At 67.2% G+C, this 56,506-nt stretch carries 53 protein-coding genes and 2 riboswitches (1 of these 55 cut by a window edge); of the genes, 26 read left to right on the top strand and 27 right to left on the bottom strand.

All coding sequences use genetic code 11. The annotated features are described in order from the left end of the window. The 4 genes in view from M8A51_RS02840 to M8A51_RS02825 are tightly spaced (at most 16 nt apart) and all read right to left on the bottom strand, a layout consistent with a single transcriptional unit that may run on beyond the window. A protein-coding gene (locus M8A51_RS02840) for a VWA domain-containing protein (RefSeq protein ID WP_251776618.1) crosses the window boundary here: on the bottom strand, positions 1–500 show its 5' portion. Its footprint begins 553 nt before the window's first position; the window shows 500 of its 1,053 coding nt (coding positions 1–500); it begins with the start codon at positions 498–500; its stop codon lies off the left edge, out of view. Beyond that, the gene (locus M8A51_RS02835; RefSeq protein WP_251776617.1) at positions 481–1,524 is read right to left on the bottom strand and encodes a DUF58 domain-containing protein; all 1,044 of its coding nucleotides are present in this window, start codon (positions 1,522–1,524) and stop codon (positions 481–483) included. Before M8A51_RS02835 ends, M8A51_RS02840 begins: the two co-directional genes overlap by 20 nt. After that, positions 1,496–2,512 (bottom strand): AAA family ATPase, encoded by a 1,017-nt coding sequence (locus M8A51_RS02830; protein WP_251776616.1) that lies wholly within the window; start codon positions 2,510–2,512, stop codon positions 1,496–1,498. Before M8A51_RS02830 ends, M8A51_RS02835 begins: the two co-directional genes overlap by 29 nt. Before the next feature lie 16 nt (positions 2,513–2,528). Then, positions 2,529–3,479, bottom strand: coding sequence for a S1C family serine protease (locus M8A51_RS02825; RefSeq protein ID WP_251776615.1), 951 nt, complete (start codon positions 3,477–3,479; stop codon positions 2,529–2,531). 461 nt (positions 3,480–3,940) lie between these two features. Between M8A51_RS02825 and M8A51_RS02820 the strand changes: the two genes are divergently transcribed. Continuing rightward, the gene (locus M8A51_RS02820; RefSeq protein WP_251776614.1) at positions 3,941–4,315 is read left to right on the top strand and encodes a hypothetical protein; all 375 of its coding nucleotides are present in this window, start codon (positions 3,941–3,943) and stop codon (positions 4,313–4,315) included. 74 nt (positions 4,316–4,389) lie between these two features. On the opposite strand, the gene M8A51_RS02815 is transcribed toward M8A51_RS02820, so the two are convergent. The 4 genes from M8A51_RS02815 to M8A51_RS02800 are packed head-to-tail and all read right to left on the bottom strand — an operon-like array spanning position 4,390 to position 9,325. Continuing rightward, entirely contained in the window at positions 4,390–6,357 is a 1,968-nt protein-coding gene (locus M8A51_RS02815) for a hybrid sensor histidine kinase/response regulator (RefSeq protein ID WP_251776613.1), read from the bottom strand. Further along, positions 6,354–6,809 carry a response regulator gene (locus tag M8A51_RS02810; protein WP_251776612.1) on the bottom strand — a complete coding sequence of 152 codons (456 nt, stop codon included), beginning with the start codon at positions 6,807–6,809 and terminating at the stop codon, positions 6,354–6,356. The genes M8A51_RS02815 and M8A51_RS02810 overlap by 4 nt, the downstream gene beginning before the upstream one ends. Then, positions 6,796–8,253 (bottom strand): sensor histidine kinase, encoded by a 1,458-nt coding sequence (locus M8A51_RS02805; RefSeq protein ID WP_251776611.1) that lies wholly within the window; start codon positions 8,251–8,253, stop codon positions 6,796–6,798. Before M8A51_RS02805 ends, M8A51_RS02810 begins: the two co-directional genes overlap by 14 nt. 10 nt (positions 8,254–8,263) lie before the next feature. After that, a complete protein-coding gene (locus tag M8A51_RS02800; RefSeq protein ID WP_251776610.1) occupies positions 8,264–9,325 on the bottom strand; it encodes an ABC transporter substrate-binding protein in 1,062 nt (353 codons plus the stop codon). A 306-nt stretch (positions 9,326–9,631) separates the two neighbouring features. Between M8A51_RS02800 and M8A51_RS02795 the strand changes: the two genes are divergently transcribed. Genes M8A51_RS02795 through M8A51_RS02785 form a run of 3 tightly spaced genes read left to right on the top strand, consistent with a single transcriptional unit; the run spans position 9,632 to position 11,922 of the window. Then, positions 9,632–10,534 carry a sulfotransferase gene (locus M8A51_RS02795; protein ID WP_251776609.1) on the top strand — a complete coding sequence of 301 codons (903 nt, stop codon included), beginning with the start codon at positions 9,632–9,634 and terminating at the stop codon, positions 10,532–10,534. A 2-nt stretch (positions 10,535–10,536) separates the two neighbouring features. Beyond that, positions 10,537–11,208 (top strand): formylglycine-generating enzyme family protein, encoded by a 672-nt coding sequence (locus tag M8A51_RS02790; protein ID WP_251776608.1) that lies wholly within the window; start codon positions 10,537–10,539, stop codon positions 11,206–11,208. Positions 11,209–11,244: 36 nt separating this feature from the next. Further along, on the top strand, positions 11,245–11,922 hold the full coding sequence (locus M8A51_RS02785; RefSeq protein ID WP_251776607.1) for an HAD family hydrolase: 678 nt from the start codon (positions 11,245–11,247) through the stop codon (positions 11,920–11,922). Positions 11,923–11,926: 4 nt separating this feature from the next. Here the strand turns inward: M8A51_RS02785 and M8A51_RS02780 are convergent, their stop codons facing one another. From M8A51_RS02780 to M8A51_RS02740, 9 genes are all read right to left on the bottom strand, one after another. Next, complete coding sequence (locus tag M8A51_RS02780) at positions 11,927–13,195, bottom strand: aminotransferase class V-fold PLP-dependent enzyme (RefSeq protein WP_251776606.1); 1,269 nt, start codon at positions 13,193–13,195, stop codon at positions 11,927–11,929. Positions 13,196–13,208: 13 nt separating this feature from the next. Next, positions 13,209–14,489 (bottom strand): trypsin-like peptidase domain-containing protein, encoded by a 1,281-nt coding sequence (locus tag M8A51_RS02775; protein WP_251776605.1) that lies wholly within the window; start codon positions 14,487–14,489, stop codon positions 13,209–13,211. A gap of 74 nt (positions 14,490–14,563) precedes the next feature. Beyond that, the gene (gene garD / locus M8A51_RS02770) at positions 14,564–16,120 is read right to left on the bottom strand and encodes a galactarate dehydratase (protein ID WP_251776604.1); all 1,557 of its coding nucleotides are present in this window, start codon (positions 16,118–16,120) and stop codon (positions 14,564–14,566) included. After that, positions 16,117–17,082, bottom strand: coding sequence for a tripartite tricarboxylate transporter substrate binding protein (locus M8A51_RS02765; RefSeq protein WP_407062204.1), 966 nt, complete (start codon positions 17,080–17,082; stop codon positions 16,117–16,119). Before M8A51_RS02765 ends, garD begins: the two co-directional genes overlap by 4 nt. 25 nt (positions 17,083–17,107) lie before the next feature. After that, the gene (locus M8A51_RS02760; protein WP_251776602.1) at positions 17,108–18,391 is read right to left on the bottom strand and encodes a TRAP transporter large permease; all 1,284 of its coding nucleotides are present in this window, start codon (positions 18,389–18,391) and stop codon (positions 17,108–17,110) included. Continuing rightward, on the bottom strand, positions 18,391–18,927 hold the full coding sequence (locus M8A51_RS02755; RefSeq protein WP_251776601.1) for a TRAP transporter small permease: 537 nt from the start codon (positions 18,925–18,927) through the stop codon (positions 18,391–18,393). Before M8A51_RS02755 ends, M8A51_RS02760 begins: the two co-directional genes overlap by 1 nt. Before the next feature lie 16 nt (positions 18,928–18,943). Next, entirely contained in the window at positions 18,944–19,933 is a 990-nt protein-coding gene (locus M8A51_RS02750) for a TRAP transporter substrate-binding protein (protein WP_251776600.1), read from the bottom strand. 37 nt (positions 19,934–19,970) lie between these two features. Next, positions 19,971–20,846, bottom strand: coding sequence for an SMP-30/gluconolactonase/LRE family protein (locus tag M8A51_RS02745; protein WP_251776599.1), 876 nt, complete (start codon positions 20,844–20,846; stop codon positions 19,971–19,973). 11 nt (positions 20,847–20,857) lie between these two features. Beyond that, positions 20,858–21,682, bottom strand: coding sequence for an NAD-dependent epimerase/dehydratase family protein (locus tag M8A51_RS02740; RefSeq protein WP_251776598.1), 825 nt, complete (start codon positions 21,680–21,682; stop codon positions 20,858–20,860). A gap of 154 nt (positions 21,683–21,836) precedes the next feature. Between M8A51_RS02740 and M8A51_RS02735 the strand changes: the two genes are divergently transcribed. The 9 genes from M8A51_RS02735 to M8A51_RS02695 all read left to right on the top strand — a co-directional run bounded on the left by M8A51_RS02735 (position 21,837) and on the right by M8A51_RS02695 (position 32,925). After that, positions 21,837–22,562, top strand: a complete 726-nt coding sequence (locus M8A51_RS02735; RefSeq protein ID WP_251776597.1) for a FadR/GntR family transcriptional regulator — start codon at positions 21,837–21,839, stop codon at positions 22,560–22,562. A gap of 181 nt (positions 22,563–22,743) precedes the next feature. Beyond that, positions 22,744–23,730 (top strand): Bug family tripartite tricarboxylate transporter substrate binding protein, encoded by a 987-nt coding sequence (locus M8A51_RS02730; RefSeq protein WP_251776596.1) that lies wholly within the window; start codon positions 22,744–22,746, stop codon positions 23,728–23,730. Between the two features lie 45 nt (positions 23,731–23,775). Beyond that, the gene (kdgD, locus tag M8A51_RS02725) at positions 23,776–24,687 is read left to right on the top strand and encodes a 5-dehydro-4-deoxyglucarate dehydratase (protein WP_251776595.1); all 912 of its coding nucleotides are present in this window, start codon (positions 23,776–23,778) and stop codon (positions 24,685–24,687) included. Positions 24,688–24,703: 16 nt separating this feature from the next. Beyond that, on the top strand, positions 24,704–26,149 hold the full coding sequence (locus M8A51_RS02720) for an aldehyde dehydrogenase family protein (RefSeq protein ID WP_259371831.1): 1,446 nt from the start codon (positions 24,704–24,706) through the stop codon (positions 26,147–26,149). A 113-nt stretch (positions 26,150–26,262) separates the two neighbouring features. Further along, on the top strand, positions 26,263–27,753 hold the full coding sequence (locus tag M8A51_RS02715; protein ID WP_251776594.1) for an AMP nucleosidase: 1,491 nt from the start codon (positions 26,263–26,265) through the stop codon (positions 27,751–27,753). 122 nt (positions 27,754–27,875) lie between these two features. Beyond that, positions 27,876–29,783, top strand: coding sequence for a sensor domain-containing diguanylate cyclase (locus tag M8A51_RS02710; RefSeq protein ID WP_251776593.1), 1,908 nt, complete (start codon positions 27,876–27,878; stop codon positions 29,781–29,783). A gap of 327 nt (positions 29,784–30,110) precedes the next feature. Then, positions 30,111–30,995 carry a 4-hydroxy-tetrahydrodipicolinate synthase gene (gene dapA, locus M8A51_RS02705; RefSeq protein ID WP_251776592.1) on the top strand — a complete coding sequence of 295 codons (885 nt, stop codon included), beginning with the start codon at positions 30,111–30,113 and terminating at the stop codon, positions 30,993–30,995. 28 nt (positions 30,996–31,023) lie between these two features. After that, positions 31,024–31,110: riboswitch (glycine riboswitch) on the top strand. Beyond that, positions 31,111–31,219, top strand: a riboswitch (glycine riboswitch). It begins immediately after the preceding riboswitch. 96 nt (positions 31,220–31,315) lie between these two features. Next, on the top strand, positions 31,316–32,605 hold the full coding sequence (locus M8A51_RS02700; RefSeq protein ID WP_251776591.1) for a D-amino acid dehydrogenase: 1,290 nt from the start codon (positions 31,316–31,318) through the stop codon (positions 32,603–32,605). Positions 32,606–32,715: 110 nt separating this feature from the next. Further along, positions 32,716–32,925 carry a dodecin gene (locus tag M8A51_RS02695; protein ID WP_251776590.1) on the top strand — a complete coding sequence of 70 codons (210 nt, stop codon included), beginning with the start codon at positions 32,716–32,718 and terminating at the stop codon, positions 32,923–32,925. Positions 32,926–32,930: 5 nt separating this feature from the next. Here M8A51_RS02695 and M8A51_RS02690 read toward each other — a convergent pair whose 3' ends face one another. Then, positions 32,931–33,161 (bottom strand): KTSC domain-containing protein, encoded by a 231-nt coding sequence (locus M8A51_RS02690; protein WP_251776589.1) that lies wholly within the window; start codon positions 33,159–33,161, stop codon positions 32,931–32,933. A 118-nt stretch (positions 33,162–33,279) separates the two neighbouring features. Between M8A51_RS02690 and fusA the strand changes: the two genes are divergently transcribed. After that, positions 33,280–35,331 (top strand): elongation factor G, encoded by a 2,052-nt coding sequence (fusA, locus tag M8A51_RS02685; RefSeq protein ID WP_251776588.1) that lies wholly within the window; start codon positions 33,280–33,282, stop codon positions 35,329–35,331. Positions 35,332–35,335: 4 nt separating this feature from the next. On the opposite strand, the gene M8A51_RS02680 is transcribed toward fusA, so the two are convergent. The 4 genes from M8A51_RS02680 to M8A51_RS02665 form a co-directional block, all read right to left on the bottom strand. After that, positions 35,336–35,938, bottom strand: coding sequence for an FxDxF family PEP-CTERM protein (locus M8A51_RS02680; protein WP_251776587.1), 603 nt, complete (start codon positions 35,936–35,938; stop codon positions 35,336–35,338). A gap of 113 nt (positions 35,939–36,051) precedes the next feature. Continuing rightward, positions 36,052–37,149 (bottom strand): mechanosensitive ion channel family protein, encoded by a 1,098-nt coding sequence (locus M8A51_RS02675; RefSeq protein ID WP_251776586.1) that lies wholly within the window; start codon positions 37,147–37,149, stop codon positions 36,052–36,054. 36 nt (positions 37,150–37,185) lie between these two features. Next, complete coding sequence (locus tag M8A51_RS02670) at positions 37,186–38,373, bottom strand: MFS transporter (RefSeq protein ID WP_251776585.1); 1,188 nt, start codon at positions 38,371–38,373, stop codon at positions 37,186–37,188. A gap of 57 nt (positions 38,374–38,430) precedes the next feature. Next, complete coding sequence (locus M8A51_RS02665; protein WP_251776584.1) at positions 38,431–39,645, bottom strand: Yip1 family protein; 1,215 nt, start codon at positions 39,643–39,645, stop codon at positions 38,431–38,433. Between the two features lie 229 nt (positions 39,646–39,874). Here M8A51_RS02665 and M8A51_RS02660 point away from each other — a divergent pair, with 229 nt between their 5' ends. The 5 genes from M8A51_RS02660 to M8A51_RS02640 all read left to right on the top strand — a co-directional run bounded on the left by M8A51_RS02660 (position 39,875) and on the right by M8A51_RS02640 (position 43,978). Then, positions 39,875–40,621: an ABC transporter ATP-binding protein gene (locus M8A51_RS02660; RefSeq protein ID WP_251776583.1), complete on the top strand. Its 747-nt coding sequence runs from the start codon at positions 39,875–39,877 to the stop codon at positions 40,619–40,621. Further along, positions 40,618–41,391: an ABC transporter permease gene (locus tag M8A51_RS02655; RefSeq protein ID WP_251776582.1), complete on the top strand. Its 774-nt coding sequence runs from the start codon at positions 40,618–40,620 to the stop codon at positions 41,389–41,391. The genes M8A51_RS02660 and M8A51_RS02655 overlap by 4 nt, the downstream gene beginning before the upstream one ends. A gap of 26 nt (positions 41,392–41,417) precedes the next feature. After that, complete coding sequence (locus M8A51_RS02650) at positions 41,418–42,443, top strand: ABC transporter substrate-binding protein (RefSeq protein WP_251776581.1); 1,026 nt, start codon at positions 41,418–41,420, stop codon at positions 42,441–42,443. Between the two features lie 92 nt (positions 42,444–42,535). Beyond that, positions 42,536–43,357 (top strand): HDOD domain-containing protein, encoded by an 822-nt coding sequence (locus M8A51_RS02645; RefSeq protein ID WP_251776580.1) that lies wholly within the window; start codon positions 42,536–42,538, stop codon positions 43,355–43,357. A gap of 9 nt (positions 43,358–43,366) precedes the next feature. Continuing rightward, entirely contained in the window at positions 43,367–43,978 is a 612-nt protein-coding gene (locus M8A51_RS02640; RefSeq protein WP_251777021.1) for a methyltransferase domain-containing protein, read from the top strand. Between the two features lie 21 nt (positions 43,979–43,999). On the opposite strand, the gene M8A51_RS02635 is transcribed toward M8A51_RS02640, so the two are convergent. Next, entirely contained in the window at positions 44,000–45,580 is a 1,581-nt protein-coding gene (locus M8A51_RS02635) for an alpha/beta hydrolase family protein (protein ID WP_251776579.1), read from the bottom strand. 190 nt (positions 45,581–45,770) lie between these two features. Next, positions 45,771–46,253: an Lrp/AsnC family transcriptional regulator gene (locus M8A51_RS02630; RefSeq protein ID WP_251776578.1), complete on the bottom strand. Its 483-nt coding sequence runs from the start codon at positions 46,251–46,253 to the stop codon at positions 45,771–45,773. A 126-nt stretch (positions 46,254–46,379) separates the two neighbouring features. On the opposite strand from M8A51_RS02630, the gene hppD reads away from it, so the two are divergent. The 3 genes from hppD (at position 46,380) to M8A51_RS02615 (ending at position 49,341) form a co-directional block, all read left to right on the top strand. Continuing rightward, positions 46,380–47,498 (top strand): 4-hydroxyphenylpyruvate dioxygenase, encoded by a 1,119-nt coding sequence (gene hppD, locus M8A51_RS02625; protein ID WP_251776577.1) that lies wholly within the window; start codon positions 46,380–46,382, stop codon positions 47,496–47,498. Positions 47,499–47,515: 17 nt separating this feature from the next. After that, the gene (phhA, locus tag M8A51_RS02620; RefSeq protein ID WP_251776576.1) at positions 47,516–48,412 is read left to right on the top strand and encodes a phenylalanine 4-monooxygenase; all 897 of its coding nucleotides are present in this window, start codon (positions 47,516–47,518) and stop codon (positions 48,410–48,412) included. Between the two features lie 155 nt (positions 48,413–48,567). Continuing rightward, positions 48,568–49,341, top strand: a complete 774-nt coding sequence (locus M8A51_RS02615) for a hypothetical protein (RefSeq protein WP_251776575.1) — start codon at positions 48,568–48,570, stop codon at positions 49,339–49,341. Here the strand turns inward: M8A51_RS02615 and M8A51_RS02610 are convergent. From M8A51_RS02610 to M8A51_RS02600, 3 genes are read right to left on the bottom strand one after another with little or no spacing between them, the layout of a single operon-like run. Next, positions 49,239–50,186, bottom strand: a complete 948-nt coding sequence (locus tag M8A51_RS02610) for an esterase/lipase family protein (protein ID WP_251776574.1) — start codon at positions 50,184–50,186, stop codon at positions 49,239–49,241. The two genes, M8A51_RS02615 and M8A51_RS02610, sit on opposite strands and share 103 nt — an antisense overlap. A gap of 4 nt (positions 50,187–50,190) precedes the next feature. Further along, a complete protein-coding gene (locus tag M8A51_RS02605; protein ID WP_251776573.1) occupies positions 50,191–51,804 on the bottom strand; it encodes a GMC family oxidoreductase in 1,614 nt (537 codons plus the stop codon). Positions 51,805–51,808: 4 nt separating this feature from the next. Continuing rightward, the gene (locus M8A51_RS02600; protein WP_251776572.1) at positions 51,809–52,315 is read right to left on the bottom strand and encodes a hypothetical protein; all 507 of its coding nucleotides are present in this window, start codon (positions 52,313–52,315) and stop codon (positions 51,809–51,811) included. Positions 52,316–52,400: 85 nt separating this feature from the next. On the opposite strand from M8A51_RS02600, the gene M8A51_RS02595 reads away from it, so the two are divergent. The 4 genes from M8A51_RS02595 to M8A51_RS02580 all read left to right on the top strand — a co-directional run bounded on the left by M8A51_RS02595 (position 52,401) and on the right by M8A51_RS02580 (position 56,365). Continuing rightward, positions 52,401–53,135: an FFLEELY motif protein gene (locus tag M8A51_RS02595; RefSeq protein ID WP_251776571.1), complete on the top strand. Its 735-nt coding sequence runs from the start codon at positions 52,401–52,403 to the stop codon at positions 53,133–53,135. 63 nt (positions 53,136–53,198) lie between these two features. After that, positions 53,199–54,890, top strand: a complete 1,692-nt coding sequence (locus M8A51_RS02590; protein ID WP_407062194.1) for a long-chain-fatty-acid--CoA ligase — start codon at positions 53,199–53,201, stop codon at positions 54,888–54,890. Between the two features lie 144 nt (positions 54,891–55,034). Continuing rightward, entirely contained in the window at positions 55,035–55,439 is a 405-nt protein-coding gene (locus M8A51_RS02585; protein WP_251776569.1) for a hypothetical protein, read from the top strand. Then, complete coding sequence (locus M8A51_RS02580; RefSeq protein ID WP_251776568.1) at positions 55,436–56,365, top strand: MBL fold metallo-hydrolase; 930 nt, start codon at positions 55,436–55,438, stop codon at positions 56,363–56,365. The genes M8A51_RS02585 and M8A51_RS02580 overlap by 4 nt, the downstream gene beginning before the upstream one ends. Positions 56,366–56,506: the final 141 nt, after the last annotated feature.

Below are 56,506 nucleotides of genomic sequence, written 5' to 3'. Positions count from 1 at the left end.
CTGCCGACAGCGGTCGCACGCTGGAAGTTGAAGCGGTCGATGGCTGCGAGCACGTCCTCCTTGCTGAAGGTGGGCGGCTGCACCAGGGCCGCGGTGCCGGCGAAGGTGACGACCCCGATGCGCGTCGACGGCGGTTGCTCCGCGATGAACTGGCGCGCGGCAGCCTGCGCCGCAGCCATGCGGTTGGGTTCGACGTCCTCGGCGCGCATGCTGCCCGAGACGTCCATCGCCAGGATCACCTGCCGTTGCTGTGATGGCAGCATCACCGTGGTGGTGGGCCGCGCCACCGCCAGCAGCAGCGTGCCCAGGGCCAGCAGCATCAGCACCGGCGGCACATGGCGACGCCAGCCTGGCCCCTTGCCCATGGCTTCACGCACCATCGCCAGCCCCGAATAGCGCACCACCGATTTCTTGCGGCGGCCCAGCAGCCAGACATACGACACCACCAGCACCGGGACCGCCAGCAGCAGCCACAAGAGATCAGGCCATAGGAACGACATTGCGGCCTCCATCGGCGGGTACATCAGAGGGCGAAGCCCGCACCGAGGGCGCACCGCCCCCCGCTGCCAGCCGTGCGCGCAGCTTGCGCAGCCCGACAAAACGCCGGATCGCGTCGATCAGGTCGTCGTCGGTCGAAAGTTCCAGTGCATCGACCCCGGCGTCCCCGAAGGCGATGCGCAACTGGGCCTCGCGCTGCCTCGCGGCGGCGGCGAAGCGCTGGCGAAAACCGGCATCGTGCGTGTCGACGAGCAACTGCTCGCCGGTCTCGGCGTCCTGCATCGGCACGATGCCGAGGTCGGGCAGCTCGCGCTCCAGCGGGTCGACCAGCCGCACCGCCAGCACGTCGTGCCGCTGCGCCAACCGGCCGAGCGGCTCGGTCCAGCCCGGCTCGCAGATGAAGTCGGACACCAGGAACACCATCGAACGGCGGCGCATCAATGCACCCGCACGCCCCAGCAGCTCGGACAGGTCGGTCGCGCTGGCCAGCGGCGGATTGCGCGCCGGCCGCCGCGCGTGCACGACGAGCCGGTGCAGCAGCTGCAGCACGTGGCGGCGCCCGCCCTGCGCCGGGATCACGGTTTCAATGCCGTCGCCGTAGACGATGGCGCCGATGCGGTTGCCGTGCCGGGTCAGCAAGCGCGCGAACACACCGACGAAGGCGAGCAGCACGTCCTGCTTGCTGCGCTCATGTGCACCGAAACGCATCGACGCGCTCAGATCGAGCAGAAACCAGGCCGTGACCTCGCGCTCCTGCTGGAACTGCCGCACATGCGGCACCTGCACCCGTGCAGTGACGTTCCAGTCGATGTGCCGGACGTCGTCATTGAACTGGTATTCGCGCAGGTCGGCGAGGTCCAGACCGAGGCCGCGGAACAGCGTGCGGTAGTCGCCTTCGAGCAGGCCGTCGAGCCTGCGCAGCGCCGTCCATTCGAGCCGGCGCAGCACGGCCTCGGCCTCGCCCAGGCCGGGCAGCGGCGGTGCGGCGGGCACCGACTCAGGACTCGGCGGCGGCTTCGACGGCATGGGTCTGCAAGGGCTTGGGCGGCGGCGGCACCTTGGCCATCACGCGCTGGATCAGCAGGTCGGCCGAGAGCGACTCGGCCAGCGCTTCGTACGAGAGCACCAGGCGATGGCGCAGCACGTCGGGCACGAGGTCGCTCACGTCTTCGGGCAGCACGTAGCTGCGCCCACGCAGCAGCGCCAGTGCCCGCGCGCCTTCGACCAGGTGAATGCTGGCGCGGGGGCTGGCGCCGTAGGTGAGGTGGCGGCGCATCTCCTTCAGGCCGAAGCGCTCCGGGGTACGGGTCGCGGCCACCAGCCGCACCGCGTACTGCATCAGCGACGGGTCGACGTAGACCTTGCGGCATTCGAGTTGCAGCGCGGCCAGATCATCGGTCGTCACGACCGGTGCCACCTCGACCGGCACGCCGGTCACGCGCTCGACGATCACGAATTCCTCTTCCTCGTTCGGGTAGCCGACCAGCACCTTCATCATGAAGCGATCAACCTGCGCTTCGGGCAGCGGGTAGGTGCCCTCGGTCTCGATCGGGTTCTGCGTGGCCATCACCAGGAAGGGCCGAGGCACCTGGTGCGTCTCGCCGGCGATCGTGACCTGGTATTCCTGCATCACCTCGAGCAACGCGCTCTGTACCTTGGCCGGCGCGCGGTTGATCTCATCGGCCAGCAGCAGGTTGGTGAACACCGGGCCCAGCGAGGTCGCGAAGTCGCCGGTCCGCTGGTTGTAGATGCGGGTGCCGACCAGGTCGGCCGGCACCAGATCGGGCGTGAACTGGACGCGCTTGAAACTGCCGGTGATGGTGCGCGCAAGCGTCTTGACAGTCAGCGTCTTCGCAAGACCCGGCACGCCTTCGACCAGCAGGTGGCCTTGGGCGAGCATCGCCACCAGCACACGCTCGAGGAAGTGATCCTGCCCGACGACGATGCGCTTGACCTCGTAGAGGACACGCTGCATCTGGTCCGCGACGACCGAGTGAGAAGTGGAAGTGTTCATGCGCGTCCTGGCTCGTTCAGAAGGGGGGCAGGCCGACCGCCGCGGCGGCGTTTTCGATCGGCACGGCAAAACCGATGCCCACGAACACGCGCTGCGAGGTCGGGTTGAGGATGGCAGTGACGATGCCGACGACTTCGCCGTTGGCGGTCACCAGCGGGCCGCCCGAGCTGCCGGGATTGGCCGCCGCATCGAACTGGATCAGGTTGGTCATCAGGCGCTGGCCCTCGGGTGAGCGGAATTCGCGCCGCAGGCCCGAGACGATGCCCGCCGTGGCGGTCGGGCCGATGCCGAACGGGAAGCCGACCGCGACGACCGATTCACCGACGGCGAGGTCCTTGGTCGAGCGCAGCGTGGCCGGCATCAAGTCGTCCGGCACGCTGCGGGCGCGGATCACGGCCAGGTCGTTCTCGGGTTGGCTGGCGACGTAGTCGGCTTCCGCCTCGTAGCCGTCGTCGAACACCACCTGCAGCCGCGGCGCACCGAGCACGACGTGCAGGTTGGTCAGGATCAGCCCCTCATCGACGATCACGACGCCAGTGCCGACGCCGAGTTCCTTCTGTTTGCCATCGGCATCCGGTGCACTGAGCCCGCGCACGCGCACCACCGACGGACGCACCGCTTCGTAGGCCTTGGTGGCCATCGACGGCAGCGGCTTGGTATTGAGCGTGTGCAGCACCGCTGCGTCGATGTCGCCTTGCGTCAGGTTCTGCGCGGGTGGCTGCAACAACGTGTAGCCGAGCATCAGCGCCAAGCCGAAGAAGCCGCCGCCTGCGACCAGGGCCCACTTCTCGTGGCGCCGCGCCCAACCGTCGGCACGCCGGCGCAGGCGCGCTGACCAGCCCGGCTGCTGCGCCGCAACCGCCGGGGGCGCACCTGCGCGCGGGTCCGCGCGCGACTCGTGAGGAGGGACAGGATCTGCGGCCGGCTGCGAAGCCGGTCTGGAACTGCTGTAGAGCGCCTTCTTCATGCGCACCGCTCCGTTTAACCACACCACCGCGGTGCAGGGTCCAGGCAAGCGCGTCGATCGGTCCGGGCCGGCGGCGGGGAACGAGGTCAGGCTGTCCTCAGGCACTCCACGCGTACACGCAAACTAGCACGATGCGCGCCTGCTTGCATCAAACTTCCGGCAAGCCGACAGCGCGGGCGCGGAAATTTGCCGCATACCGCACAACGGCTTTCCGCGTGCCGGCATGCCACACGGTTTGCCGTGGCAAGCCCAGACCGGTCGCACCCGCAGCGCCGGCTTGTGTCGGCACAAGCCGGCGCCGCGTGCACGTCTTGCCGCACCGGGTGGGCGCTTTTTCTTGAAATCGGTGTAGGCGCTGTCCTACACCGCCGCCGTCCGAGTGGGCGACATCACCGCTCGCCTCGAAGTTCGACCATCTCGCGCATGCAGCGGCAGCGAAGCCGCGGTCAAGGAGTCCTACGATGGCGAGTTCCGCATCCGTCGAGCCGTCCCATGCAGTGCATCCACGCCAGGTGCCCTTCTTACGCGCCGCACGTCGCGCGGTTGTCGACCGCTGGCAAGGTCTGCCGCCTGCGTGGCGTGCACCCCGCACGCTGTACAGCCTGGGGTTCGTACTCGCACTGTGCCTGCTGCTGGCCTTTCACCAGGTGCTGACGCAGGCGGTGCAGCGGGCCGAAGCGCGCCAGGTGGCGTCAGCCAACAGGGCCGGCGCGATGACACGTTGCACGGCACTGCCAGACGTCGAGTTGCGACAGCCTTGCCAGGCCCGGGCCTTGGCGGGCATCGTGCCAGCCGAGCCGCCGCTGGTGTCCGAGCGCATGGCGCAAGCAGATTGACGGCTCAGCCCGATGGCAGCCGCCGGACGTGCTGCGTCTTGTGATGCGAGCCGTGCCGATCATCGGGCCGATGCTCATCGACCCTTCCGCGCCGGGCCCCGCGCCAGCAACCGCCCGACAAGAGGGCACAGTTCCTCGAAGGTGTTCTGCTTCTCCAGCAGTCCCTCCACCCCCAGCCCGCGGGCCTCGGTGCGCAGTTCGTCGCTGATGTATCCAGAGCTGATCACGACCGGCAGTTCCGGTCGAAGTTCGGCCAGCGCCCGGGCCACCTGAAGCCCCGACAACTCGGGCATGTTGTAGTCGGTCACGACGAGGTCGAACGCCTCGGGATGCGCACGCACCGCCTCGATGGCCTCGAGCGCGCTGAGGCAGATGCGACTTTCGTAGCCGGCGCGCTGCAGCAGCCGTTCGACCATCAGCACCATGGTTTCGTCGTCGTCGACATAGAGCACGCGCTCGCCGCGGCCACGCGGCTGCCGCACAGCGGTGTCCTCACGCGCCGGCGCCTGCGTGTCCGCACCGACGGCGGGAAGGTACAGGTGGAAGGTGGTCCCGCGTCCTGGCTCGGTATCGACGGAAATTGCACCACCGTGCGCGGTCACGATGCCATGCACGACCGACAGACCCAGCCCCGTGCCCTGCCCGACCGGTTTGGTGGTGAAGAAGGGCTCGAAGATGCGATCGCGAGTGGCTGCGTCCATGCCGACACCGTTGTCGCTCACCGAGACATGAACGTGCCGCCCCGCACGCAGCCCGGCAAGACGCCGGCAGTCGGTCTCGTCAAGGTCGACCGCGTCCAGGCCAACGCCGATCCTGCCCTCACCGTCCTTGAGGGCGTGCCAGGCGTTGGTGCACAGGTTCATCAGCACCTGTTGGATCTGGGTCGCGTCGGCATGCACATGCAGCGGTACGTCGGCCACGGCGACGCCGAACTCGACCCGCGTCGGCAGCGTGGCTCGCAGCAGCTTCTGGGTTTCCTCGACGATGGGCTGCAGCGGCTGTGTCACGAGCTTCTGCGGTTCGTGCCGGCTGAAGGTGAGGATCTGCTGCACCAGGTCGCGAGCGCGCAGGCTGGCCTTGCGGATCTCGCCGAGGCAGGCTTCGGACGTCGATCCGGGCGCCGCCTCTTCACGCGCAAGCGCTGCATTGCCAAGGATGGCACCGAGGATGTTGTTGAAGTCGTGTGCAATGCCGCCGGCCAGCGTGCCGATCGATTCCATCTTCTGCACGTGGCGCAACTGCGCCTCGAACTTGCGCAGATCTGCCTCGGCCTCTTTCCTCTCGGTGATGTCGGTGACGGCGATGCGCACCACCGTCCCGGCGTCCTCGTCGGCCACTCGCAGGCAGTCGATCTGAGCGTGGCAATGCGGCCCTTCCGCCCGCGCCAGCGCGATCTCGATCTTGCACTTCTCGCCGCGGTTCAGCGCCCGGGCCAGATGCTGCTGCCAGCGTTCCCGGTCGGCCGGCATCACGAAGCGAGAGAAGCCCGTATCGATCAACCGCTCGCGCGGCTCGCCCAGCATGTCCGCAGCAGTGAGGTTGAGCTGAGTGATTCGTCCTTCGCCTGCCAGCGTCAGATAGCCCACCGGCGCGAAGTCGTAGAGGTCCATGTAGCGGTCGCGCGAAACCTCCAGGTCGATCTGGCCCTGGCGATGCTCTGCCCGGATGGCCGCTTGCGCGAGTTCCCGCTCGAGCGCCGGCGCCAGCCGGGCGAGATTGCCCTTCATCACGTAGTCGCTGGCGCCCGCCTTCATCGCGGCGACGGCGATCTCCTCTCCGATGGTGCCGGAGCAGAAGATGAAGGGAATGTCCTTGCCGCAATTGCGAAAGATGTTGAGCGCATCGACGCCGTTGAAACCCGGCAGCCGGAAGTCGGACAGCACCACGTCCCACGCCTGCTGTCCGAGCAGGCGGCGGAAAGACTCCATGTCCTGCACGCGATGGTAGATGGGATCGAAGCCGCCGGAGCGAAGCATCCTCAGCGCGAGCTTCGCGTCGTCCTCGGAGTCCTCCACCATCAGCACGCGAACGGGTCTGTTCACGACGCAGTCCTTTCCGGCGGACTCTGGTTCATCATCAGCCAGTAGATGCCGAGCATCTTGGCCGCGTCGAGGAATTCGGAGAAGTCGACCGGCTTGCGCACATAGCTGTTGGCACCGAGCGAGTAGCCCGAAATGAGATCCTGCTCTTCCTTCGACGAGGTCAGGATGACCACCGGCAGCAATCGCGTGCGCTCGTCGGCCCGTATCGCGCGCAGCACGCCCAGGCCGTCAAGCTTGGGCAGCTTGAGGTCGAGCAGGATCAGGGTCGGCAGCGGTTCGTCCGTACGGTGACTGTAGGCGCCGCGCGCGAACAGGAAATCGAGCGCCTCGATACCGTCGCGCGCGACGCACAGCGTGTTCAACACGTGGCTGCGCTTGAACGCGCGCAGCGTCAGCGCCTCGTCGTCCGGATTGTCCTCGACCAGCAGGATCACCTTGTTAGCGTCGCTCATCGTTCGTGCTCTCCAGCGTGAAGAAGAAGGTCGCACCCTGACCCGGTTGCGCCTCCACCCAGATCCTGCCGCCGTGGCGATGCACGATGCGCTGTACGATCGCCAGCCCGATGCCGGTGCCCGCGAACTCGCTTTCATGGTGCAGGCGCTGGAAGGCGCCGAACAGGCGATCGGCATAGTGCATGTCGAAGCCGACACCGTTGTCGGCGACGAAATAGTGCGTCTGGCCGTCGCGTTCGGTCGCGCCGACGCGGATCTCCGGCTGCGCCGTCTTGCCCGTGAACTTCCAAGCGTTGTCCAGCAGGTTCTGCAGCGCGATCTGGATCAACGCCTTGTCGGCCATTGCCGTCAGGCCCTCGTCGACGCGCCACTGCACTGCGCTCTGCGGTTGCTGCTGGCGCAGGTTCTCGAGGATCTCGTTCGCGAGTGCACTCAGGTCGACCGGCCGGATCGCGAGCTCGGTCCGCGTTACCCGCGACAGGCTCAGCAGCTCGTCGATCAGGCGGCCCATGCGTTGGCTGGCCGCCCGGATGCGCTGCAGGCTGTCGCGCCCTTCTTCGTCGAGCTTGTCGCCGTAGTCCTCCAGCAGCGCCATCGAGAAGCCGTCCATGCTGCGCAGCGGCGCGCGCAGATCGTGCGACACCGAATAGCTGAACGCTTCCAGTTCCTTGTTCAGCGTCGTCAGTTCCTGGTTGCCGCGCTCCAACTGAGCAAAGGACTGGCGCAGCGCCTGAGTCATCGCGTCGAAGTTCTTCGACATCTCGCCGATCTCGTCGTCCCGGCCGGTATCCACGCGGTACTCCAGGTTGCCGGCGGCGATCGCGCGCGTGGCCTCCTGGAGCTTCTGGATCGGCCGCAGCACATTGCGGCTGATGAGCCACGACACCGCCAGTCCGGCCAGGGCGATCAGCGCCAGCCCGGAGAGCGTGACCGTCGCCACGCGCTGCTGTGCGACGCGCATCCTGGCCGTCGAGAAGTCGCTCAGGCGGAAGGCATCTTCCAGACTCTCCTGTTCGTCGATCAGCAGCCGGCTCGCCAACTGGGCCTCGAACCGCTGCACCGGCGTCTCGCCCAGCGCATGGTCGCCCGAGGCGGCCTGGCGCGGCAACTCCGAGAAGGCTCCGTACATGCCCGCCGCGCGGTCGCGCAAGGCATTGAGTATCTCGGCCTGCTCGGGGCCGCGGAAGCCCGCGACCTCGAGCAGCCCGGCGAGACGCATGGAGACGCTCTTCGCCTGCACTTCCGCACGCTCTTCGCGGCGCAGGATGTACTCGAAGGTCACCAGCCGCAACTCGGTGAGCCGTCGAGCCACCTCGACGGTCTGCCGGTGCTGGACGTTCGCTTGCTCGACCTCGCGGTATGCCCACCACGTGATGGCGGCGATCAGCCCGATCGTCGCGAGCAGGGTGGTCGTTGCGAGACGTGCCTTGGTACCGATCTTCATGGTCGGGCCCTCAGTGAACGACCGTCACGCGTTCGGGGCGAGCCGAGAGCAGCGCATCGAGATGCAGGTGCGGCAGGAAGTTCGTCTGCGCCCCCGGCGCGACATACCCTCTCGCACGTGCCCAGCGGGCCTCGTCTTCAAGTGTGATGAGCTGCGACTGGCGCAGGTCCACCTGCAGACGCAGGTTCTGCCATGCCGGCTGCAGCGTGGCGAGGTCGAGTTGCAGGCGCTGCGCGGCGAGCGCCATCGCCTCTCGCGGCTGCAGCCGGCTGAAACGTTCAGCCTCGAGCAGCGCACGCAGCAAACGGCTCACCGTCCCGGAGCGGGCTTTCAGGAACTCGCGCGACCCGACCAGCACATGCATGACCGTATAGGCCGCCGGTTCGACGAAGGACACCGCACCGACGCCGAGCGACGCACGCGCCTCGCTGACGAGCGGCTCCCACGTAGAAACGGCATCGACCTGCCCTTCGGCCAGCGCCTGAGTCATGCGCCCTGGCGGCAGGCTGACCAGCTCGACCGCGTCGGGCCCCATGCGATGCCTGATCAGGAAGGCCCAGAGGAAATATTCGCTGCTGGTACCCGGGGTGACACCGACCTTCTTGCCCGCCAGATGCGCCGGCGCGGAGATGGCGCGGTCGCCGCGCGCCACGATCGCCATTTCCTTCGACGTGCTGGCCACGGCCGCGGCGAGCGCGAAGTCCTGGCCCTGCAGCACCGAGATCACGAAAGGCACTTCCGCTGCCGCGGCGAGATCCACCTTGCTCTGCGTCAACAGGTCGATCGCGGCCTTGCCGTGGCTCACCGGCACCAGCGTGACGTCCAGTCCCTCGTCAGCGAAGTAGCCTTTTGCCTCGGCCAGATGGAGCAGCGCGGCGTGCGGCGTCGACGAGGCCGCCAGCGAGAGTTTCTCTGCCGGAGTTGCCGCCGGGCGCAAGGCCCTTTCGACGGGGCCGTATCCGCACGCGCCCACGACACACAACCATGAAAGCGCCGCCAGCAGCACGGCCGCCCGGCCGGCCCTGGCGCGCCGGCCCAGCGGGGCAACGGGCGACGTTCCAGCTTCGAGCACGGCATCCACCTCCGCGTAGTGCAGTTTCGGGTCACGGACGCGGCACGAACGGGGGATGGGCGGGATGCCCGTAGCCGCGCGCCTTGCAGCGCCGCATGCCTTATCAAAAATCTAGGGTACGAGAGCGGTGCAGTTGGAAACAACCTGTGAGACCTGACAGTAGCCGCCTCGCGCCGCGCGTCGCCGAATGGAGCCTTCGCTCAGCAGTCGTCCTCCCTTGAGCCCCGAATCGTTGTCTCGCACCCTTGCGGCGGTGCACCAAGGTGGAGTGCACCTCGGCATCACTCGCTTCCGGGGGGCCGCACGATGAGCGAGCGGGCGGTTCGGGCCCCCTTTCTGGTGCTCGCTCACCATCGCTCGGGTTCCAATTTCCTGAACGATCTGCTGCAGTCGCATCCGCAGATCGAATGCTTGAACGAACCACTGTCGATGCACACGGCCTTTTTCCGTGCGCATGACCTGTCGGTCTGGCGCCAGGAAGACTTCGACGACCAGCAACTCCACCCATGCCTCGCAAGAGAAAGCAGCCTGCGCGCCTATCTGCTCAGCTTGCGCGACTACCTGCTGCAGTCGGGCGACTCTCGCGTCATCGGCTTCAAGGAGACGGTGCTGTTCGGCAAGCTGGAATGGCTGAAGAGCTTCCTGCCGTCGCTGAAACTGATCCTGCTGCAGCGCGACCCGCGCGCGGTGGTCTCATCCGTACTGCGCAGCGCCTTGCTCGGCTTCTGGCGCTACGAGGATCTGGTGCCACCCAGCTACCACGCCCTCTGGCCCGATGCGAAGCTGCCGCCGTCGCACCACGCCGGCGAGGAAGTGCACGCCGCGACCATCGCCGCGATGAGCGTCGCCGTTCGCGGAGAACTGGCCCGCCGCACCGCAGCGCTGTTCGACGGCATGACCCTGTCGCTCGAAGACCTTCTGGGCGACCCGGAGGCCGCCATGCATTCCCTGGCCGGCCTGCTCGGCGTCGAGCCGCATCCGGCCCAGCTGTCCTTCCTGCAGGAAAGGCAACTCGTCAGCCGGGGTGGCACGTTTTCGTCGTTCCGGCTGCGCGAGCACGTGCTCGATCGGTGGCGCTCGCACCTCAGCGCGGCACAGCTCGATGCGATCGACAGGGTGTTCGCCGCAGCGCACCTGCCCGTGCCGTCCTCGTGCGGCGCCGCGCCCGCTCCGGCGTTCACGCGCGCCGAGGGGGCCCACTCCGGATGAGCATGGACCTCCTCCACCGGTACGTCGACACTGCCGTGCGCTTTGCCGCCCGGCAGACCGGCGACACCGCGGGCCGGCCCATGCGCGTGGCCGCCACGCTGGCGACCTGCCGCCTCGCCACCATGGTGCTCAACGAGCTGCATGTGCCAGAAGAGCGCGAATCCGTCTATCGCTACGTGAACGTCCACAACCCCCGCAGTCCGCTTTTTTTCGACCGCGCGCGCGGTTGCTGGAGCTGCGATCCGCAGGCCGACGATTTGCCGGTGTGGGGTATCAACTGGGCGGGCGCGCTGCTGATCTGCCGCTACCTCGGCGGCCGGCTGCCGACGACCCGGGAATGGGAGCACTTCGCGTCGAACAACGATCCGGCGCGCACCTACCCGTGGGGCTGCGCCGAGCCGACGGAAGCGCTCGCCAACTATGGAGAACACCTCGGTGGGCCGAGCCCGGTCGGCAGCTTTCCGCCGTCCGAACTGGGTTTGTACGACCTGGCCGGGAACTTGAACGAGTGGTGCCAGGACCGGTGCGGCGACGGAGAACGCGTGTTCGAAAGAGCGGTGAAAGGCGGCGCCTGGAGCAAGGGGCCCGGGAGCCTCAAGATCGCCGCGACCCACAGGAAATGGGAACGCATCGGCACCACGACGATCGGCGTGCGGCCGGTGTGGGATGCGTGAGGGCACTGGCCGACGGCACGGGGAGAGAAAAGCCCGATGAAACTCGTGATATTCGATCTCGATGACACGCTCATCAACTTCGCGCTGACGCGCCAGACGGCTCATGTCCTGCTGGCCGAGCTGGTGACGCGCGAAGGCATCGACGCCGAGGCCTACCTGGCGGCCTGCACGCAGGTGGACCGGCCGCTCTTCTCGCTGTTCGAGCAGGGCAAGCTGAGCCGGCAGGAGTACCGCATACGACGGTTCAGCGACCCTTTCGGTGTGCTCGGCCTGCCTGCGCCGCAGGCACTGGTCGAGCAGCTCAACCGGTGTTTCATGGACTGCGTCAACGATCGTCCGCATCTGTACGAGGACGTGTTGCCGGTGCTGGGCAGCTTGCGCAAGCGGGGTATCCGGACGGCGGTGCTGACCAACGGGCCCTCGGATGGTCAACGCAGAAAGCTCAAGGCCACCGGGTTGGCCGACATCGTCGAACATGTCGCCATCGGTGAAGAAGTCGGCGTCAGCAAGCCGTGGCCGCAAGCCTTCCTGTCCGTCGTCACCGCGTTCTCGATCGACCCCGCCGAGGCGCTCATGGTCGGTGACTCGCCCGAACTGGATTACGACGCTGCGCTCAACGCCGGCCTGATGGCGCGGCTGCTGGACCGCGACGGACGCCACCTGGACAGCGGCCGCGCCTGTGTCCGTTCGCTGCAGGGGGTGCTGCCGGTTTGAGCCGTCAGCCGTGGCCCGCGCCAAGCGCTTCCAGGCCGCGCACCAACTGCATCACGTCGGCCGCACGCGTGTAGAGCGCCGGCGTAACCCGTACGACGTCCCCGGCAGCCGGGCCGTCGCGGCGCACCGTGAACACGCCGTGCCGGTCGCGCAAGGTGGCCACGATGGCATCGTTGTCGGCCGCCGAGGTCTTGCCATCCAGGCGGAACGCGGTGATGCCGGCCACCATCGTCGGGTCGTCCGGCGTCAGCACCGCCAGCCCCGGCAGGCGGCGCGCCGGCTCGACCCACAGCGAACGCAGATGGCGCAGGCGCGCGCCTTTCGCAGCGGCGCTGATGCGGCGGTGCAGTTCCAGCGCAGCCGGCAGCGTCAGCCAGGCCGCGAAGTTCGGCGAGCCGGTATGGATGCGCGAGCGGATGTCGTCCTCGGCATGGTCGCGGTCGCCGAAGTACCGGTCGATCGCGCCGACCTCGCCGCGCTTGATGTACAGGCAGCCGCAGCCCAACGGGGCCGCCACCCACTTGTGCAGGTTGAAGCCGACGAACGAGACGCCGAGATCCTGTGGCCGGAAGTCGACCTGGCCCCACGAGTGCGCTGCGTCGACGATGGTCTCGGCGCCGGCCGCGCGCGCCATCTCGGCGATCTCCCGCACCGGCATCATCAACCCTGTGCTGTGGCTCAGGTGCGTCAGCAGCAGCAGTCGCGTGCGCGGGTGGCGGCGCAGTTGTTCTTCATAGGCGGCGAGCACGTTCTCGCGCGTCGCCGGTTCCGGGATAGAAAAGCACACCGGCTCGACGCCGCGCCGCTCGTGCAGCCAGGCCATCGCATGGCGCATCGCCGGGTAGTCGAGATCGCTGTAAAGCACCGTGTCGCCGGGACGCAGCCGCCGGTAGCCGCCGATCAGCGCGAGCATCGCCTCGGTCGCGCCGCGCGTCAGCACGATCTCGTCGGCCTCGCACCCGAGCGCCGCGGCGACTTCGGCACGCAGCGCTTCGACGGCACGCGCCCAGCGCTCGCGCACCCACAGGCTATTCTCGTGATTGATGCGCTCGGTCCACCAGGCGTACATCGACTTCACCGGCTCGGGCATCGCGCCCCAATAGCCGTTCTCGAGGTTCACCAGGCGGTCGCTGACATGGTAGAGCGCGCGGACTCGTTCCCAGTACGCGTCGTCACCCGAGGCGTTCGCCGAGGGGGTGGGCAGGGACACCAGCGCTTGCTCGAAGGCGGGCGTCCGATACTGCAGGTCGTCCATCTCGAGTTCCCTCGTCATCCGTGCGGACCTGTCATCGTCCGCCGTTGGTGACCCGCATCAACTCGAAACGCTCTCGAATGTTGAAGGTCGAGGCCCCCCGGTTGCCAGTGCTGCGCGTACTGACCTCGAACAAGACCGGGCGACGCAGCGCTGTCGAATACCACAACTTGGCCTGATAGCGTCCGGAAGCGAACTCGTCTCGCGTCAAGTAGCCCTCCAAGGCGTACGCCACCGCGTCGAACTCTCCCGCGGCCACGCGGATCCGACTGTTGCCGAGGTGGCGGACCTTCAAACGGTACGCCGCCTTGGTGCCACCACGCTCGTTCACGTATCGCTCGTGCCAGACTGCTCCAGCCTGGTACGTGCTACGGTCCCATCCCTGTTCAGTCGTCAGGAGATCGAGTTCGCCGCCCTGCGGCTCGTTCTTCGACAGCAGCCCCCCGTTGCCGGACTCAATGCGCCGGCCCTCATTGAAGATCAGCCGGCCCCCCTGCAGGCTGTCGAGCCGGAAGATCACTGTCTGCGATGTGTCGGTGAGCTGCTCTGTCAATCGATATTCGAGCGTGTCACCAGGGCGCAACTCGGCAACCGTTGCCTGGGCCTGTTGGGGCACTGAGACGGCGGCCACCGGCGCAACGGACACCGGCCCGGGCGTCGATGCAGTGAGGTGCCGGGCAGGAAGCTCGGCAATCCAGCCGGCAGGCATCGCAAGGCTGAGGTTCTGGGCGTCCTTGGCCGAAGCGGCCATGACACCGATCAGCCGGCCCTGCACGTCGAACAGCCCGCCACCGCCTGGAGCGCTGGATGCCGTGGTCTGGACTGCTGCCAGGCGTCCCTCGGTCCTGCGCACGCCGGAGACGATACCGTCGCTCATGGTGTTTTCCAGCCCCTCGGCATTGCCGATCACGTACGCGCGCGCACCGACGCGCAGGCTGTCGGGCGGAGCGAGTGCTATAGACGGGGCCGCCAGATTGGGGACGTGCAACTGGCACAAGTCGCGCGGCCTGTCGACATACTGCACCTCGGCTTCGATCTGAACGTTCTCTCGCCGCAGCAGCACCTTGTTGCCCGACTCGATGAAACGGCAGTTGACCACCGCCTTTTCACGGTCAACCACGATCGCGGTGCCCTGTTTCAAGGGTTTCGACTGGCGGTCTGTGGTCATGACCGCCCAGACGCTCGGCGAGACTTTCTCGAACAGTTGGACCGGCTCCAGGGCCTGAGCCGCCTCTGCGGGCAGAGCCACCGCGGTCCCCAGAACCATGCCCAGCGCCAACACGCCGCGCACCGACTTCCCGCCTGCTTTTTCCACAACCCACCTCCAGTGAGCCGGGAATCTAGCACGCGGCGAATCGGTGCCGGTCCACTCACTCAGGTGGTTGCCCCTCAAGTCACGGGCGCCGGATTGAACAACACCAGCGCGTTGTGCAGCTTCCAGCGCTCGGCCCAGGTCTTGCGGCCGCTGGCCACATCGAGCATCAGGTGGAACAGCTCCCAGCCGACGTCCTCGATGCTGGCCTCGCCGTCGGCGATGCGCCCGGCATTGACATCCATCAGGTCGTGCCAGCGCCGCGCCAGGTCGGTGCGGGTCGCCACCTTGATCACCGGGCACTGGGCCAGGCCGTACGGCGTGCCGCGGCCGGTGGTGAAAATGTGGAGATTCATGCCGGCGGCCAGCTGCAGCGTGCCGCAAATGAAATCGCTGGCGGGCGTCGCCGCATAGACGAGGCCGCGGCTTTTCAGCTTCTCGCCCGGCGGCAGCACCGCCGAGATCGGCGCGCTGCCGGACTTCACGATGGAGCCCATCGCCTTTTCGACGATGTTGGACAACCCGCCCTTCTTGTTGCCCGGTGTCGTGTTGGCGCTGCGATCGACCTGCCCGCGCTGCAGGTAGGCGTCGTACCAGGCCATCTCGCGCACCATGGCTTCGGCCACCTCCGGCGTGCTCGCGCGTGCGGTCAACTGGTCGATCGCGTCGCGCACTTCCGTCACCTCGGAGAACATCACCGTCGCCCCGGCGCGCACCAGCAGGTCGGTCGCATAGCCGACAGCCGGGTTGGCGGTCACGCCCGAGAACGCGTCGCTGCCGCCGCACTGCACGCCCACCACCAGCTCCGAGGCGGGGCAGGTCTCGCGGCGTCGCGCGTTCAGCCTTTCCAGGTGCGACCGTGCCTGCCGCACGATGGAGTCGATCATCGACATGAAACCGACATGCGCTTCGTCTTGCAGGCAGACGACGTCCAGTCCGGGTTCCTCGCCGCGCAGGTCGCGGATCGGCAGCGAACCGGGTGGCAGCAGCCGCTCGGGTTGCAGCTTTTCGCAACCCAGACTGACCACCATCACCTCGCCGCCGAAATTGGGGTTGAGGCTCAGATGGCGCAGCGTGCGAATCGGCACCACCGCATCCGGTGCGTCGATGGCAACGCCGCAGCCGTAGCTGTGTTCCAGGCCGACGACGTCGTCGACGTTGGGGTACTGCGGCAGCAGCTCGGCCTTGATGCGCCGCACCGCCACGTCGACGACGCCGGCCACGCATTGCACCGTGGTCGTGATAGCGAGGATGTTGCGCGTGCCGACCGAGCCGTCGGCGTTGCGGTAGCCCTCGAAGGTGTAGCCCGGCAGCGGCGGCAGCGGCTGCGCGGCACGGTTGGCCATCGGCAGCGCGTCGAGCGAGCGTGCCGCGGGCATCTGAAGCAGGCGCTCGTGCACCCAGCTGCCGGCCGGGATGTCACGCACCGCATAACCGATCGGCACGTCGTAGCGGCGCACCGCAGCCCCCGCGGGCAGGTCGACCAGCGCCACCTTGTGGCCTTGCGGCACCGGCTCGCGCAGCGCCAAACCGCAGGGGAAGACCGTGCCGGCCGGCAGGCCGCCGTCGTTGGCCACGATCGCGACGTTGTCGCGCTCGTGCATGCGGATGTACAGCGGCGCCTGGGGCGTCATGGCTTGACGTTGCCCTCCTTGACGATGCGAGTCCACTTGGTGATCTCCTGGCGGCCGAACTCGGCAAACTGCTGCGGGCTGTTGGGCGTGTGCTCCAGACCCAGGCCTTCCATCTTGGCCTTCATCTCGGGCGTCGCGATGATCTTCTCGACCTCGGCGTTCATCCGCTGCACGATGGCCGGCGGCGTGCCGGCGGGTGCATAGAGCGCCTGCCAACTCGCGACGTCGAAGCCGGGCACGCCGGCTTCCTGCAGTGTCGGCACGTCGGGCATCACCGGGCTGCGCTTGGCGGACGTCACCGCCAGGGCGCGCACTCGCCCGCTCTGCACATGCGGCAGCGCCACGGTCACCGTCTCGAAGCTCATCGGGATCTGCCCGCCGATCACGTCCTGCACCGCCGGCGCGCTGCCCTTGTACGGCACGTGCGTCAGCTCGGCCTTGGCGAGCAGTCGGAAGGTCTCGCCGGACATGTGCTGCGAGCTGCCCTGCCCTGCCGACGCGAACGGCAGCCCGCCGGGCTGCGCCTTGGCAGCCGCGATGACGTCCTGCACGCTCTTGTACGGCTGGCCGGCCCCGACCAGCAGCACGTTGGAGATGCTGCCGAGCAGGATCACCGGCGCGAAGTCCTTGCCCGCGTCGTACGGCATCTTGGGCTGCAGCGCCGGGTTGATCGCGTGGCTGGCGATGGTGCCGAGCAGGAAGGTGTAGCCGTCGGGTGCCGACTTCGCGACGCTGTCGGCGCCGATCACGCCGCCGGCGCCGGCCTTGTTCTCGATCAGCACGGTCTGCTTCAGCACGCTCTGGAGCTTCTCGCCGAGCGCGCGCGCCAGGATGTCCGAGGTGCCCCCGGCCGCGAACGGCACGACGATACGCACCGGTTTGGACGGCCAGGTGTCCTGCGCTTGCAGTGTGAACGGCGCAGCGGCGAGCGCAAGCAGGGTGACGAGGTGGCGGCGTTGGATCTTCACGGTTCTGTCTCCTTCTTCTCTACAGGCCCAGCAGGCGAGGCAACCAGAGCGACAGCCACGGCAGGTACGTGACCATCACCAGCACGATGATCAGGGCCGTGAAGAAGGGCATCATCGCCTTCGTCACCACGCCGATCTTGAGTTTGGCCACCGCGCTGCCGACGAAGAGCACGGTGCCGACCGGCGGCGTGATCAGGCCGATGCCCAGGTTGACCATCATGATCATCCCGAAGTGCACCGGGTCGACGCCGAGCATCTTGACCACCGGCAGCAGGATGGGCGTGCAGATCAGGATCAGCGGGGACATGTCCATCAAGGTGCCGAGCACGAGCAGCATCACGTTGATCATCATCAGGATCACGTACTTGTTGTCCGACACGCTGGTGAAGAACTCGGTCACCTTCAGCGGAATCTGCATCAGCGTCATCAGGTAGCCGAAGCAGGCGGCGAAGCCGATCAGGATCATCACGACCGTCACAGTCTTCACCGTGCGGTGCACCAGCTTGGGCAGGTCGCGCCAGCGGTAGTCGCGGTACACGAACATCGTCACGAAGAAGGCCCACAGCACCGCGATCGACGCCGACTCGTTGGCGGTGAACACGCCCGAGAGAATGCCGCCGAGGATGATGACCATGGTCATCAGGCCCCACATCGCCTCGCCGCAGATCTTCAACGCCTGTCGCAGCGGGATGACCTCACCCTTCGGGTAGTCGTTCTTGCGCGCAATGAACAGACACAACGCCGCAAGCGTCAGGCCCATCAGCAGCCCCGGCAGCACGCCGGCCATGAACAGCGCCGCGATGGACACGGTGCCGCCGGCGGCGAGGGAGTACAGCACCGCGTTGTGGCTCGGCGGGATCAGGATGGCCTGCACCGAGCCGCTGACGGTGACGGCCGCGGCAAACGAGCGGGGGTAGCCGCGCTTTTCCATTTCGGGGATCAGCACCGTGCCGACCGACGCGGTGTCGGCCACCGACGAGCCCGAGATCGCGCCGAAGAAGGTGGAGGCGAGGATGTTGACGAGAGACAACCCGCCGCGAATGAAACCGACCAGCACGCCGGCAAATGCAACCAGCCGCCGAGCCATGCCGCCTTCGGCCATGATCGCGCCGGCCAGCACGAAGAAGGGAATCGCCAGCAGCGAGAACTTGTTGACCCCCGCCGCAAGCTGGATCATCACCGCATCGAGGGGAATGTCGATCCACAACGCGCCGATCAGCGATGCCAGCCCCAGCGAGTAGGCGACCGGAACGCCGATGATCATCAGCACGAAAAAGCTGCCGAGCAGCACGAAGGCGTCCATCAGCGGGCTCCCTCTGCCGCCTCGGCAGCGCGTTGTTCTTCATAGCGCACCACGGGGCGCTCGGCCTGCGAGCCGAACACCACGCGCTCCAGCACGAACAGCAGCGTCAACGCGCTGCCGATCGGGATCGGTGCATAGGTCACACCGACCGGCAACCACGGCAGTTCGCTGATCGGCTGGCTCATCGTCGCCAGGCACAGCCGCCCGCCGTAGCCTGCAACGAACAGGCACGCCAGCACCATCAAGAGGTCGCACAGGCGCGCGACCAGCCCGCACAGCGCCGGCGGCAGCCGATCGGTCAGCATCGTCACAGCGATGTGGCACCCGGCCCGGTAGGCCGCGGCCGCGCCGATGAAGGTGAACACCATCATCAGCAGGATCGCGATCGGCTCCGGCCACTGGGAGCCGGTGCCGAGCACGTAGCGCGTGAACACCCCCCAGGGAATGATCACCGACATCAGGAAGATCGCCACGCCCGCCGTCCACACGGCGGCCAGGTACACGCGGTCGAGCGCACGAACGAGCGGGTGGTCCATTGCGGAGTGGCCTCTTTCAGCGCACGGCTTCGATGCGTTTCATCAGGTCGGCGAACTGTGCACCGTACTTCGCGCGCACCGGTGCCGTGGCCTCGACGAACGGCTTGTTGTCGATCTCGATGAACTCGACGCCGGCGGCCTTCAGCTTGGCCGTGTGCTCGGCGACGCTCTTGTCCCACAGCGCGCGCTGTTCCATCTGCGCTTCGCGAGCCAGTTTCTTCATCAGCGCCTGGTCGTCCTTCGAGAGCTTGTCCCAGGTGACCTTCGACATGACGAACAGCTCGGGGATCATCAGGTGCCGCGTCTGCGTGTAGTACTTGGCGCCGGTGTTGTAGTGGTTGGACGTGAAGTAGCTCGGCTCGTTGTTCTCGGCGCCGTCCACGACGTTCGTCTGCAGGGCCGTGAACACCTCGCCGTAGCCCATCGAGATGCCGTTGCCGCCCATCGCATTCATCGTGTCGACGAACAGCGGGTTGCCCATCATGCGCACCTTCAGCCCCTTCAAATCGGCCGGGCTGCGCACCGGCTTCTTCGTGTAGAGACTGCGCGTGCCGCCGTCCATCCAGCCCAGGGCGACCAGGCGTGCCGAGGACGCGCTCACCTTGTCGAGCATCTCCTGCCCGATCGGGCCGTCGAGCACCGCACGCATGTGCGCGACGTCCCTGAACACGAAAGGCATGTTGAAGACATTCACCTCGGGCACCACCGTGCCGACCGGGCCGAGCGAAGTGCGCAGCAACTGGATCGCGCCGATCTGGGTCTGCTCGATCATCTCTTTCTCGCCGCCCAGCACGCTGCCCGGGAACATTTGGAACTTGATGCGGCCCTGGGTGGCGGCCTGCATCTTCTTGCCCATGTTCTCGACCGCAACCACGGTCGGATAGCCGGCCGGGTGCACGTCGGCGGCCTTCAGGGTCATGTTGTCCTGCGCGGCGGCCAACATCGGTGCGGACGCAGCGAACAGGCCGCAGGCAGCCGCGGCAAGCATCTGGCGACGGATCTTCATTTCTTGTCTCCGGTGGTGATGTATCTGGAAGGCGGTTTCAGCAGCGGCAGGCCGCTTCGGGCAGGCCTTGTGCGCCGGGGTCGAACACGAACACGGCACCGGCGAGCTCGGCCTCGTGAGGAGCGGGCTGGGCAGGCCGGATCGACGTCACGAACATCAGGTTCATGCCAGGACCGCCGAAGGCGCACATCGACGGTTTGCTGACCGGCACCGCGATCGAACGGTCGAGCCGTCCTCCGGGCGTGAAGCGATGTACCAGGCCGGCGTCGTTGGCACAGATCCAGTAGCAGCCTTCGGCATCGACCGCGGCCCCGTCGGGGCGGCCTGGGTGCGCAGTCATGTCGACGAACTCGCGCCGATGGCCGGGACGGCCCTGGTCGTCGAGGTCGAACGCCCAGATGCGCTGCACCGAGGGGTGCGAATCGGACAGGTACATCGTGTGGCCGTCCGGGCTGAAGGCCAGACCGTTGGGCGTGATCAGATCGTCGACCAGCGGCCGGGACAGGCCGTTCGCGTCGTAGCGGTACAAGCGCCCCGCCGGCGAGGCGAGCGACATGTCGCGCACCATGGTGCCGGCCCAGAATCGCCCGGAACGATCGCAGCGGCCGTCGTTGAAGCGCATGCCGTCGCGGGCATGCGCCACATCGACCAAGCGAGCGGCCTCGACCTCGCCGCCCACCTGCAGCCGCACCGCGAACAGACCGGTCTCCATGGCCGCCAGCAGCCCGCCACCGGCCTGCAACGCGATGCAGCCGACGCGCTCGGCGCACGCCCACGAGCGAACCTGCCCGGTGGTCCAGTCGAAACGCCGAATGGCACGGCCCTCGATGTCGACCCAGTAGAGCGCCTGCTCGGCGACCGACCACAGCGGGCTTTCGCCGACCGCGTCGCGCGTCTCGCACAACAAGTCCATCGCTGCGGGCCTCACTCCAGCGGACCGGTGCGCACGAAAGCGCCGCCCTGATAGATCACCGCAGGATCGCGCAGGTCCAGCGTCGGCTGTCGCGCCTCGACGGCGGCACGGAAGGGCTCCGAGCTGTCCTGCGGCACATAGCCCAGGTGGGCCGCACGGGTGTTGTCCCACCATTTGGTGCGGTTGTCGGAGATGCCGTAGATCACGCTGTGGCCGACGATCGGCGCCGTGAGGCAGGCAACGACCAGCCGCTCGAGGTCGTCGAAGCTCATCCAGGTGGCGAGCATGCGGCGGTCTTTCGGCTCGGGGAAGGACGAGCCGATACGCAGGCAGGCGGTCTCGATGCCGTAGCGGTCGAAGTAGAAGCGCGACAGGTTCTCGCCGAACGCCTTGCTGACCCCATAGAGGCCGTCGGGACGCATCGGCGCATCCGTATCGATCACCTCGTCCTGGCGGTAGAAGCCGGTGACATGGTTGGAGCTGGCGAAGACGATGCGCTTGACGCCGTGGATGCGGGCCGCTTCATACAGATTGAAGACGCCGACGATGTTGGCCTGCAGGATGGGGTCGAACGGCGTTTCCACCGACACCCCGCCCAGGTGCACGACCGCATCGACGCCCTTCAGCAAGTCCGCGACGGCGGAGCGGTCTTCCAGCCGTACCGGCTGCATTTCTTCGCCCGGAGAGGCGCCCCCCAGGTCCGCGATGTCGCTGAGGCGCAGCGTGTCGCAATAGCGCTTCAGGCGCGGGCGCAGTTCACGACCCAGACCACCGGCAGCGCCGGTCAGCAACAGGCGCGAGAAGCGCAATGGGGAAACGGGTGCAGGAAAGGTCATGACGGTTTCAGCGTGAGCGGCTTGGTGGCGGCAGGTGGATTTGCTACAGTGCGGGCACCATTCGCGTTGTATGTCATCTGTTGTCGTACAACAATGGTCGCCTTGTAGGCGGCCAAAGTCAACAAGCCTTGATCAGGGATTACCCCAGCTTCCGATGAACATGCTGCCTGCCGTCCGCCGTCCCCGCACCCTGGCTGTCGGTGTCGTGGAGACGCTGAGCCAGCGCATTCGCGAAGGCAGTCTGCGCGCCGGCGACAAGCTGCCGACCGAAGCGGAGATCATGGAAGAGTTCGGCGTCAGCCGCACCGTGGTGCGCGAGGCGATTTCCAAGCTGCAGGCCGCCGGCCTGGTACGCACCCGGCACGGCGTGGGCACCTTCGTCGTCGGCGTCGTCGATGCCCCCACTTTCCGCATCGACCCGGAACAGCTGGCCACCGTGCGGGACGTGATCGCGGTGCTGGAACTGCGCATCAGCCTGGAAACGGAAGCCGCAGCGCTCGCCGCGGTGCGCCGCACCGAAGAGAACCTGCAGGTGATGCGTGATGCGCTGCAGGCGTTCAGCCAGCAACTCGACACCGACGGCGACACCGTCGGTCACGACTTCCGCTTCCATCTGGAGATCGCCCGCGCCACGCAGAACCCGCACTTCGGCGAGTTGATGAGCTACGTCGGCACGATGCTGATCCCCCGTTCACGGGTGAACACCGCGCGCGTGGCCGACACCGAGCGGCACGAGTATCTGCGCCGCGTCAACGGCGAGCACGAAAACATCTACAGCGCCATCGCCAACCAGGATCCCGAGGCTGCGCGCGCGGCGATGCGCACCCACCTGTCCAATAGCCGCGAACGCCTGCGTCGCGCGCAAAGCAACGCGCACTGATCGAAGCGTCCACCGGCCGCGCGCCGACCTGCGGCCCGCCCGTCACCGCGCGAGGACAGCAACCATGGAGTTGCGTCTTGCATTTCGTCGCCTCCAGTTGTACGATGACTGACAACAGGACGGGATTGCTGGTGGTACCCGTCGCCCGGGCCACGGCCCCTGTCACAGGAGACTCACTCACATGTCGCATCGTCGTTCTTCTCGCCGTTTCTGGCTCGCCGGTCTCGCTGCGTTGCTGGCCGGCCCATGGGCCGGCTCGGCTCTCGCGCAGGCAAAGGACTGGCCGTCGCGCCCGCTGCGCATTGTGGTGCCCTACCCGCCAGGCGGTTCGTCGGACGCCATCGCCCGCCTGATCAGCCAGCCGCTGTCGCAGGCACTGAAGCAGCCGGTCATCATCGAGAACCGCGCCGGCGCCAACGGCAACCTCGGCGCGGCAGAGGCCGTGAAGGCCGACGACGGGCACACCGTGCTGCTGTGCGACGTGGGTGCGCTGGCCATCAGCCCGTCCGTCTACAAGAAGCTCAGCTTCGATCCGTCCAAGGATCTGCAAGCCGTGACGATGCTCGCCTACTCGCCCCACCTGCTGGTGGTTCACCCGTCGGTGCCGGTCAACAACCTGCAGGAGCTGGTGGCGCTGTCGAAGAACAAGCCGCTCAACTTTGCCGTCACCGCCATCGGCAGCGCCCCGCATCTCGCCGGTGTGTCGGTCGAACGGGCCACCAGCGCCCACTGGCAGTACGTGCCCTACAAGGGCGGTGCGCAGGCTATCGCCGACACGATCGGCGGGCAGGCCGACGTGTTGATGAACGGCATGCTGGCCACCTGGCCTCATGTGCAAAGCGGCAAGCTCAAGTTGCTGGGCGTTTCGAAGCGCACGCGCATGGCGCTGATCCCCGACGTCCCGACGATCGCCGAACTGGGCGTGCCGAACTTCGAGTCGGGCACCTGGCAGGGCGTCATGGCGCCCCGCAGCATGCCGGCGGCAGTCGTGCAACGGCTGCACCAGGAGCTGGTGCAGGTGATCCGCTCACCCGAGGTGCGATCCAAGCTCGTCGCCCAGGGGGCCGAGGTGGTGACGATGACGCCGCCCGAACTCGGCAAGTTCTTCGAGACCGAGCGCGCCCGCTGGGCCACCGTCGTCAAGCAGGCGGACGTCCGTCTCGACTGACCGCTCTTTCCGCCCGAATCCCGTCTTTCTCCGCAGGACCTTTCCATGTCACCCCAAGACCTCCAGCAGATCATCTCGTCCGGCCTTCTGTCGTTCCCGCTGACCGACTTCGACGCCCAGGGCGAATTCGAGCCGCGCGGTTATGCGCAGCGTCTGGAATGGCTGGCGCCCTATGGCGCGACCGCGCTGTTCGCTGCCGGCGGCACCGGCGAATTCTTCTCGCTGGAGCCCGGCGAGTACTCCAAGGTCGTCCAGACCGCGGTGGACACCTGCCGCGGCAAGGTGCCCATCATCGCCGGCGCCGGCGGCGGCACCCGCCAGGCCATCGCCTATGCGCAAGAAGCGGAGCGCCTGGGTGCACAAGGTGTCCTGCTGCTGCCGCACTACCTGACCGAGGCCTCTGCCGACGGCGTGGCGGCGCACGTGGAAGCCGTCTGCCGTTCCGTCAAGATCGGCGTCATCGTCTACAACCGCGCCGTCTGCCGGCTGGGCCCGGCCCAGCTCGAGCCGCTGGCCGAGCGCTGCCCCAACCTGGTCGGCTTCAAGGACGGCATCGGCGACATCGAGATGATGGTCAACATCCGCGAGCGCCTGGGCGACCGTTTCGCTTACCTCGGCGGCCTGCCGACCGCCGAGGTCTACGCCGCGGCCTACAAGGCGCTGGGGGTGCCGGTGTATTCGTCGGCTGTCTTCAATTTCGTGCCGAAGATGGCAATGGACTTCTACGCCGCCGTCGCCAGCGACGACCGCGCAACGCAAAGCCGGTTGCTGCGCGAATTCTTCCTGCCCTATCTGGCGATCCGCAATCGCTGCGCGGGCTACGCCGTTAGCATCGTCAAGTCCGGCGCTGCCATCGTCGGCCGCGCTGCCGGCCCGGTCCGCACCCCGCTGACGGATCTGAAACCCGACGAGCGCGAGCAGCTGGCCGCACTGATCGCCAAGCTCGGCCCGCAATAAGCCAGGAGGCTCGACGATGAACGACAACACACTGCATCTGCATTACATCGGCGGCGCATGGGCCGAAGGCACCGGCACGATGGCCAACGTCAATCCGTCGGATCTCGCCGACACCATCGGTCACTACGCGGTGGGCGGCAAGGCGCATGTCGACCGTGCCGTGCAAGCCGCGCGCGCCGCGCTGCCGGCCTGGAGCACCGGCGGCATCCAGGCACGCGCCGACGCGCTGGACCGGATCGGCAGCGAGATCCTGGCCCGCAAGGAAGAACTCGGCGCCCTGCTGGCACGCGAGGAAGGCAAGACGCGGCCCGAAGCCGTCGGCGAGGTCGCCCGTGCCGGCAACATCTTCAAGTTCTTCGCCGGCGAGGCACTGCGCACGGCCGGCGAATTGCTGCCGTCGGTGCGTCCCGGCATCGGCGTCGAGATCACGCGCGAACCGATCGGCGTGGTCGGCCTGATCAGCCCGTGGAACTTCCCGATCGCGATTCCTGCCTGGAAGATCGCGCCGGCTCTGGCCTACGGCAACTGCGTGGTGTTCAAGCCGGCCGACCTGGTGCCCGGGAGCGCCTGGGCCCTGGCCGAGATCATCAGCCGCGCCGGGCTGCCTGCCGGCGTGTTCAACCTGGTGATGGGCGCCGGCCGTGAAGTGGGCCAGGCGCTGGTCGATCACCCGGGCATCGACGCCGTCAGCTTCACCGGCTCCGTCGGTGTCGGCCGGCAGGTCGCTGCAGCGTGCGTCGCGCGCGGCGCCAAGGTGCAACTCGAGATGGGCGGCAAGAACCCGCAGGTGGTGCTCGACGACGCCGATCTCGCCGTCGCGGTGGAGCTGTGCGCGCAAAGCGCGTTCTACTCGACCGGCCAGCGCTGCACGGCGTCCAGCCGCCTGATCGTCACCGAAGGCATCTACGGCCGCTTCGTCGACGCGCTGGCCGAACGCACACGCCGCATCAAGGTCGGGCACGCGCTGGCCGCAGGCGTGGACATGGGGCCGGTCGTCTCGGCCGCGCAACTCGAGCAGGACCAGCGCTACATCGAGATCGGTCAGCGCGAGGGCGCCCGGCTCGTGGCCGGCGGCGCTCGCGTCAACTGCGAAACCGAGGGCTACTACCTGGCGCCGACGCTGTTCGCCGACAGCACCCCGTCGATGAAGATCAATCGCGAGGAGATCTTCGGCCCGGTCGCCAGCGTGGTGCGCGTGAAGGACTACGACGAGGCGCTGGCGGTGGTCAACGACACCGAATTCGGTCTGTCGGCCGGCATCGCGACCACTTCGCTGAAGTACGCGACGCACTTCAAGCGCCACGCGCAGGCAGGCATGGTGATGGTCAACCTGCCGACCGCCGGCGTCGACTATCACGTGCCCTTCGGCGGCCGCAAGGGCTCGAGCTACGGCTCGCGAGAGCAGGGCCGTTACGCCGCCGAGTTCTACACGACGGTCAAGACCGCCTACACGCTGGCCTGACGGCTCTTCGCCAGGGCCATGCCTCTGACGAAAACCCTCGCACGCACCTCGGGGTGGACACACCGCCGCCGGGCAATGGCGCCACAATGCCGGGAACACCCGTCAGGAGGACCATGTCTGCCCCGAGCTTTCCCAGTGCGCGCTTCGACGACCCGGTCGCCGCGCTGCAGCGCGTCACCGAGATCTACGACCACGGCATCGCCCACCTGCGCGATGCCCTGCACCGCTTCGTGGGCGGCGCCGCCCCCGCCGCCCATGTGCGCGCGTACTACCCCTATGTACGGGTGCACACCGACACGGTCGCGCGCGCCGATTCGCGTCTCGCGTACGGCTTCGTTGCCGGCCCGGGCACCTATGAGACCACGCTGACGCGGCCCGAGCTGTTCGGTCATTACTACCGCCGCCAGTTCGAGTTGCTGCTGAAAAGTCACGGCGTGCCGCTCGAGATCGGCACCAGCTCGCAGCCGATTCCGCTGCATTTCTCGTTCGCTGAAGACGATCATCTCGAAGGCAGCCTGGCACGCGAGCGACGGCTGCTGATGCGCGACCTGTTCGACCTGCCCGACCTCGCGGCGATGGACGACGGCATCGCCAACGGCACTTACGAGCCGGGTTTCGGCGAGCCCCACCCACTGGCGCTGTTCACTGCGCCGCGTGTCGACTACTCGCTGCACCGGCTGCGCCACTACACGGGCACCGCACCCGACCACTTCCAGAACTTCGTGCTGTTCACGAACTACCAGTTCTACATCGACGAGTTCGTTCGCCTGGGCCGCGAGCTGATGGAGAAGGCCCCCGACCCGTCTGCCGATGACGACTACGTCGCCTTCGTCGAGCCCGGCAACGTGGTCACGCAGCGCGCGCACCTGGTGCCCGACGGCAATGAGCTGTCCGGCGTGCCGCCGGCGCGGCTGCCGCAGATGCCGGCCTATCATCTCGTTCGCAAGGACCGCACCGGCATCACGATGGTCAACATCGGCGTCGGCCCCAGCAACGCCAAGACCATCACCGACCATATTGCGGTGCTGCGTCCGCATGCGTGGATCATGCTCGGGCACTGCGCCGGCCTGCGCAACACGCAGCAGCTCGGTGACTACGTGCTGGCGCACGGCTATGTGCGCGAGGACCACGTGCTCGACGAAGATCTGCCGCTGTGGGTGCCGATCCCACCGCTGGCCGAAGTGCAGGTCGCGCTCGAACGCGCCGTGGAAGACATCACGCGGCTGCAAGGCTACGAGCTCAAGCGCATCATGCGCACCGGCACCGTCGCGTCGGTGGACAACCGCAACTGGGAGCTGCTGCCGCACCCGGGCCCCGAACGCCGCTTCAGCCAGAGCCGTGCCGTCGCGCTCGACATGGAATCGGCCACCATCGCCGCCAACGGATTCCGCTTTCGCGTGCCCTATGGCACCTTGCTGTGCGTCAGCGACAAGCCGCTGCACGGCGAGATCAAGCTGCCGGGCATGGCCAACCAGTTCTACCGCGAGCGCGTCGACCAGCACCTGCGCATCGGCATCCGCGCCGTCGAGATCCTGCGCCAGCAGCGGCTGGAACAACTGCACAGCCGCAAACTGCGCAGCTTCGCCGAGGTCGCGTTCCAGTAGAACGGCGGGGACCGGTCCGTGATGCAGTCGGCGTTGCGGCCCCGCGGGATGTGTCAAGCGTCGATGGCGGCGGCCGATATGCGAGCTATCGCTCGTGCGCGCAAGCGCCTCGCATCGCTCCCATGCTCACCGCCTCATCCACGGCGCACCTGCTGCGCGCAACCGCTGCCCGGCTGCTGCGGTACCGGGCGGCCATGCTGCTCGTCCTGTTGCACCTGTGGCTCGCCGCGCCAGCGATTGCCGAGCCGCTCCAAGTCGGCCCGGCCGCCCGCTACCTGCTCGGTCCGTCGACGTACCATCTCGTCGACCCGCGCGGTTTTCTCGGCATCGCCAACGTCGTGCACCCCGACGTAGCAGCCGCCTTCCGGCCTTCGCTGGCCGAAACACCCAATTTCGGCTTCACGCGTGCGGCGGTGTGGCTGCGCACCGAACTGCTGAACACGCACGACGCGTCCGCCCGCTGGATCCTCGAAGTCGGCTATCCCCTGCTCGACCAGGTGGACCTCTACGTCGTGCGCGCCAGCGGCGCGACACGGATGCAACGAGGCGGCGACACGTTGCCGTTTGCGCAGCGCGCCGCTGCCGCACGCCACATCAACTTCGAACTCGAGCTGCCGCCCGGCGAGCCGGTGACGCTGTACCTGCGCGTGCGCAGTGGCAGCTCGGTGCAGATGCCGCTGGTGCTGTGGGAAAAGCACGAGTTCTACGCCGCCGACCGCGAAGAGCAGCTGGTGCTCGGTCTGTACTACGGCGTGCTGGTGGCGATGCTCGCGTTCAGCACCATGGTGTATTTCTCCACCCGCAGCCGCGCCTATCTGTTCTACGTCGGCTACCTGGTCTGCTACGCGTTGCTGCAGCTGTCACTGAACGGGCTGGCCTTCCAGTACCTCTGGCCGCGGCACCCCTTGCTCAACGAGATCGCGACCACCTTCTTCGTGGGCACCACCTGCGCATTCGCGGTGCAGTTCTCGCGCAGCTTCCTCGACCTCGCGCGTCATTCCCGCGTGCTCGACCGCGCCTCGCTCGGGGCGATCGCGGCCTCGATCGGCGTGGCACTGGCGGCGCCCGCGTTCCCGTACGGCGACGTGATCCAGGCGGCCACCGGCGTGGGCCTGGTCGGATCGGTGGTGATCCTGTGCTCGGCCGTCGTGTGCCTGCTGAAAAAGGAGAAGCAGGCGCTCTACCTGACGCTGGCATGGACCATCTTCCTGGTCGCGATCGTGGTGTTCTCGCTGAAGACGATGAACGTGCTGCCCACCAACTTCTTCACGCAGAACGCCATGCAGTTCGGCTCCGCGCTGGAAGCGGTCATGCTCGGCTTTGCGCTGACGCACCGCTACAAGCTGCTGATGGAGGAAAGCGGGCGTTTGCAGGCCGAGGCGGCCGCCAATCTCGAAGCGCAGGTGCGTCGGCGCACCGCCGAGCTGAACCAGGCGCTGCAGCAACTGAGCACCGCGAACGCCTCGCTCGAGGACCTCAGCCAGCGCGACCCGTTGACACGCGCGCGCAACAGGCTTTACCTGACACGCCGCTTCGAAGCGCTGGCCGGACGGATCGAACCGCTGTCGCTGCTCCTGCTCGACATCGACCACTTCAAGCGCATCAATGACCTCAATGGCCACGGCGCCGGCGACGCCTGCCTGCACCACCTGTGCGACGTGGTAGGGCATACGCTGCGCGGCGGCAGCGACGAGCTGGTGCGCTGGGGCGGCGAGGAGTTTGCCGTCCTGCTCCCCGGCACGACGAGCGAGGACGCGCGAACCATCGGTGAACGCCTGCGCATCGCCATAGAAACCGCACCGGCCCAGGTCGGCGACCGGAGGATCGCCTTCACCGTGAGTGTGGGCGTGGCCAGTGCGGCACCGGATACGGCCGTGACGCTGTCGACTCTGGTGGCACAGGCCGATGCCGCGCTGTACGGCGCGAAACACGGCGGTCGCAATCGTGTGTGCACCGGCCTCGGTCTGCCGCTTCGTGACGCGGCCCCCCATCCGCCGGCGCTCGAGCTGCAGTCCGGACCACCCGCTTGACACGGTTGCGCACCGCTCATCCCCTGCGCTCGCGGAAGACACGCGGCACGCGTAGACTGCACTACCCGTCACCGTCTCGCCCCGGTTTCTCGATGGACCACTTTCCCTGCTGTTTCCATGCCGCTGCCCGCACCTCGTGCGGTGTGCCGCAGGCCGGCATGTCGCAGCACGTGAAACGAAAGAAACCCGCGCTCACCTGACGGGTTGTCGGCCCGCCGGGTGAGCCCAGGCGGTGCGGCGTGTCTTCCTCCCTTTCGTCATCCTCGCCCGCCTTCCCGCCCGACGGCCACTCCCTGCCGTCCACGCATTTTTGAAGCAAGGAACCCGATGGAACAGTTTTCCGGCCTTTGGATCCCCCTCATCACCCCGTTCCGTGACAACCGCGTCGACCTGCCCGCCGTGCAACGGCTGGCCGAGCGCTTCGTGCAGGCCGGCTGCCGCGGCCTGGTCGTCTGCGGCACGACCGGCGAGCCTGGGTCGCTGTCCGACGAAGAAAAGCGCGGCCTGCTGGCTGCCGTGCGCGAGGCGATCGGCTCCGCCCCGGGGCTGATCATGGGCCTCGCCGGCAGCGACACGCGCGACGTCGCGCACGGTGCACGGCAATACAGCGCCACGCCGGTCGACGGCTTCCTGGTCAGTGCGCCCTACTACGTGCGACCATCGCAAGAAGGCATCTTGATGCACTTCCAGGAGATCGCCCGCAACACCGACAAGCCGATCGTGCTCTACAACATTCCCTATCGCACCGGGGTGAACATCACGCTCGACACGCTGCAGCACCTGGCCGAGAACCGCCAGTTCGTCGCCATCAAGGAAAGCGGCTCGGGCAACGTCGACCAGTTGTTCGACCTGATCCAGCAGACGCCGCTGCAGGTGCTGAGCGGCGAGGACCACATGATCTTCCTGAACGCCTGCATGGGCGGCCACGGCGCCATCGCCGCCGCGGCCCACGTGCGCCCCGACCTTTACGTGCGCGTGCTCGACCTCGTGCAGCACGACCGCGTCGGCGAAGCACGCACTCTCTTCGCGCAGCTGGTGCCGTGGATCCGGCTGCTCTTCTCCGAGCCCAACCCCGGCCCGGTGAAGGCGGCGCTGGCCATGCAGGGCCTGATCCAGCCCGAGCTGCGCCTGCCGATGCGCCCGCCGACGCTCGCCTGCCGTGAGAAGCTGCGCAGCGGGCTGGAGGCGGTGATGGCGATCCCGCCGGTTTGACGGGGTGATGCGGCAATGGCTACACTGCCGCGGTGGTTCAGGAGAGCGCGTGCACTGCACGCCGCCGAAGGCGCAACCTCCCATACACGCTCAGGCCCCGTACTGAACCACACGATCAGCCGACACTGGAGAGCGAGCCCTGCAACAGGGCTCCACCGAAGGAGCAAAGGTACCGCACGCTGCGGCGCCTGAATCTCTCAGGTACCAAGGACAGCGGGAGCGGCGCGAGAGGCGCGCGCTCCTTTTTCTTTTTCCTTTCGAACAAGGGCCCTGGAGCGGCGCACTCGTTGAGCTTCGACGAGAAGGAAGGAAACCGCTCCATGAAAGTTGTCGTCCTCGGCGCCGGTGTCACCGGCATCACCTCCGCCTGGTTCCTGCAGCAAGCGGGGCACGACGTCACCGTCGTCGACCGCCAGCCCGGCGCGGGCCTCGAAACCAGTTACGCCAACGGCGGACAGATCTCGGTCTCGCATGCGGAGCCCTGGGCCAACCCCGGTGCACCGCTGAAGGTGCTGAAGTGGCTGATGCGCGAAGACGCTCCGCTGCTGTTCCGCCTGCGGACCGACTGGAACCAGTGGCGCTGGGGCCTGCAGTTCCTGCGCGAATGCACGCCGGCACGCACCCGCCACAACATCCGCCAGATCGTCAACCTGGGGCTGTACAGCCGCGCGCAACTGCGCGCACTGCGCCAGCGCACCGGCCTGCAGTACGACCAGCTCACACACGGCATCCTGCATTTCTACACCAGCGAGCAGGAATTCGAAGCCGCACAAGAGCCTGCACGGGTGATGCGCGAGCACGGCTGCGAACTCGACATGAAGACACCTGACGAGTGCATCGCGATCGAGCCGGCGCTGGCGCAGTGCCGTGACCGCATCGTCGGCGGCAGCATGACACCCAGCGACGAGTCCGGCGACGCGCATCTGTTCACGCAGCGGTTGGCCGCGTTGTGCGAGGCCGAGGGCGTGCGCTTTCTCTACCAGACCCGCGTGCTCGGCTTCGAGCGAGCAGGCGACGAGGTGCACGGTGTACGCACAGCGACGCGCGAGGGTGTGGTGCAGACCTTGCGCGCCGATGCCTATGTGCTGTGCCTCGGGTCGTTCAGCCCGGCCTTCGCGCGCGAGCTCGGGGTGCGTCTCGACATCTATCCGGCCAAAGGCTATTCGGTGACGTTGCCGGTGACCTCGCCCGAGCACTCGTACAACGTTTCACTGACCGATGACGAGTACAAGCTGGTGTTCTCGCGGCTGGGTGACCGGCTTCGCATTGCCGGCACGGCGGAGTTGAACGGCTACAGCACCGAACTGAACCTGACCCGCTGCGAGGCCATCGTGCGACGCACGCGGGAGCTGTTCCCGCTGATGACCGACGGGCAAGGGGCGCAGTACTGGACCGGGTTGCGGCCGGCAACGCCGTCCAACCTGCCGTACATCGGGCGCAGTCGAGTGAGGAACGTGTTTCTCAACACCGGGCACGGGACGCTGGGGTGGACGCACTCGTGCGGGTCGGGGGCCGCGATGGCAGACATCGTCAGCGGGCGGGTGCCGGAGGTGGACTATGCGTTCACGGGTGTCGACGCCCGACGAGGAGAGTTGTTGCAGCCGGCCTGAGCGCGGGGCTCGTCGGCGGGGAGTGGCGGGCTTGCGCCCCCACCCAGCCATCATGGGCTTTGCCTCGGCCGCCCCCCCGCCCTATGCTGACGCCTCCCCAGGAGACCCCCATGACCAACCACATCTACAAACTCCTCGAGCTGACCGGCTCCTCCACCGTCGGCACCGACGACGCTGTCCAACGCGCCATCGCCAAAGCCTCCGAAACCATCCGCAACATCCACTGGTTCGAGGTCATCGAAACCCGCGGGCATGTGGCCGACGGCAAGGTCGCCCACTGGCAAGTCACGCTGAAGATCGGCTTCACCCTCGAAGACTGACGCTTTCAGCGCCGCCGCGGCGCCCCCTCCATCTCGACCGCCTCGTAGCGGTCGCGAATGAACGCGTTGAAGTACCGCCCCAGCGACGGCGCCGCCATCAGCTCGTCATGCGCCTCGGGCGGCACGTCCAGGTACTGGTACCGCCGCCCCGTCGCGAATTCGACTTCCAGCACCTGCCGCCGCAGGTCATACCCGACGGAGCGCAGGCTGGAGGACTCGACGGCATCCCGGTGCATGCCTGGCTCGGGCAAGCGCCATACCACGGCAAACCCCTGCCCCGGCCGAACGTTCCGCTTGTGCGGTGCCGCCCTATCCCTTAGGCTCTTTGCGCACGGCAAGCCCCCAGGAGAGCCCATGTCCTCGATCCCATCCTTCGGGACCGCCTCCCTCCGCACGCTGGCACTCGTCGGTGCAGCCGCCAGCGGCAAGACCAGTCTGGCCGAAGCGCTGCTACACCGCGCCGGAATGATCGGCGCGCCGGGCAGCCTGGAGCGCGGCAGCACGGTCAGCGACTTCGATCCGCTGGAGCGCAAGGCGCAGCATTCTCTCAATTCGGCGGTGATGCACCTGCACCACCAGGACACGCGCATCCACCTGATCGACACCCCCGGGGCACCGGACTTCCTCGGCCAATCGATGACGGCGCTGGAAGCGGTCGAGACGGCGGCGGTCGTCGTCAGCGCCTCGACCGGCATCGAGCCGATGAGCGCGCGCATGATGGATTGGGCCGCCAAACGCGGTCTGTGCCGGCTGGTCATCGTCAACAAGATCGACGCCGAGCGCGTGGACTTGGCCGGCCTGGTGGCCCGGATCCAGGAGGCCTTCGGCAAAGAGTGCCTGCCGCTCAACCTGCCCGCCCAAGGCGGTGCGCAGGTGGTCGACTGCTTCTTCAATCCGTCCGGCGAGGCGGATTTTTCATCTGTGGAGCAGGCACACCGCGCGCTTGTCGAGCAGGTCGTCGAGGTCGACGCCGGCTTCGTCGAGCGCTACCTGAACGACGGCGACGTCGACCCGCGCGAGCTGCACGCCCCGCTGGAGCAGGCCTTGCGTGAAGGCCATCTGATCCCGATCTGCTTCGTCTCGGCGCGCAATGGTGCCGGCATCGGCGAACTGCTCGACGTGCTGGTGCAGCTGATGCCCAACCCGGCCGAGGGCAACCCGCCGCAGTTCCTGAAGGGTGAAGGCGCCGATGCGCACCCCATTCAAGCGAAACCCGAGCCCGACCAGCACGTGCTGGCGCACGTGTTCAAGGTCACCGTCGATCCTTACGTCGGCAAGATGGGGGTGTTCCGCATTCACCAGGGCACGGTGACGCGTGACAGCCAGCTGTATGTCGGCGACGGTCGCAAGCCGTTCAAGGTGGGGCACCTGTTCATGCTGCAGGGCAAGGACCACGTCGAAATCCCGCGCGCCGGGCCCGGCGAGATCTGCGCGATCGCGAAGGTCGACGAGATGCATTTCGACGCGGTGCTGCACGACGCGGCCGAAGACGACCACATCCACCTGAAGCCGCTCGACTTTCCGGTGCCGGTGCACGGCATCGCCATCGAGCCGAAGCGCCGCGGCGACGAGCAGCGCTTGTGGGACATCCTGCAGAAGCTGGTCGACGAAGACCCCTGCCTGAATGTCGAGCGTGTCGCGACAACCAACGAGACCGTCGTCTACGGGCTGGGCGAGTTGCACCTGCGCACGCTGCTCGAACGGCTGACAGAGGTCTACAAATGCGAGGTCGAGACGCGACCGCCGCGCATCGCGTACCGCGAGTCGGTGACGCAAGCGGCCGAAGGCCACCACCGCCACAAGAAGCAGACCGGCGGGGCAGGCCAGTTCGGCGAAGTGTTTTTGCGCGTCGAGCCGCTGGCACGCGGCGCGGGCTTCGAGTTCGTCGACCAGGTCAAGGGCGGCACCATTCCGAACCAGTTCATTCCGGCGGTCGAGAAAGGCGTGCGGCACGCGATGGCAGCCGGCATCGTCGCGGGCTATCCAGTGCAGGATGTGCGCGTCACCGTCTACGACGGCAAGCACCACTCGGTCGACTCGAAGGAGATCGCCTTCGTCACCGCGGGCCGCAAGGCCTTCGTCGATGCGGCCTTGAAGGCCGGGCCGATCGTGCTGGAGCCCGTCGTGACCCTGGAGGTCGCGGCGCCCGAGGGGCATGTCGGCGACATCACTGGTGACCTGGCCGCCAAACGCGCCCAGGTCAACGGCACCCGCTCACGCAACGACGGCAGCATGACGGTGCTCGCGCAGGCCCCGTTGTCCGAATTGAACGGCTACCAGTCACGCCTCAACGCCATGACGGGCGGCCAGGGACGCTACACGCTTGAGTTCTCTCATTACGAAGCGGTACCGCCCAGCGTGCAGCAACAGCTGGCAGCGCAGTACCGGCTTCGCGACGAGGAGTAAGGGTTCAGGCCTGAGAGCGCTGCTGTCGGCGCCGGGCCGCCAAGCCCACCGCCGCCAGGCCGGCGAGCATCAGCGCGTAGGTTTCAGGCTCCGGGATCGGCGCCAGCACCTTGATCGAGCTGTAGTTGCCGAACTCGGTGACGCCTTGTAGATGGATCATCGCGGTGCCGCCGAACGAGGCTGCGTTGAACCCGTCACCGGTGATCGACCACACTGCGGTGTCGGTCGGCAGGAAGCGGTCGGAGCCGGGCCCGTTGCTGACCGGGAACACCGTTTCCCAGGTGAAGTCGTAGGACGCGTTGACATGCGCGCCATACACCGGGCCGGCCGCGATGGCATTGCCCGACACCGCTGTGGCGGTGCCGTCCGGGCCGTTGAACTCGATGCGGCTGAGGAAGCTGCCGTCCCCCAGGCTGCCGAACGAGCCTTCGAGCGTGAATTGCGCGCCGCCGGCGATGTCCTCGACCGTCAGGGTCGCGAGAGGCGCGACGGTCTCGCCGCTGGTCAGCTGCGTGAAGCTGTAGGTGTAGGTGGCCGCGTGGGAGTTGCCGGCCGCGGCAAATCCCAGGGCCAGGGCGGCCATGGCAGTGCTGAGCTTGAGTCGCATGAGAGATCCTCCTGAGAGATATGGGAATGGCTCCCAATCAGTATGTGCGGATCTCCCATGTCTGGGGGTAAGCAGGCTTTGCAAGTTTGTGTCTGACCGCAGGGTCGCGCGGTTCAGGCGCGCCGCTCGGCCCGAGGACCCACAGGGGACATCGCCAGCTCCGGCGCCGAAGCGAGGCCGCCCACCTCCGCTCGCAGACGCGGCAGGAATTGCGGGTACTCGCGCTGCATGTAGCCGATCAGTGTCTCGCGCAGTTCGCATCGCAGGTCCCATGCATCGCCCGACGAGCGCGCGGTGACCAGCAGTCGCACTTGCATGCAACGTTCTCCGGACTCCGTCACCTGCAGCTTGCACAGCCGGCGGTCCCACAGCGGCGACGCTTCGCACACCCGCTGCGCTTCAGCCCGCAGCGGCTCCAGCGGCATGCAGTAATCGACCCAGAAGAACACGCTGCCGATCAGTTGCGCGCTGGTGCGTGTCCAGTTCTCGAACGGGTGCTCGATCAGCCACTGCAGTGGAATGATCAGGCGCCGCTCGTCCCAGATCTTCAGCACCACGTAGGTGCCGGTGATCTCCTCGACACGACCCCATTCGCCGTTGACGATCAGCACGTCGTCGATGCGGATGGGCTGCGACAGCGCGATCTGCAGGCCGGCGATCAGGTTGCCGAACACCGACTTCGCCGCGATGCCGGCCACCAGGCCGACGACGCCCGCCGAGGCCAGGATGCTGGTGCCGACCTGCCGGGCGCCGGGGAAGGTCATCAACATCAACCCCAGCCCGAGGAGCAGCACGACAAACTGCGCCGTGCGTGCGAGCACCCGCGCCTGGGTGTGGATGCGGCGTGCCTCGAGGTTGTCCTCCACGTCGGCCGGGTGCAGCTTGATGAACCCGTTGGAGACGCCGCGCACGGCACGCAGGCCGGCCCAGGTGAGCGCCGCGATCAGCAGCACGGCATTGACATGTCGTACACCGGACAGCAGCGCCAGCTCCTCGCTGGCAGCATGCCAGACCACCTGCAGCGCGACCAGCGGCAGGGCGAATTGCGTCGGCCGGTCGATGGCTCGCGCCATGCTGTCGAGCACGACCGAAAAGCGCGTCACGCGCAACACCAGGAAGCGGCCGACGCGGTGGACCAGCAGGCCGAGCACCACCGCCATCGCAGCGGCGATCATCGTGTTGAACCAGGGTTCGATGGTTTGCAGGTTCATGGGTTTCGCGGATGGAATGACAGGGGGCGACGGACTTCAGCCGCGCGACAGCAATGGCCTCAACATCAGCAGCCCCAGAGCCGGCCCGACAGCAAGCCACGGCAGCACGGCACCGAGCGGGAAACGCGCAGCCAGCGCCGAAAACGCCACGATGCTGCCGATGGACACGGCAAAGCCAGCGCAGTTCACCAGCGTCAGGACGCTGCCGACGCCTTCGCGCGGTGCGTTCTGTGCGGTCAGCGTCGAGAACTGCGGCGAATCGCCCACGACGGTGATGCCCCACACGGCCAGCCACACAGCGAACAACGCTGCCGGCGCGTCCAGCATCATCGGCGCGAGCAGACAGCAGGCACCGCTGACCGCGAGCTGCACCGCCGCCACGCGTGCACTGCCGGCGCGCCGCGCCAGCCAGCCGCCTCCCACGCAGCCCAGCATGCCGATGGCGATGACGCCGAACGACGCGAGCGAAACACCGGCACCGGCCAGTCGGGTCGCGACGATCGCCGGCACCAGGACCCAGAAGGTATACAACTCCCACATGTGGCCGAAGTAACCGAAGGCAGAAGCGCGCACGCGCTCGTCGCGCCAGATCGACGACAAGGCTCTCCACTGCAGGCCGGACGCGCGCGGCAGGTGCGGTCCCTCAGGCACCAGCAGTGCCATCGCGGCCCCACCCGCCACCGCCAACAGCGAGACCGCACCCATCGCCGCCTGCCACGGCCATTCGGTCCCAAGCGCGCGCAACAGGTGTGGCGCCGCAGTGCCCAGCACCAGCGCGCCGACCAGCCAACCGAGCGCCGCCCCCAGCCCCTGCGGGTACCAGCTGGCCGCGACTTTCATGCCGACCGGGTAGATGCCGGCCAGGAAGAAGCCGGTGAGAAAGCGCAGCATCACGAGCGCCCCGAACTCGTCGCTGCCCCAGGCACCCCAGGCGTTGCACAGGGCGCCCAGCAGCGCACAGGCGAGAAAGACGTACCGTGCCGGCCAGCGGTCCGCGACCGACAGCAGCGCGAACACCAGCGTGCCAGCGATGAACCCGCCCTGCACCGCCGAGGTGAGCCAGCCGACGGCCGCAGCATCGAGTGCCCACGCCCTCTGCAGGTCGGGCATCACGGCGTTGACGGCGAACCACAGCGACGTGCCGGCAAACTGCGACAGCACGATCACCGGCAAAACGCGCGCGGGCGCCACCTGGGCGCCCGCTGTTGTGGAAGAAGGCTTCATCGGCAGGGGTGGGGCATCAGGGCCCCCACCCTACCAGAGCCTTCTCCGCGGTGAGACCTACTTCTGCTGTGCCGCTAGCGACTCCAGCCGGCTCAGGTCGATCGAGCTCAGCGCCTGCTTCACGGCGCCGAGCGCCACACCTTCGCCGCGCACCTCGACGACGACGCCGCCGACCAGCACCACGGACACTTCGGCGCTGCTGCCGTCCTTCTGGCTCTCTTCGCGCACGGTGCGCTGACCGTCCTTGTAGACGCGCTCGGTGCTGTATTCGTCTTCCCGCTCGCCGGTCATGTGCATCCAGCCGGCCATCGCGGCCAGGCCCGAAAGCCCACCCACATCGGTGATGGTGACCGACAGGCCCTGCGCGTCGTTGCGGTACTCGGCTTCGGCCGACGACATGTTGATGCCCATCGCCGCGCCGCCTTGCGATTCGAACGAGCTGCGCTTGATGCCGCTCAGCATTTCGGGCAGCAGCGCCTTCAGCTCCTGCGCCGCGATCGGCGTGCGAGCGCCCGCTCCCATCGCCGTTGCCATCGCGCCGGCCGCCTGTCCCATCGCGTTGACGTCGCCCGACTGGCTCGCCTGCTCCATGCGCTTGCCGGCTTCTTCCATCTTGCGCGCCATCTCGTCGAGGTTGACCGTGCCTTGCGGCGTCTCGATGGTGACCCCGGTGGCACCGCCATGGCTGCTCATCATGCCCATCGGAGACGGCGTGATCGCCGATACGACCACACCGATCACGACGCCGACCACGATGCCGCACACCACGACCACCGCGGTGTACCCGAGCGCCTTCTCCTTCGGTGCCTTCATCAAGGCCGGCAGGCCGTTGTAGAGCAGCCAGATCGACCACAGCGCGCCGAGCAGGCCCAGGACGGCCAGCGCCGGCAGGATCGAGAAGATGCCCGCGACCATCGCCGCCGTCATGCTGTAGGCCACCACCTTGAAGGCCTTGACCGGGTGCTTCTGTCCGCCGAAGGTCGGCGCCAGTGCATCGACGATCAGCGCCAGCACGTAGAACATGGCCAACGACAGGCCGTAGCTGACCACCATCTGCACCAGCCCGGTCACGAAGGGCACGCGCATGCGCATGCCGAAGCCACCGATGCCGAACACCGACATGCCGATGAAACCGGCCACCGCGGGGATCGCCGCCAGGAAAACGATGTACTTGGTGTAGATGCTGGCGACCGTTTCGGGCTCCTGCTCGATCACCGGCCATTCGGTGCCCGGCGACAGCAGGATGTTGCGGACGCGGTTGACGAGATTCATGCTCACTCCTCGATAGATGCGGCCCCACCCGGTGCCGAGCGCCGCGATGCTAGCCAGTCCTGCGTTGCAACGCCCTCCCTCGTTGTTGGGGGGTGGTGCGCCCGAAGCGGCTTCTGTCCCCACAACGGGGGACACGCCCCGCCCCCGCACCCACAAAAGCCGCTCGCTCCCGTCTGACGATGAACCCCGCCACAATGCAGCCCTTCACCTTGAAGAACACCCGTCGCCCTTGGCCCTGATCGAACTCCACCGCCTCGACAAGCGCTACACGACCGGCACCTTGGCCGTGCAGGCGCTCGACCTGCAGATCGCTGCCGGCGAGTTCGTCGCGCTGCTCGGCCCCTCGGGTTGCGGCAAAAGCACCGTGCTGCGCATGGTGGCGGGGCTGGAGGCGCCCAGCGCCGGCACCCTGGTGGCGCCCGAGGGCCAGGCCACCGGCTACGTGTTCCAGGAACCGACCCTGATGCCGTGGGCCGACGTGTTCGACAACGTCTGGCTGCCGCTGCGCATCGCGGGCATGCGCCGTGCAATCGCGCGGCACCGCATCGAAGCACTGCTGCAGTCGGTCGGCCTGAGCGAGTTTGCACACGCCTATCCGAGCGAGCTGTCCGGCGGCATGAAGATGCGCACGTCGATCGCCCGGGCGCTGGTCACCCAGCCGCAGCTGCTGCTGATGGACGAGCCGTTCGCAGCACTCGACGAGATCACGCGCCAGAAGCTCAACGACGATCTGCTCGGCTGGTGGCAGGCGCAGCGCTTCACCGCGCTGTTCGTCACGCACAGCGTCTACGAAGCCGTTTTCCTGAGCCGGCGCGTGCTGGTGATGAGCGGGCGGCCCGGCCGGCTGGTGGCCGAGGTGCCGATCGACGAGCCCTACCCGCGCGGGCCGGCCTTTCGCACCTCGGTGCGCTACGCCGAGCGGTGCGCCGAGATCATGCAGGCGTTGCAACGCTCCCACGCGCAGGCCACGGCATGAAGGCCTGGCGTGCCGAAGTCGCGCTGCCGCTGCTCGCGCTGGTCGCCGCCACCTTGTCGTGGGAAGCGCTGGTGCGACTCGCCGACATACCGCACTACATCCTGCCGGCGCCGAGCGAGGTGCTGCGCACGTTGTGGTCCAACTTCGGCTCGCTGATGCAGGCCTGGTGGTTCACGATCCGCATCACCTTCGGCGCCTTGCTGCTGGCCGCGGCGGGCGGCGTGCTGCTGGCGGCACTGTTCGCGATGTCGCGCCGGGTCGAGCTGGCACTGTTCCCGTTCGCGATCGTCTTGCAGGTGACGCCCATCGTCGCGATCGCGCCACTGATCATCATCTACGTCGACAGCACCACCGCGGCATTGCTGATCTGCGCATGGATCGTGGCGTTCTTCCCCATCCTGGCCAACACCGTGATCGGCCTGCGCTCGGCCGACCCCCACCTGCGCGACCTGTTCACGCTGTACCGCGCCAGCCGGTGGCAGCGCCTGCGCTGGCTGCTGATCCCGTCGGCACTGCCCTACTTCATGACGGGGCTGAAAATCTCAGGCGGCTTGAGCCTGATCGGCGCGGTGGTGGCAGAGTTCACTGCTGGCGCTGCCGGCCGCGAGACCGGGCTCGCGTCGCGCATCCTCGAAGCGAGCTTCCGCACCGAAACGCCGAAGATGTACGCTGCGCTGCTGCTGACCTCACTGACCGGCATCGGCATCTTCATCGTCTTCAATGCACTGTCGCGCTGGTGTCTCGGGCGCTGGCACGCCTCCGAACGCTGATTTCTCTTCTCGATATGGGAGCTTTCATGACCTCGACGACGATCCGTCTCCTGAGACGCGCCGCCCTGCTGGTGCTGCTGGGCACCGGCACCGCCTTCGCGCAGGACAAGGTGACCTTCGCGACCAACTGGAAGGCCCAGGCCGCGCACGGCGGCTTCTACCAAGCCGCGGCCGACGGCACCTATCGCAAGTACGGACTCGAGGTAACGATCCAGCAGGGCGGCCCACAGATGAACAACCGCCCGTTGCTGCCGGCCGGCAAGATCGACTTCCTGATGACCGGCAACCTGTTGCACTCGTTCGACAACGTGAAAAACGGGCTGCCGGTGGTTGTGGTCGCCGCCATGTTCCAGAAAGACCCGCAAGCGCTCATCGCCCACCCCGGCCAAGGCTACGAGCCATTCGACGCGCTGAAGAATGCACCGGTGGCACTGATCGCGAAGGACGCGCAGTTCACCTGGTGGCAGTGGCTGAAGGCCGAGCATGGCTTCCGCGACGAGCAGCTCAAGCCGTACAACTACAACCTCGGCCCCTTTCTCGCCCAAAAGAAGGCCATTCAGCAGGGCTATTCGGTCGCCGAGCCGATCTACGTCGAGAACCAGGGCCGATTCAAGCCGGTGGTGCACCTGCTGGCAGACCACGGCTTCTCGACCTACTCCACCGTCATCGAGGCCCGCACCGACACCGTGCGCAACCAGCCTGAACTCGTGCAGCGGTTCGTCGATGCGTCCATCGTCGGCTGGTACAACTACCTGTACGGCGACCGCAAGGCGGCCAACGCGGCGATGCAGCGCGACAACCCGGAAATGACCGAGGCCGAACTCGAAGCCTCGGTGGCACTGATGAAGCAGCAAGGGGTCGTCGACTCCGGCGACGCACTGCGTAGCGGCATCGGTGCGATGAGTGCCGCACGCATCCAGGACTTCTACGCGAAGATGGTCAAGGCCGGCCTCTACCAGCAAGGCGAGGTCGACTTGAGCCAGGTTGCGACGCTGCAGTTCGTCAACAAGCAGGTGGGGATGGACGTGAAACGTCGGCTTGGCGGCAAGTGAGACCGCCGCCCGCTGTTGGTGTTTACCCCACTCAAGCGGGTGCCCGGCGTGCCGATAGTCCGTATACCGAACGACCCGCCTCTGGCCCTTACATGTTGTTGCACGCACTGCCCGATCTCGCCGCCTGGACGGCGTACTTCCGCGATGCGGAAGTTCCGGTGCTGCCCGGCACGGCACGAGCCATCGAGGCACTCCATTCGATAGAAGACGAGGTCGATGCGCACACGATTGCGCAGATGGTCAGCGGCGATCCGCTGATGACGCTGAAGCTGCTGGTGCACATCGGCAAGGTGCGCCCGCAGCGCTTCGAGGGCTCGGCCGAAACCGTCACCGCCGCGCTGGTGTTCCTGGGCATCTCGCCGTTTTTCCGCGCCTTCGCGCAGCCATTGACCACCGAAGACCTGCTGTGGGACCAGCCCGAGGCGCGCGCCGGCCTCGAAAGCGTGCTGCGGCGCACCTACCGTGCAGCCACCTTCTCGCTCGGCTTCGCCGTGCACCGCATGGACACCGACGCTCCGGTGCTGCATGCCGCAGCACTGCTGCACGACTTCGTCGAGCTGCTGCTGTGGTGCCATGCCCCTGCATTGGCGCTGGAGATCCAGCGCCGCCAGCGCGAGAACCCGGCCTTGCGCTCGGCAGCGGCACAACGCGACGTGCTCAACGTGCCGCTGGCCGACGTGGAGCAGGCCTTGATGCGTGCCTGGCGCCTGCCGGAGATCCTGATCCGGGTCACTGACGATCGCCATGCCGACCAGCCGCAGGTGCGCAACGTCGCGCTAGCGATCCGGCTGGCCCGCCACACCCAGGACGACTGGGACAACGCGGCGATCCCCGACGACATCACCGAGATCGCCGAGCTGCTCAACCTGTCCGAGGCGGCCGCCTACAACAAGGTGGTCGAGCTCGACAGCTAACATCGGCGCATAGCCGGCCCTACGCGAGATTTCTGGCAAACCAGGTTCGAGTCACGCCACACGCCGTGGGATCGCGCAAGCGCCAGTCCCCAGCTGCGCGTGTGGTTGGGCGCTGAACTGGCGGCGTCCTCCCTGCGCATCGCCGTACCGGGCTGCGGTTCGGGGTGGGAAGTGGCCGAACTGGCCGCTGCCGGCCACGAAGTGACCGCACTCGACTACGCCGATGCGGCCGTGCAACGCACCCGCTCACTGCTGGCCGAGCCCGGACAGACCGCCCGCGTCGAGCAGGCCGACGTGCTGCAATGGCAGCCGGTCGAGCCGTTCGACGCCATCTATGAGCAGACCTGCCTGTGCGCGCTGCACCCCGACCAGTGGACGGGCTACGCCGCTCAGTTGCATCGCTGGCTGCGCCCCGGCGGCCGATTGCTGGCGCTGTTCATGCAAACGCTGCGCACCGGCGCCGCCGATGGCCTGATCGAAGGCCCGCCCTACCACTGCGACGTCCACGGCATGCGCGCGTTGTTCCCAGAGCCGCAATGGCAGTGGCCCCGGCCGCCCTACCCGCGCGTGCCGCATCCGATGGGCGTTGCCGAGCTGGCCGTCATGCTGGTGCGCCGCTGATGCGGCGCACCATGCCCAGCGTCAGCCGCCGCTCGGACAGGCCGGCATCAAGGCGCGCGTGCCCACCGTCACGGGGTTGTCGTCCGGGCCTCCGGCGTTGACCGTGAAGCGGCACCCGTAAGCCGGGTCGGCCACGGTCGAAGGCGTCAGCACGTCGTCGCCCGCTGGCTTGATGCCGCGCTGCTCCCACAAGGTCATCGCCTCGAAAGCCTCCACCTGCTCGGCGACCGTGAAATCGCAGTGACTGGGCGCGCGAATGGCCCGCTGCACCAGCCAGCGGCTGCTGTGGCCGGCCTGGGCGCGCTGGCGATAGATCTGCTGCATGTGGAAGGGCACGTACATGTCGCCCAGCGTGTGCAGCGACACCACCGGCACCCGGAACCAGCCGTTGACCTGGGGGATCCAGCGCACGCCGTCCCAGCGCAGCCGGTTCGCCCACGGCTCGGGCGACACCTTCAGGATGGCTGCGTTGAACGCCTGCTCCTCGGCCGACAGTGCCGGGTCGCTGTCGAACTGGTAGACGATGCGACGCGTGTCGGTCACGTTCTTCGTCAGGATGCCGTTGACCGTGCCGTCACCGCCGAAGGTGCCCCAGACGACGTTCTGCAGCCCGGTGTTGGCATAGCCCTCGTCGAAGATCGGCCGCTTGCCGCCGGTGAGGTTCTCGACCACCGCCTTGAGCTTCAGGCCCTGTGCGGTCTGCACCGTCGAGAAGGTGCTGAACAGCGCAGCCCGCACCTGCGGCGCCAGCACCGACCAGTCGTCGCTGGGGAAGCTGTCGGCCGGGAAGCCGGCGAGCTGCTGTGCGGCCAGCTGATAGGCAACGAAGTAGTCGAACAGCTCGGTGTCGCCCATCACGCCGCACATCGGCACGGCGCCGTCGTAGCGCACCTTGTGACGCGCGGTCAGCAAGGTTTCCAGCTCGATGGCCGCGCCGGTGATGTGTCCGCCCATCGAGTGGCCGATGATGTAGACCTTGCGCGGCCGGGGCAGCGGGCGGCCGTTGTCGCGCGCGATGCGGTTGAAGGCCAGCGCCAGCGCGTTCGTGTCTTCCACGCCGGCGCGCACGTCGTAGTAGTTGGCGCTGTAGCTCGAAGCCGCCCAGGCGTAGCCGTTCTCGATCAGGTGCCTGCGGATCGACGGGTTGCTCACGTTCAGCAGTTCGCCGGTGCCGGCATAGCCGTGCGCGTACATGACCAGCTTGCCATTCCAGTTCTTCGGCACCTCGACGCGGTAGCCCGCCTTGCCCAGTACCCCGTGCCAACGGTCGGTCTCGACGGCAGTGCCGGCCAGCGGGCCGAACGGCAGCGCTGCCTCGTTGACGGTGAAGCTGCGTTCGTCGTGCGGACGCGGTTCTTCGGCGCAGCGCTTCCAGAACGCAGCGCTCGCGTCGAGCCCCTGCCCCTGCTCGCGCTCGCCGGCCCATGGGCAGCTGAGCCTGGCCGCCGTCTCGAGTTCAGCGGCCAGCGTCTGCTCGTACTGCGCTTCGGCGCTCTGCGCGGTTTCGCTCGGGGCATCGCCGCCGCCGCACGCACTCAACCAGACCGCCGCGCTCGTGAGCGCAGCGGCCGTCTTCCATCGGACGAACCACCTGCCTGTCATTGCCTTGTCTCCTGTGTCGTGTCGTTGAGGGAAAGCAGCGCCGCGCTCGCTGGAGCAAACGGGCCTCCCGCACCGGCGACAACACACCGTGACAGCGGAAGACGAAGCAAGCGAGGACGATCGCTTGCGTGAAATATTTCACTGGTGCAGCATCGCCACTGTCGCGAGGGCGACATCAGGCAGCGGGGGTTTACACCGGCACGACAGTGGTGTTCTTGACGCGGTCGAGCACGAAGCTGGTCTTGCAGTCCTCGACGCTGGGGTGCTTGAGCAGCGTGTCCATGATGAAGCGCGAGTAGTGCGCCATGTCCTCGACGACCACACGCAGCAGGTAGTCCATTTCGCCGGTCAGCGCGGCGCATTCCACCACCTCGGGCCAGGTCTGCACCGCGGCACGGAACAAGTCCATCGGATTGCGTTTGTGCGTCTCGGTGTGTTTTTCCAACCGCACGTTGATGTAGGCCGTCAGCCCCAGCCCGACCCGTTCCGGCGGCACCACGGCGACATAGCCCGCGATCGCTCCAGCCTCTTCGAGCCGCTTGACCCGCCGCAGGGTGGCCGACGGCGACAGGTTGACCTGGCCGGCCAGCTGGTCATAGGTCATGCGCCCATCGACTTGCAGCGCTCGAAGGATGCGCCTGTCGATGGCATCAAGCTCCAATGGTGTCGTCATACACCGATTCTTGCACCTTCCCTGCGTCATGTCGCCCCTGCAAGCGCAATTTGCAGGAAAACTGCGACCACCGGCACCTACAGTTTTGATTCATCTCAAACCTCATCTGCGACGCTGGAGACCCTTATGCAATTCACCCCCTGGGACAACCCGATGGGCACCGATGGTTTCGAATTCATCGAGTACGCCGCGCCGGACCCGGTCGCCATGGGCCAGCTGTTCGAGCGCATGGGCTTCAAGGCGATCGCGAAGCACCGCCACAAGAACGTCACGTTGTACCGGCAGGGGGAGATCAACTTCATCCTCAATGCCGAGCCCGACTCGTTCGCGCAGCGCTTTGCGCGCCTGCACGGGCCCAGCATCTGCGCGATCGCCTTTCGCGTGCAGGACGCCGCCAAGGCTTATGCCCGCGCGACCGGACTCGGTGCGTGGGGCTTCGCCAACCAGGCCGGCCCGGGTGAGCTGAACATTCCGGCGATCAAGGGCATCGGCGACTCGCTGATCTATCTGGTCGACCGCTGGCGCGGCAAGAACGGCGCAGCGGCCGGCGACATCGGCAACATCGGCTTCTATGACGTCGACTTCGAGCCGCTTTCCACGGACTCCGGGGCCGACCTCAACCCGCAAGGCCATGGCCTCACCTACATCGACCACCTGACGCACAACGTGCACCGGGGCCGCATGAAGGAATGGGCCGACTTCTACGAACGCCTGTTCAACTTCCGCGAAGTCCGCTACTTCGACATCGAAGGCCAGGCGACCGGCGTCAAGAGCAAGGCCATGACGAGCCCGTGCGGCAAGATCCGCATCCCCATCAACGAAGAGGGCAACGACAAGGCCGGCCAGATCCAGGAATACCTGGACATGTATCACGGCGAAGGCATCCAGCACATCGCGCTCGGCTCGACCAACCTGTACGACACCGTCGACGCCTTGCAGATGAAAGGCGTCAAGCTGCTGAACACCAGCGCCACCTACTACGAACTGCTGCCCAAGCGCATCCCGGGCCTGAGTGAAGACGTCGCCGCGCTGCAGCAGCGCAACATCCTCGTCGACGGCACGCCCGACGAGCTGCTGCTGCAGATCTTCAGCGAAAACCAGCTCGGCCCGATCTTCTTCGAGTTCATCCAGCGCAAGGGCAACGAAGGCTTCGGCGAAGGCAATTTCAAGGCACTGTTCGAGACCATGGAGCTCGATCAGATGCGCCGCGGCGTGCTGAAGACTGCAGACCAGCCGGCCCACTGAAGCACGAGGCACACGCGATGCAAAGCCAGGCGATCGACCATCACAGCGGCGTCAACCAGGGCGTCGCGCCCGTGACCTACGGCCAGGGCGACCGCCCGCCGCGCGGCGACTATGCCCGTGCACGGGCCGACTACACCTGCGAGCAAGACTGGGCTGCCTACACCGCGCAAGACCACGAGCTCTATCGCCGGCTGTACGAGCGCCAGGCAGCCCAGTTGCCAGGGCTGGCGTGCACCGAGTTCATCGAGGCGGTGCAGCACCTCGGCACCCCGCAGCGCATCCCGCGCTTCGACGAACTCAGCGACCGGCTGTATCGCAGCACCCGCTGGGAAGTCGTGGCGGTGCCCGGCCTCATTCCGGAAGAGGCCTTCTTCAAGCTGCTGTCGGAACGCCGCTTCCCGGTCACCGGCTGGATCCGCAAGCCCGAAGAGTTCGACTACGTCGTCGAGCCCGACGTCTTTCACGATCTCTTCGGGCACGTGCCGCTGCTGTTCAATCCGGTGTTCGCCGACTACATGCAGGCCTATGGCGCCGGCGGCTTGAAGGCCAGCCGGCTGGACGCTTGCGAACTGCTGGCGCGGTTGTACTGGTACACGGTGGAGTTCGGGCTCATCCGCACGCCCGACGGCGTGCGCGCCTACGGCGCCGGCATCCTGTCGTCGGCCGGCGAGCTGCGCTACAGCGTGCGGTCGCCCGAGCCCAGCCGAGTGCCGTTCGACCTGACGCGCATCATGCGCACGCGCTACAAGATCGACACCTACCAGGCCAGCTACTTCGTCATCGACTCCTTCCAGCAACTGTTCGACGCCACCGCGCCGGATTTCACGCCGCTCTACGCCGCGGTGCGTGCCCAGGAAGAAATCGACGCGGGCCGCGTGCTGCCGCACGAGGAGCGTATCCCGCCGGCCGCCTGAACCGGCCGCGGGGGATGTGTCCCCCCATCGGAGGGGCACATCCCCCCTCAAAGAGCGATTGTTCGCGTCCTCGCGCAGGCCGACACTGCATCCTTCGATGCAGTTCACGCGGCCTTGGCGCTCACCGCGCACCGGCCGCCGCGGAGGACCCGGCCATGAACGCTCACCTGCCCCAGCGATGCGCGATCGCACTGCTCGCGTCGATGATCTTCGCATTGATGACCGGCCTGCTCGCCTGGGGTCCCGTGGTGCTGCCGCCCGCGGCCCGCACGGACGCGCTGCCGCAGGCGTTGCTGCTGTTCGGCCCGCTGGCGATGGTCGCCGCGGGCCTGTACGGGTTGCGGCGTCTCGAGGGACGCCCCGCCTCCACGGCCTGGACCCTCTTCTTCGTCGCCGTCGCGTTGACCGGCCCGGCCGTCGGGCACTACCGCCGCACGCTGGACGAAGCCTCCCTGTTCATCGTCCACCTCGGCACCGGCTGGACCAGCGCATCGCTCATGTGCGCCTTTCTAGCCGAGCGAGTCGATGCCCGTTGGGCGCGTTGGCCGTTGCTGACCCTGGGCCTCTCCCTCGCCACGCTGTCGGCCTGCCACTGGCTGGTCGGCGAGATCAGCCATGGCGCAGGCGACCTGCGCGGCCACCTGCTGCTGCAATGGCTGCCGTTGCTGCTGATGCCCGCCGGGGCCGTGCGGCTGCCCGGCCACGTCACCACGGCACGCGACTGGTATGCCGTGCTGTCTCTCTACGCCCTGGCACTGCTGGCCGAGGCTCTCGGCGCGCCCACGTCCGGCCCGCTGCTGTCGGCTTTGGCGGCCGCCTGGCTGGCCTACCGCGTCGGTGCACCGGCGCCGGGGGGCGCGCTTTCGGCTGGGGCCGTCGAAGGCGGCGAAGCCAGCAAGGCCAGCACGTCGTTGAACACCTCCGGGTGAAACGCCATGTCGACGTGCGCGATGCCGGCGATGTGCCGGTTGTCGGCGCCGGGCAGCGTCGCCGTCGATGCGGGGAACACGATGTTGTCGCAGTGCCCGTAGAAGCAGGTAAAGCGGCGATACCGCTGCGGTGGCTCCTGTGCCGCGAGCTGCTGCAGCCAGCCACTACCTTGACGCATCTGCCGCGTGTTGGGCGTGCGACCGTAACGGCCGAGGAAGGTGCCACGGTGCGGGGTGCCGATCGTCACGACCCGGTGCACGCGCCGGTCGCCGTCGAAGTCGCGCATCCAGGCGCGTGCGGCCAGGCCGCCCATGCTGTGGCACACCACCACGGGCGCGCATCCGGTGTGCGCCTCGAGCCGCCGCACCGCTTCTTCGATGATCGCCGGGTAGCGCTCGATGCCGCCGAACACCGGCTCGAGGCTGACCGCGACGAACGGAACGCCGCGCTCGCGCAGCCGGCGCAGCCAAGGCGTCCAGAAGCCACGGTTGCAGACGAATCCATGCACCAGCACCATGCCGCGTTGCCCCGGCGCGCCCGGGTTATCCGGCACGGCCTCGGCGAAGAAGGGCTGCCACCAGCAGAAGACGCGCGGAGCGGCGGTCGCCTCGCCCCACCACGCGCGCAACAACTGCATTGCTGTGGCCCGGGGCGCGGCGTCGCCTCGGTTGACCACTGAAATCATCACGAACTCGAGGCCCAGCACGAGCGCGTAGCCGAACACGATCAAGGCGGCACCGCCGACCGCGAACCACGGCCGGTCCAGCGCAAGCGCCCATGCAGCCCAGGCCGCGGCAGCGGCCAGCAAGAACAGCGTGATGCACTGCTGAAGTCGCGCGAGCATCGGTTCAGGCCAGCACCACGTCGCGCCCGTTCAGCCGCTGTGCCAGCTGCGTCGCCAGCTTGGCGGCGAGCCCGTAGATCGACAACTGCGGGTTGGCGCCGATGCTGGTCGGGAACAACGAGCCATCGTGCACGCTGAGGTTGTCGACCTGCCAGTGCCGGCCGTCGGGCTGCACCACGCCCAGCCTTTCGTTGCCGGCCATGCCGCAGCCGCCCATCACGTGCGCGCTGACCACGCGAGCGCGCAGCGGCTCCATGGCGAGCGCGCCGATCGCCTCGCGCGCTTCGGCCCACGAGCCGTACGGCCGCGCCTGCTCGTGCACCGGCACCACCGTCTTCGCGCCGGCCGCGAACTGGATCTCCGCCATGCTGAGCAGCGCGCGGCGAGCGCCGTCCATCACGAACGGCGTGAGCCGGTAGTCGAGTTCCGGCGTCCCGTCGCTGCGCAGGCGCACCCGGCCACCCGGCGATGCCTCATGGAAGCCGTCGCGCAGCAGCGCCAACAGCGCCTGCGTGTGCGGGAAGTCGGCCAGCATCTGCGCCTGCTCGCGCCCATACCCCGCAAACGTCGACGCGAAGATCACCGGGTGCAGCGGCGGCGCTTCCAGCTTGTAGCCGATCGGCCCGTCTATCGGCTGCGTGCCCAGGAAGTGATCGGTGTAGATCGTCTGCGGCGCGCCCTGCCAGCCCTCGACCTTCTGCTCGAAGCTGGCCGCAGAAATCACCACCGGGTGCAAGAAAGTGCGAATGCCCAGCCGCTCATGCGGGTCGGGCAGCCCGGAACGCAACAGCAGTGCCGGCGAGTTGATCGCCCCGCCCGCGACCACGTAGTGCTTGGCAACGATGCGCATGGCTTGCCGGCTCGCCGGCTCGCCGTTCGGTCGCACCGGCAGGCACACCAGCGCACCGATGCGGCCGCGCGCATGTTCGAACTGCTGCGCTCGCGTCTCGACGAACAGGCGCGCACCACCGTCCAGCGCCGCGGGGATCGTCGTGACCAGCATCGACTGCTTCGCGTTCGTCGGGCAGCCCATGCCACAGGAGCCAAGGTTCCAGCATCCTTCGACATTGCGCAGGATGGCAGGTGCCGCCATGCCCAGCTTGCCTGCACCGCGCCGGAGCAGGTCGTTGTTCTCGTTCGGCGCCACCAGCCAGGGGCCGATCTTCAGCCGACGCTCGGCCTGCGCGAACCACGGACTCATCGCCTGCGGCGTCAGCTCGCGCAATCCGAAGTGACGCTGCCAGAACTCCAGTGTCTCGTCGGGCGTGCGAAACGAGCTGGTCCAATTGATCGTCGTCGAGCCGCCGACGCAGCGCCCCTGCAGCACGGTGATCGCCTTGTCGACAGTCTTGCGGGCAGCACTTTCCTGGTACAGCGCGGTGTAGGCCTCGCTCTCGCGCTGGTTGAAGTCGCTACTGCTCTTCAGCGGCCCTTCCTCGACGATCACGACGTCGAGGCCCGCCTTCACGAGCAGTTCAGCGGTGACGCCAGCGCCTGCTCCCGAGCCGACGATGGCGACGTCGCACTGAATGCGCGCAGGCAGCACGCCGTGCGTGCCGCCGGCCACACGCCATCCGCGCGCGAGTCCTTGCTTGATCGGATCGGGAAGCTTGCTCATCGCGTCACAGGTCAGGCGGGCCCGGGTAACCCATCAGCGCCCAATGCTCGGGCACGGCATAGAACGTGCCGTTGGTGATGTCGCGCAGCGCGTGATAAGCCTGCCGCCGCAGCTCGAGCCGAGACTGCCGCATCGACTCCAGTGCTTGTTGCACATCGGGCACGCTCGCCTCGGTCCAGTCCGCGTGGAGTCCCGCCAGCGCCACGCGCCCGGGCGCCGTGCCCAGGAGACCGACGAGCTGCGAAAGTTCGCTCCGGGTGGCACGCGGCAGCGCCGAGACGAACTCTTCGACACGGGCGATCTGTCGCGCCAGTTCCTGCTCGCGCGCGGCAGCAGCCTGAGGCAGGCTGCCATCGAGCACCGCCAGGGTCACGGCGCGCAATACCTCTCGCCCCGCACGTGTCAGCCGGACGCCTTCCAGGCCCGGGCGCAGCAGCGCCGCGCCGCCCCCGGCCAGCGCGAGCAGCACGGCCGAGCCGAGACCGAGCCTCAGTAGGGTTCTGCGTTCCATCGCAAGCGAGTGTTGCATTATTCCGCAGTCGCGCCTTAGGGGCTGCGATCTATTTCAGCCTCAGAAAAACCCGAGACACCGCGCCATGCCCGACGCCGCCCGAGAGATCCTGCAGCATCTTCAAAGCGTGTTCGACCAGCGCGCGCTGCGCCAGCGCGGTGGGGTCCTCCCCGCAAAGGTCCACGCACTGAAGCGCTATCAGCAGCAACGCTTTTGCAACACCTATGCCGACCTGCTTGCGATGCCGCGTTATGCGGGCGCGGCGCGTTTTTTTCTCGACGAGTTGTACGGCCCCGAAGACTTCAGCACGCGCGACGAGCAGTTCGCCCGCATCGTGCCCACGATGGTCAAGCTGTTTCCCGAGGGCGTGGTTGACACGGTACGCCTCCTCGCAGCCCTGCATGCCCTGTCCGAGCGGCTCGATACCGCGATGGCGGGCGCCTTGCCATCCGCCCAGATCCGGCCGGCCGACTATGTGCTCGCGTGGCAGGCCACAGCCGCCTCCACCGAACGGGTCAGACAGATCGACCTGATGCTCGAGATCGGTCACGCGCTGGAACACTACACGCGCAAGCCGATGTGGGCCACCACGCTGCGCATGATGCGCGGTCCGGCGAAGGCGGCCGGCTTGCAGGACCTGCAGCGCTTTCTCGAGGCGGGCCTCGAGTCCTTCAAGGCCATGCGCGGAGCGCGTGAATTTCTCCACACCATCGCATCGCGGGAGCGCGCGCTGGTCGAGCGCCTGTTCTCGCCCGACGCTGTCGCCGCGGCGACAGCTCCCAGTCGCGCCGGCGACGATCCGTTAGTGCAACTACCGTAGGCGAACGATCGTTCGATAAGAACAATGGGCCCACCTTACGAACCCACCTTGCATGGAGTAGCAGTGACCGCGTCCAAGCCCTGGCTGAACCACTACCCGCCGAATGTGCCCGCCGAGATCGACAGCCAGCAGTACGACTCGCTGCCCGACCTGCTGGAGGAATCGTTCCGCAAGTACGCGTCGCGCCGTGCCGCCATGTGCATGGACGTTGCCATCACCTTCCGCGACATCGACGAGATGTCCGGTGCGCTGGGTGCCTGGCTGCAGCAGCAAGGGCTGCAGCGCGGCGCACGCGTCGCGCTCATGATGCCCAACGTCCTGCAGTACCCGGTGGCGATCGCTGCCGTCCTGCGTGCCGGCTTCACGGTCGTCAACGTCAACCCGCTGTACACCGCACGCGAACTGGAACACCAGCTCAAGGACTCCGGCGCCGAAGCCATCATCATCCTCGAGAACTTCGCCACCACGCTGCAGGAGGTCATCAGCCGCACACCCGTCAAACACGTCGTGCTCGCCGCAATGGGCGACATGCTGGGGTTCTGGAAAGGTGCCCTGGTCAACTTCGTCGTGCGACACGTGCGCAAGATGGTGCCCGAGTTCAAGTTGCCGATGGGCGAGGGGCGCACCGTCACACGCTTCAACGCCGCGCTGGCCGACGGCACGCGGCGTTCGCTGCACCGGCCGAAGCTGCGCCCCGACGACGTCGCGTTCCTGCAGTACACCGGGGGCACGACAGGCGTGTCCAAAGGAGCGACGCTGACGCACCGCAACGTCACCGCCAACATCCTCCAGACCGAGGCCTGGTTCAAACCCATGCTCGACAAGGTGGGCGACAAGCAGTTGACCATCGTCTGCGCGTTGCCGCTGTATCACATCTTCGCGCTCACCGTCTGCTACATGATGGGCGCCCGGATGGGCACGATGAACCTGCTCATCCCCAATCCTCGAGACATCCCGGGCTTCATCAAGACCCTGCAGAAGCACCGCATCAACATGTTCCCCGCGGTCAACACGCTATTCAACGCGATGGCAAACGACCCCGAGTTCGCACGGCTCGATTTCTCTGAACTGGTGGTCAGCAACGGCGGCGGCATGGCGGTACAGCAGGCGACCGCCGAGAAGTGGCTGAAGATCACCGGCTGTCCGGTGGTCGAGGGCTACGGCTTGAGTGAGACGTCGCCGGTCGCCACCAGCAACCGGCTCGATCTCAAGGAGTTCACCGGCACCATCGGGCTGCCGATTCCGTCGACCGACATCGCCATCCGCGACGACGACGGTCGCGACGTGCCGATCGGCGAGCCGGGCGAGATCTGCATCCGCGGCCCCCAGGTCATGGCCGGCTATTGGAACCGCCCCGACGAAACCGCCAAGGTCATGACGCCCGACGGTTTCTTCAAGTCCGGCGACGTCGGCGTCATGGATGCTCGCGGCTACGTGAAAATCGTCGACCGCAAGAAGGACATGATTCTCGTCTCCGGCTTCAACGTCTACCCGAACGAGATCGAACAGGTGGTCAACTGCCACCCCGGCGTGCTCGAGTGCGCGGCGGTCGGTGTACCCGACGCGAAGTCCGGCGAGGCCGTCAAGCTCTTCGTCGTCAAGAAGGATCCGACGCTGGCCGAAGAAGACCTTGCCGAGTTCTGCCGCGAAAATTTCACCGGCTACAAGCGCCCGAAGTACATCGAGTTTCGCGACGATCTCCCGAAAACCAATGTCGGCAAGATCCTCCGCCGCGAATTGCGCGGAGCGGCCTGACACAATGACGGCATGGTCCCGCCTTCCCGTCGCTCTGTGCCTCCGATAGAAACCGCGCTTGCCCAAGAGGGCCTGCACTTGCCCGTCAGCGGCCCCTCGTTCGGCTGGACCGTGCGATTGCTGACGGGCGCCTTCTTGTCCTGGATGGCCTTGCTGATGGCGCAAGAGCCGGTGAGAGCGGGCTATGCGCGCCTGGACACCTGGGTGCAGCTTGCGATGCTTGCCTGCGTTGTCGTGATGCTCGCCGGTTACTGGCATTTCTTCACCGGGAAGACCACGCTCACGAGCGACGGCATTTCCCAAAGCTGGTTGTGGCGCAAGCAAATGCAATGGGACGAGGTGAAATCGGCCCGTTTTATGGGGCTGCCCTACCTCGCCTGGCTGATCCCGCCGCGGCTGCTTCTGACGTCCGAGCGGGGCCGGCGGGTGCTGTTCAACGGCGGTTGCGACACCTTGCATCGCGCCTTTGCACAAGCCACCGTCGCGCTCCAGTCGCGCCGCTACGGTCTCGACGAACCGACGGCGTCCGCCCAGCACAAGCGCTCGTGACCTCACTCACGGTCACCCTGCCCATCGGCGTTGCGGTGTTGGAACGCGGCTGGCTCTCGTCCAACAATGTCGTGCTGAGCGGGGCCCCGGGCGAGCCCACCACCCTGGTGGACTCCGGGTACTGCACTCATGGCCCCCAGACCGTGGCTTTGGTCCGCCGTCATCTCGCCGGGCGGCGTCTGCATACAGTCATCAACACCCATCTGCATTCCGACCATTGCGGGGGGAATGCTCTGCTACAAAGCGCGTTTGGCGCCCGGGTCGCCATCCCGCCTGGCGAAGCAGAAGCTGCAACGCAATGGGACATGTCCCGGCTGAGCTACGAAGCTACCGGGCAGCGGTGCGAACGCTTCAAGGTAGACAAGGTCGTCGCGCCCGGCGATGTGTTCGACATCGCCGGCCGCTACTGGCAAGTGCTGGCCGCCCCCGGTCACGACCCGCACTCGATCATGCTGTTCTCGCCCGAAGAGCAATTGCTCATTTCCGCGGATGCGCTATGGCAGAACGGTTTTGGTGTCGTGTTCCCTGAAATCGAGGGGGAAACCGCCTTCCGCGAAGTTCGTGCCACCCTCGATCTCATTGCCGCTTTGGACAGCACGGTCGTGATTCCCGGGCACGGTTCGCCCTTCCGCGATGTCGAGGCCGCGCTCGAGCGCGCTTATCGACGCCTCGAGAGCTTCGAGGCATCGCCCGACAAGCATGGTTGGTACGCCGGCAAGGCACTCGCCAAATTCCATCTGCTCGAAGTGCAGCAAGAGCCTCTCGACGAGATGCTCCGATGGCTGGCCGATACGCCTTACTTTCAGCTCATCCACACTCGCTATTTCCGTGGTATCAACTACGCTTCTTGGTCGCAACGAATTATTGAAGAGCTACAGAAATCGCGCGCTGTCACAGTGAGCAACGGCGTCGTTTTCAATACTTGATATATCGTCGCCTCAAAGCAAAAACCCCCTGCATTCACTGGGAATGAGGGGGTTTGCTGGTGTAATAGCCTGACGATGTCCTACTTTCACACGGGAATCCGCACTATCATCGGCGCTGAGGCGTTTCACTGTCCTGTTCGG

The organism is Caldimonas mangrovi (assembly GCF_023721835.1).
Taxonomy (GTDB): domain Bacteria; phylum Pseudomonadota; class Gammaproteobacteria; order Burkholderiales; family Burkholderiaceae_C; genus Caldimonas; species Caldimonas mangrovi.
The sequence above is the reverse complement of the archived record's forward strand: the minus strand, read 5'-3'. Positions and strand labels throughout refer to the sequence as shown.

Coding starts and splice junctions, on each gene's coding strand:
- M8A51_RS02835 (WP_251776617.1), bottom strand. CDS start 1,524: ATGCCGTCGAAGCCGCCGCCGAGTCCTGAGTCGGTGCCCGCCGCACCG.
- M8A51_RS02830 (WP_251776616.1), bottom strand. CDS start 2,512: ATGAACACTTCCACTTCTCACTCGGTCGTCGCGGACCAGATGCAGCGT.
- M8A51_RS02825 (WP_251776615.1), bottom strand. CDS start 3,479: ATGAAGAAGGCGCTCTACAGCAGTTCCAGACCGGCTTCGCAGCCGGCC.
- M8A51_RS02820 (WP_251776614.1), top strand. CDS start 3,941: ATGGCGAGTTCCGCATCCGTCGAGCCGTCCCATGCAGTGCATCCACGC.
- M8A51_RS02810 (WP_251776612.1), bottom strand. CDS start 6,809: ATGAGCGACGCTAACAAGGTGATCCTGCTGGTCGAGGACAATCCGGAC.
- M8A51_RS02805 (WP_251776611.1), bottom strand. CDS start 8,253: ATGAAGATCGGTACCAAGGCACGTCTCGCAACGACCACCCTGCTCGCG.
- M8A51_RS02795 (WP_251776609.1), top strand. CDS start 9,632: ATGAGCGAGCGGGCGGTTCGGGCCCCCTTTCTGGTGCTCGCTCACCAT.
- M8A51_RS02790 (WP_251776608.1), top strand. CDS start 10,537: ATGGACCTCCTCCACCGGTACGTCGACACTGCCGTGCGCTTTGCCGCC.
- M8A51_RS02785 (WP_251776607.1), top strand. CDS start 11,245: ATGAAACTCGTGATATTCGATCTCGATGACACGCTCATCAACTTCGCG.
- M8A51_RS02780 (WP_251776606.1), bottom strand. CDS start 13,195: ATGACGAGGGAACTCGAGATGGACGACCTGCAGTATCGGACGCCCGCC.
- garD (WP_251776604.1), bottom strand. CDS start 16,120: ATGACGCCCCAGGCGCCGCTGTACATCCGCATGCACGAGCGCGACAAC.
- M8A51_RS02760 (WP_251776602.1), bottom strand. CDS start 18,391: ATGGACGCCTTCGTGCTGCTCGGCAGCTTTTTCGTGCTGATGATCATC.
- M8A51_RS02755 (WP_251776601.1), bottom strand. CDS start 18,927: ATGGACCACCCGCTCGTTCGTGCGCTCGACCGCGTGTACCTGGCCGCC.
- M8A51_RS02750 (WP_251776600.1), bottom strand. CDS start 19,933: ATGAAGATCCGTCGCCAGATGCTTGCCGCGGCTGCCTGCGGCCTGTTC.
- M8A51_RS02745 (WP_251776599.1), bottom strand. CDS start 20,846: ATGGACTTGTTGTGCGAGACGCGCGACGCGGTCGGCGAAAGCCCGCTG.
- M8A51_RS02740 (WP_251776598.1), bottom strand. CDS start 21,682: ATGACCTTTCCTGCACCCGTTTCCCCATTGCGCTTCTCGCGCCTGTTG.
- M8A51_RS02735 (WP_251776597.1), top strand. CDS start 21,837: ATGAACATGCTGCCTGCCGTCCGCCGTCCCCGCACCCTGGCTGTCGGT.
- M8A51_RS02730 (WP_251776596.1), top strand. CDS start 22,744: ATGTCGCATCGTCGTTCTTCTCGCCGTTTCTGGCTCGCCGGTCTCGCT.
- kdgD (WP_251776595.1), top strand. CDS start 23,776: ATGTCACCCCAAGACCTCCAGCAGATCATCTCGTCCGGCCTTCTGTCG.
- M8A51_RS02720 (WP_259371831.1), top strand. CDS start 24,704: ATGAACGACAACACACTGCATCTGCATTACATCGGCGGCGCATGGGCC.
- M8A51_RS02715 (WP_251776594.1), top strand. CDS start 26,263: ATGTCTGCCCCGAGCTTTCCCAGTGCGCGCTTCGACGACCCGGTCGCC.
- M8A51_RS02710 (WP_251776593.1), top strand. CDS start 27,876: ATGCTCACCGCCTCATCCACGGCGCACCTGCTGCGCGCAACCGCTGCC.
- dapA (WP_251776592.1), top strand. CDS start 30,111: ATGGAACAGTTTTCCGGCCTTTGGATCCCCCTCATCACCCCGTTCCGT.
- M8A51_RS02700 (WP_251776591.1), top strand. CDS start 31,316: ATGAAAGTTGTCGTCCTCGGCGCCGGTGTCACCGGCATCACCTCCGCC.
- M8A51_RS02695 (WP_251776590.1), top strand. CDS start 32,716: ATGACCAACCACATCTACAAACTCCTCGAGCTGACCGGCTCCTCCACC.
- M8A51_RS02690 (WP_251776589.1), bottom strand. CDS start 33,161: ATGCACCGGGATGCCGTCGAGTCCTCCAGCCTGCGCTCCGTCGGGTAT.
- fusA (WP_251776588.1), top strand. CDS start 33,280: ATGTCCTCGATCCCATCCTTCGGGACCGCCTCCCTCCGCACGCTGGCA.
- M8A51_RS02680 (WP_251776587.1), bottom strand. CDS start 35,938: ATGCGACTCAAGCTCAGCACTGCCATGGCCGCCCTGGCCCTGGGATTT.
- M8A51_RS02675 (WP_251776586.1), bottom strand. CDS start 37,149: ATGAACCTGCAAACCATCGAACCCTGGTTCAACACGATGATCGCCGCT.
- M8A51_RS02670 (WP_251776585.1), bottom strand. CDS start 38,373: ATGAAGCCTTCTTCCACAACAGCGGGCGCCCAGGTGGCGCCCGCGCGC.
- M8A51_RS02665 (WP_251776584.1), bottom strand. CDS start 39,645: ATGAATCTCGTCAACCGCGTCCGCAACATCCTGCTGTCGCCGGGCACC.
- M8A51_RS02655 (WP_251776582.1), top strand. CDS start 40,618: ATGAAGGCCTGGCGTGCCGAAGTCGCGCTGCCGCTGCTCGCGCTGGTC.
- M8A51_RS02650 (WP_251776581.1), top strand. CDS start 41,418: ATGACCTCGACGACGATCCGTCTCCTGAGACGCGCCGCCCTGCTGGTG.
- M8A51_RS02645 (WP_251776580.1), top strand. CDS start 42,536: ATGTTGTTGCACGCACTGCCCGATCTCGCCGCCTGGACGGCGTACTTC.
- M8A51_RS02635 (WP_251776579.1), bottom strand. CDS start 45,580: ATGACAGGCAGGTGGTTCGTCCGATGGAAGACGGCCGCTGCGCTCACG.
- M8A51_RS02630 (WP_251776578.1), bottom strand. CDS start 46,253: ATGACGACACCATTGGAGCTTGATGCCATCGACAGGCGCATCCTTCGA.
- hppD (WP_251776577.1), top strand. CDS start 46,380: ATGCAATTCACCCCCTGGGACAACCCGATGGGCACCGATGGTTTCGAA.
- phhA (WP_251776576.1), top strand. CDS start 47,516: ATGCAAAGCCAGGCGATCGACCATCACAGCGGCGTCAACCAGGGCGTC.
- M8A51_RS02615 (WP_251776575.1), top strand. CDS start 48,568: ATGAACGCTCACCTGCCCCAGCGATGCGCGATCGCACTGCTCGCGTCG.
- M8A51_RS02610 (WP_251776574.1), bottom strand. CDS start 50,186: ATGCTCGCGCGACTTCAGCAGTGCATCACGCTGTTCTTGCTGGCCGCT.
- M8A51_RS02605 (WP_251776573.1), bottom strand. CDS start 51,804: ATGAGCAAGCTTCCCGATCCGATCAAGCAAGGACTCGCGCGCGGATGG.
- M8A51_RS02600 (WP_251776572.1), bottom strand. CDS start 52,315: ATGGAACGCAGAACCCTACTGAGGCTCGGTCTCGGCTCGGCCGTGCTG.
- M8A51_RS02595 (WP_251776571.1), top strand. CDS start 52,401: ATGCCCGACGCCGCCCGAGAGATCCTGCAGCATCTTCAAAGCGTGTTC.
- M8A51_RS02585 (WP_251776569.1), top strand. CDS start 55,035: ATGGCCTTGCTGATGGCGCAAGAGCCGGTGAGAGCGGGCTATGCGCGC.